Consider the following 57500-nt stretch of genomic DNA (forward strand, 5'->3'; position numbering starts at 1 on the left):
CCCCGTGCCTCTCAGCTGCCAGGGCACCCGCGAGGCGGCGCGGCTAACGGACGGACAGTCGTACATATGGAATGACCGCAACGTACGTCGAAATGTCGGGCAAGTGGTTCAGCCGCGCGTGGTAGCGGCGGTTGAACGAGATGTGGCGGAACAATCGCAGGATCGAGCCAGCACGGAGCAGACGGGAGTCCTGGAGACGGCGCCGACCCCTGCGCCTATCCTGCCGCCCCGATCGATCCAGGTGCAGGCTCCGATCGAGGTCCGCGGTCGTGCTGCACCGACGATCACCGCTGTGCCCCCGCCCGGACGCGTGGCGACGCTCAACCCGGATCCTGCGCGGCAGGTGGTGTATCGAACGAGCCCGATCACGACGCCCCACGACGCCGGGGGCGTGGTCGCGCCGATCCTGAACCCCGGACCAGCGAAACACGTGCAGTCGCTCAGACGGCCGAAGCCGGCGACAGCGGCCTCGCGAGCCCGAGTGCCGTATCGCGCCTGCGACCGGCAGCGTCACCGCCGCTCAGCGATTCAGAGAAGCGTCCTCCACCATCCATCGGACGAGCTCACCGAAACCCAGGCCCGCATGGGCCGCCATCTCAGGCACAAGGCTCGTCTGGGTCATGCCGGGTTGCGTGTTGACCTCCAGAACCACGAGCAGACCGGTTCCACCCGGTGTGTCGTCGTAGCGAAGGTCGGCACGGCTGACGCCCCGGCAGCCCAGTGCTTGATGCGCCGTTAACGACAGTTCTTGGACACGCTGGTAAACATTTGGTTTAAGTTCGGCCGGCAGCACGTGCACCGAACCCCCCGGGGCGTACTTCGCGTCGTAGTCGTACCACTCCCCCGTGGAGGCCTTCACCTCGATCACCCCGAGGGCCTTGTCGCCCATCACCCCGCAGGTGAGCTCGCGGCCGGCTATGTAAGGTTCTGCAAGGACTTGCTCGCCGAACTTCCACTCCTCGGAGGCGAGGATCTGGGGCGGGTGCGACCGGCCGTCGCGCACGATGATGACCCCGACGGAAGAGCCTTCTGCGATCGGCTTGACCACGTAGGGCGGCGGCAGCGGGTGATTTTTCGCGGCCTCGAAGCGGTTAACGATCCGGCCCGCCGGCACGTCGACCCCTGCAGCGTGCATCACGGTCTTCGCCCGCTCCTTGTTCATGGCGAGCGCCGAGGCGAGCACGCCCGAATGAGTGTAGGGAATCTTCAGGATCTCCAGGAGGCCCTGGATCGTGCCGTCCTCGCCGTCCGGACCGTGCAGGGCGTTGAACGCCACGTCCGGCCGCAGGTCGGTGAGCACCGCGGCGATGTCGGGGCCGACATCGACCCGGGTGACCCGGTACCCCTCGCCTTCGAGCGCCGCGGCGCAGGCCGCGCCGGAGCTGAGCGAGACCTCGCGCTCGGCGGAGGTGCCGCCCAGGAGGACGGCGACGTGCTTGGACATGGTGGGCTCCGGGGAAAGCTGGGTCGAGGATGGGGTCACGCTTGGCCGACCATGCCATGGATCGCGGCGTAGACCGCTGCCGCCGCGTCGGGATGCAGGGCGCCGAGGCGGCGGAGGATTCGGTTGGGTTCGATGCAGGCGATCTTCAGCGGGCGCACCACCGAGGCGACGCCGAGGCCGGCCGCGTCGAGATCCGCGATCGGGAGGTCGCCGGCCAAGCGGGTGTTGCGGGCGCTGGTGATCATCGCGATCCACACATAGCCGGCCTCTGCGACCGCGGTGCCGGACACGACGAGTGCGGGGCGCCGCTTCTCGGCCAGCCGGTCCGAATAGGGGAACGGCACGACCACGATGGTGCCGGCCGGAACATGCGCGGCATCAGAGGTCGGCATAATCTTCGTCGTCGATGGGGCCGCCCCATTCCGTGAACGCCACGAACGGATCCTCGCCCTCCGGCGGAGCCTTGTCGATCTGGATGCCCTCCGGCGTGATCCGGTAGCGCAGACGATCGCCCGGGCCGATGGCGAGATGCGCGCGCACCTCCGCGGGCAGCACGGTCTGACTTTTTACGGAGACCTTCGAGTAGGCGGTGCGGGCGGATTTATCGGGCATCGCTGATACGCCTGCGCCTCGACTTACATCTTACCGGCTTACCATCGTCGAATCCACGCCGATCCGCCGGATCTCCCAGCGCAGCGTGATTCCGCTGGTCTCCCGCACCCGACGCCGGACCTCCTCGCCCAGGCCCTCGATGTCGGCCGCGGTGGCGCCGCCGGTGTTGATCAGGAAGTTGCAGTGCATCGGCGAGACCTGGGCGCCGCCCCGGGTCAGGCCCCGGCAGCCGGCGGCATCGACCAGCTGCCAGGCTTTGCCGCCCTCGGGGTTCGCGAAGGTCGAGCCGCCGGTGCGCTCGCGGATCGGCTGCGCGGCCTCGCGCGCCGCGGTGACCCGCTCCATCTCGGCCTCGATCGCGGCGCGGTCGCCGGGTTTTCCTCGGAACAGGGCGCGCGTGAAGATGACGTCCTCGGTCGCATCGGAATGCCGGTAGGAGAAGCCCATCTCGGCGTGGCTGAAGCGGCGCAGGGCACCGGTCCGGTCGATGCCGTGGGCCTCGATCAGCACGTCTGTGGTCTCGCCGCCATGGGCGCCGGCGTTCATCCGCAGGGCGCCGCCGATCGAGCCCGGGATGCCGCGATAGAAGGCAAGCCCGTCGAGCCCGGCTTCGGCCGCCGCCTTGGCCAGCCGCATGTCCGGCACGGCGGTGCCGACCTGCAGGGTGTCGCCGTCGATTGCGATGCCGCCGAACGCCTTGCCGCCGAGGCGCACCACCACGCCCGGCACCCCGCCATCGCGGACGATCAGGTTGGAGCCGAGGCCGATCACCGTGACCGGCACGTCGGGCTCGAGGACGGCGACGAGCTGCGCGAGATCCTCCTCGTCGGCCGGGGTGAACAGGACTTCCGCCGGCCCACCGACGCGGAACCACGTGAGATCGGCCAGCGGCTGGTCCGCCAGCAGGCGCCCGCGCAAGCCCGGCGCGGCGGCGCGGATACGGTCGTGAAGCGATGCGGTCATGGGATGATCTCCCCTCTCCCCGCACGCGGGGAGAGGGATGCGACGACCCTGTCGTCGTCGCATCGAGGCGGCAGCCGAGGGTGAGGGGGCGGCTCCGACAAAGGCTCGTCCGGAGCCGCCCCCTCACCTTCGCCCTTCGGGCTCGCCGCGCCGACGACGTGGTCGTCGCGGCCCTCTCCCCGCGTGCGGAGAGAGGGGGGCAGCGCGGCCAGGATGGTGTCCAGCACCGCACCGATATTGTCGGCGATCTCGGGATTCCAGAAACGGAGGACGGGTAGCCCTGCGCGGCCAGCCATGCGTCCCGGACGCGATCGCGCGCATTGTCCGCGTGCTGGCTGCCATCGATCTCGACGATGAGATGCGCCTCGCGACAGCAGAAATCCGCGACGTAGCGCCCGATCGATTCCTGGCGCACGAACTTGAAGCCGGCGAGACGTCGGTCGCGCAAGCGATTCCAGAGACGGCGCTCCGCCTCCGTTTGGGATTGGCGCAGATGCCGACGGAATCGCGTGCGTTCCGTCTGGGCCGATCGCATACCTTTTACTTCCCCCGCGCGGCGAGTTCGCCCGGGAGCGCGTAGGCCCACTGCGTGATCGTGCCGGCGCCCAGGCACACGACGTAGTCGCTGGGCTTGGCGAGCTCGGCGACGATGCCGGCCAGCTCCTCGGGCCGGTCCAGGGGGCGGGCGTCGCGGTGGCCGCGCGAGCGCAGGCCCGAAACGAGAGCGTCCCGGTCGATGCCCTCGATCGGCGACTCGCCGGCCGTGTAGACCGGGGCCACGATCACCGTATCGGCGTCGTTGAAGCAGGTGCAGAAATCGTCGAACAGCGAGGCGAGCCGGGTGTAGCGGTGCGGCTGCACCACCGCGATGACGTTGCCGTCGGTCGAGGCCCGGGCGGCCTTGAGCACCGCCTTGATCTCCACCGGATGGTGGCCGTAATCGTCGAAGATCGTCGCGCCGTTCCATTCGCCGGTGCGGGTGAACCGGCGCTTGACCCCGCCGAAGCCCGCGAGCGCCCGGCGGATCGCATCGTGCGAGACGCCGAGCTCGTTGGCCACGGCGAGCGCCGCGGTGGCGTTGAGCGCGTTGTGCTTGCCGGGCATCGGCAGGACCAGGTCCTCCATCTCCATGCGGAAGCCCGGGCGCCGGTCGCGGATCATCACGCGGAAGCGGCTCTGGCCGCCCTTCAGGTCCACGTCGAGCAGGCGCACGTCGGCCTGGGGGTTCTCGCCGTAGGTGATGATCCGCCGGTCCTCGATATGGCCGACCATGTCCTGCACCACCGGATGGTCGGTGCACATCACCGCGAAGCCGTAGAACGGGATGTTGTCGATGAAGCGCCGGAACGCGTCCTTCACGGCCTCGAACGAGCCGAAATGGTCGAGATGCTCGGGATCGATGTTGGTGACGATGGCGACGTCGGCGGGCAGCTTGAGGAAGGTGCCGTCGGATTCATCGGCCTCCACCACCATCCAGTCGCCCTCGCCCATCCGGGCGTTGGTGCCGTAGGCGTTGATGATGCCGCCGTTGATCACGGTCGGGTCGAGGCTGCCGGCGTCGAGCAGGGTCGCGACCAGCGAGGTCGTGGTGGTCTTGCCGTGGGTGCCCGCGATGGCGACGCAGGACTTGAAGCGCATCAGCTCGGCCAGCATCTCGGCGCGGCGGACCACCGGCAGGCGGCGCTCGCGGGCGGCCTGGAGTTCCGGGTTGTCCCGGCGGATCGCCGTGGAGACCACCACCAGGGCGGCCGCGTCGACGTTCTCGGCCTGGTGGCCGACGAAGGTGCGGATGCCCTTCTCGGCCAGCCGGCGGACATTGGCGTTGTCCGAGGCGTCGGAGCCCTGGACCGTGTAGCCGAGGTTGCTCATCACCTCGGCGATGCCGGACATGCCGATGCCGCCGATGCCGATGAAGTGGATGGGGCCGAGCTTGTCGGGCAGCTTCATCTGTCGTCGTACCTTCCGTAAAGTCATGGTTTCAAAAGGTCTGGGACCTTTTGCGGGTACAGGGCGGAGCCCTGCATCGGGCTTTGCCGTGCCCCATCAGGGCTCCGCCCTGACAACCCGCCAAAGGGCTGAGCCCTTTGGAAACCCGATTGCTAACCGCTTCTGGCCGTCTCGACGACGACCTCGGCCAGCCGCTCGGCGGCGTCGTGGATGCCCGCGCTTCTGGCCGCATCGGCCGCCGCGGTCAATTTTGCCGGCGTCTCGAAGCACGCCACCAGCTCGGCGGCGAGGCGATCCGGCGTGAACGCGGTCTGGTTCAGGGCGAGCGCCGCGCCGATCGCGTCGAGGGTCGCGGCGTTGGCAGCTTGGTCCTGGTCGAGGGAGCCGGGCAGCGGCACCAAAATCGACGGCCGGCCGATCGCCGCGAGTTCCGACACCGTCGAGGCGCCCGAGCGTGAGACCACCAAGTGGCTCGCGGCCATACGGGCCGGCAGGTCCTTGAAGAACGGCGCCGCTTCGAGCCCGGCGAGCCCCAGGGCGAGGTAGCGGTTCTGCACCGCGGTCAGGTCCTCGGGGCGGACCTGCTGGATGAGGTGCAGGCGGGCGCGCAAGTCGGCGGGCAGGCGCTCGATCGCCTCGGGCACGACCTCGCCCATGACCCGGGCGCCCTGGCTGCCGCCGAACACCAGGAGCCGCAGGGCGTCGCCGTCGCCAAGCGCCGGATACGGGATCTTGGCCGCCTCGATCACGGCCGGGCGAAGCGGGTTGCCGGTGTGGATGCGGGGCGCGCGCGCCTTGTCGGGCACGCCGCGGACGTCCTTGAAGCCGGTGGCGATGGTGCGGGCGCCCCGGGCCAGGAAGGCGTTGGCCCGGCCCATCACGGCGTTCTGCTCGTGCAGCACCGTCGGCACCCGCAGGATCTGGCCGGCGAGCACCGGCGGCACGGTCGGGTAGCCGCCGAAGCCGACGATCGCGGCCGGGTTGATCCGCCGTATCTCCTTGGCGGCGACGCCGAAGCCGCGGCCCAGCGTCAGCACGGCGCTCGCCCGTTTCAGCGGCGATCGGCCCGAGGGCGTCGCCGAGGCGATGGTGACCACCTCGGAGGCCGGGAACTCGCTCGCGATCGCGTCGACCCGGGCGTCGGTGGCGAGCGCCACCCGGATGCCGCGGGCACGGAGCGCGTGGGCGAGGCTCTCGGCCGGGAACAGGTGCCCGCCGGTGCCGCCCGCGCACAGCAGGATCGTAGGGGTGAAGACCGTCACCGCATCACTCCGGCGACGGTGGCCGAGGCGGTGCCGGGGGGCTTCTGGCTCAGCAGGACGGTGCGCGGGCGCTTGCGGGTCAGGGCGACCAGGAATCCGGTGCCGAGCGCCAGCGAGATCATCGACGAGCCGCCGAAGGAGACGAACGGCAGGGTCATGCCCTTGGCAGGCATCAGCTGGGTGTTCACCGCCATGTTGATGCAGGCCTGGAGCCCGAACAGGGTGGTCAGGCCGGTAATCGCCAGCCGCGAGAACGTGTCGTCGGTGCGCCGGGCGAGCTTGAGGCCGCGCAGCACGATGAAGGCAAACAGGCCCACGAGGCACAGGCAGACGATCACGCCGAACTCCTCGCCGGTGACGGAGAAGATGAAGTCGGTATGTGCGTCCGGAAGGTGGCGCTTGGCCACCCCCTCCCCCGGGCCGGTGCCGAACCAGCCGCCCGAGCGGAACGATTCCCGCGACCAGAAATCCTGGAAGCCGCCGCCGGAATCGCGGTCGAGGAACTTGTTGAAGCGCTCGCGGACGTGATGGAAGAACAGGTAGGCCGCGAACACGCCGCCGAGCCCGAGGACGCCGAGCAGCGCCACCCAGATCAGGTGCAGGCCGGCGACGAAGAACAGCGCGCACCACACCATGGTGATCAGCATGGTCTGGCCGAAATCCGGCTGGAGCAGCAGCGGCACGATGGTGACCGGCAGGAGCAGCATCGCCAGGAAGCCGCCCGGCATGTCGCGGCGCTGCGCGCCTTCCGAGAACGCCCAGGCGGCCACCACCACGAAGGCCGGCTTCACGAATTCCGACGGCTGCAGGCCGATCGGCCCGAACTGGATCCAGCGATGCGCGCCCTTGATCTCCGGGCCGAACTTGCCGGCGAGCAGGCAGAGCGCGACGCCGCAGACCCAGGTGACCAGCGCCAGCCGCCGGACCCCGCGCAGGGACAGGAACGACACCGCGCAGATCAGCAGGATGGTCGGCGCGAGGTACAAAGCCTGCCGGTTGAGGAAGTAGAAGGTCGGCAGGCCGATGCGCTCGGCGACCGGCGGGCCGCCGCCCATCAGGAAGACCAGGCCGGCCACCATCAGCGCGAACAGCGCCGCGAGCAGCCCACGGTCCACCGTCCACCACCAGTCGGTCAGCGGTGTGCGTTCCGCGCGAGAGATCATGCCGGGCACCGAACTCCAGGCCGCGCGGAGGCCGGTCCGCGTGGGTCGGGCCGGATCCTGTGGGGGAATGGTAAACGGAGCCTTATGGCCGGCCGATGCGCGCGAGCCGCCGGCGACGGCATCCGGGCGGAATTACCGTATTCGCCAAGGCTGTACTTTATCGGGCATCATCGAATGTTAATTCGCGGCATGCAACTCTGGCGTGCATCCTCACCAGGATCGGAAAGCGGCTCCTCGAGCGCGCCGCTTTGCTAGCACCGATCCGCACAGCAGAAGCCGACCCGCCATGTTCGCTGCTCTGAAGGCCCGTGAAGCACGCGCCAAGCTGGCCGCCCTCGACCGCGTCCAGGGGATGATCGAGTTCGATCTCGACGGCCGCATCCTATCGGCGAACGGCAACTTCCTCGACGCGGTCGGCTATACCCTGCCGGAGGTGATCGGCCAGCACCACAGCCTGTTCGTCGATCCGGGCTACCGGGACTCCCCGGAGTACCGGGCGTTCTGGGAGCGCCTGCGCGGCGGCGCGTTCGAGACGGGCCAGTTCCGGCGGGTCGGTCGCGGCGGCCGTCCGATCTGGATCGAGGCGTCCTACAACCCGATGCTCGATGCCCGGGGGCGACCCTACAAGGTGGTGAAGTTCGCCACCGACATCACCCGGCAGCGCACCGAGGAGGCCGACCGCGCCAGCCAGATCGCGGCGATCCACAAGGTGCAGGCGGTGATCGCCTTCGACCTCGACGGCATGGTGATCGAGGCCAACGACAATTTCCTCGCCGTGATGGGCTACGGGCGCGACGAGGTGGTCGGGCAGCACCACAGCCTGTTCGTCGAGCCCGGCTACCGGGACAGCGAGGCCTATCGGGCGTTCTGGGCGGCCCTGCGCAACGGCACCTATCAGGCCGCGCAGTTCCGGCGCCTCGGCAAGGACGGGCGCGAGATCTGGATCCAGGCGTCCTACAACCCGATCCTCGACGCCGCCGGCCGGCCCTACAAGGTCGTGAAGTTCGCCACCGACATCACCGAGCAGGTCCGCCTGCTAGCCGATCTCCGGACGCTGATCGACAGCAATTTCGGCGCGATCGAGTACGCGGTCCTTCACTCGACCGACGCCGCCCGCCTCGCCGGGACTGCCGCGGATTCGACCTCCGGCAACGTCCAGACCGTGGCGGCGGCCGCCGAGGAACTCGCCGCCTCCGTCGCCGAGATGTCCCAGAGCATTGTCCGCTCCCAGGGCGCCACCGACACCGCCTATGCCTGCGTGCGGGAGGCGGACGGCCACACCAAGCGCCTCGCCGACAGCGCCACCGCGATGTCCAGCATCGTCGGCCTGATCCAGAGCATCGCCGGCCAGATCAACCTGCTGGCGCTCAACGCCACCATCGAGGCCGCGCGCGCGGGCGAGGCCGGTCGCGGCTTTGCGGTGGTGGCGAGCGAGGTGAAGGCGCTCGCCGACCAGGCGGCCCGCGCCACCGGGCAGATCAACGGCGAGATCGCCAGCGTGCAGCAGGTCTCGCAGGAGGTGGTGGTGGCCCTCGGCTCGATCGGGGCCTCGGTCTCGGTGATGCGCGAGACCGTGGTGTCCACAGCGGCGGCGATCGAGGAGCAGAGCGCGGTGACCCGCGACCTCGCCGAGAGCATGCAGAGCGCCGCCGGCGCGGTCACGGCGATCACCGGCAATATCGGGGCGATCGCCCAGGCTGTCGCCGACGTCTCGCAGGCGGTGGCGACCACCCGGGACGCCGCCAAGGTGCTGGCACGCTGACCGGCCCGAACCCCGCCAAAGGGCTCAGCCCTTTGGCGGGGTTCGGGGGCGGAGCCCCCGAGACATCCCAGGGCTCTGCCCTGGACCCGCAAAAGGTCACCGACCTTTTGAAACCCTGACGATCGATGCCCTCAGGGCAATGCTTGCACCAGCTCCCGGAACCGGTCGCCGCGGATCTCGAAATTGCGGAACTGGTCGTAGGAGGCGCAGGCCGGCGAGAGCAGCACCACCGGCTCCGGGGCACCGGAGGCGGCGGCGTTCTCGGCGGCCTTGGGCACCGCGACCTCCAGGGTCTCGCAGCGGGTATAGGGCACGACGCCTTCGAGCGTCGCCGCGAAGGCATCCGAGGCCGCGCCGATCAGGTAGGCGTGGGCGACCCGCTGAAAATACGGCACCAGCGGAAAGATCCCGCCCTCCTTGGCCTTGCCGCCGAGGATCCAGTGGATGTCCCGGAAGGCGGTGAGCGCCTTCTCGGTGGAATCCGCGTTGGTCGCCTTGGAATCGTTGACGAACAGCACGGCGCCGCGCCGTCCGACCTCCTCCATCCGGTGCGGCAGCCCCGGGAAGGACGACAGGCCGGCCTGGATTTCTTCGCCGGTGAGGCCGAGGGCTCGGGCGACCACCACCGCCACGGCGGCGTTCTGCCAGTTGTGGGCGCCGCGCAGCGAGCCAATGCCGGTGACGTCGGCCATGGCCGTGCCGTCGGGATCGCGAACGAGGCCGTCGCGCACCGTCAGGGCGTCGGTGCAGAGCGCGTCGCCGGTGGGCACGTGGACCCGCACGAGGTCGCCCGTGCGCCGCTCGGCGATCGCCCGGCTCGGGCCGTCGTCGATGCCGACCACCGCCAGCCCGGCGCCGGCGATCAGGCGCTCCTTGATGGCGGCGTACTGCTCCATGGTGCCGTGGCGGTCGAGATGGTCCGGCGTGATGTTCATCAGCACGCCGACCGTCGGGTCGAGGCTGGGCGTCAGATCGATCTGGAACGACGACATCTCGATCACGTGGACGCGGCCGGCATCCGGCGGCTCCAGCGACAGGATCGCGGTGCCGATATTGCCGCCCATCTGGACGTCACGCCCGGCCTGGGCCAGCACGTGGGCGATCAGCGCCGTGGTGGTCGACTTGCCGTTGGTGCCGGTGATCGCCACGAAGGGCGCCTGGGGCGCCCGCGACCGGCGCTCCCGGCAGAACAGCTCGATATCGCCGATGATCTCGGTGCCGGCGTCCCGGGCGAGCCGGACGGTCCAGTGCGGCTCCGGATGGGTCAGGGGTACGCCTGGGCTGAGCACCAGGGCCTTGAGGCCGGACCAGTCGGCCTCGCGCAGATCCTGCGTGCCGATACCCGAATCCTGCGCACGCGCGACGCTGCCGGCATTGTCGTCCCAGGCGATCACCTCGGCGCCGCCGGCCTTCAGCGCATTGGCCGTAGCCAGCCCCGAGCCGCCGAGCCCGAACAGGGCGACCTTCTGGCCCGCGAAGACGGTGACGGGTGTCATGGGAAACTCAATTCAACGTGGGAACATCGCCGATCCCACCCAACCCCCTCATCTTGAGCTGCCCGAACCAGCGGGCTTTGACGGAGCCCTCCAGGGATCGCGCGGCCGGCTGGAGGGCTCCTTCGAGGCGCCCGCGTCGCGGCCGCACCTCAGGATGAGGGCCTGAGTGGGATCAACCATCTCGGCCGGGAGGTTAGCACAGAATTTCAGCGCAGCTTCAGGGTCGCCAGGCCGGCGAGCGCCAGGATCACCGCGATGATCCAGAACCGGATCACGACCTGCGGCTCCTTCCAGCCCTTCTGCTCGAAATGGTGGTGGATCGGCGCCATCCGGAAGACGCGCTTGCCGGTGAGCTTGAACGAGGCGACCTGGATGATCACCGACATCATCTCCAGCACGAACAGGCCGCCGACGATCGCCAGGACGATCTCGTGCTTGGTCGCGACCGCGATGGTGCCGAGCAGGCCGCCCAGCGCCAGGGAGCCGGTGTCGCCCATGAAGATCTGCGCCGGCGGTGCGTTGAACCACAGGAAGCCGAGGCCGGCGCCGATCACCGCGCCGCAGACCACCGCGAGCTCGCCGCTGTCGCGGACGTAGTTCACCTGGAGGTAGCTCGCGGTGAACGAGTTGCCGACGAGATACGCGATGATCCCGAAGGTGCCGCAGGCGATCATCACCGGCACGATCGCCAGGCCGTCGAGGCCATCGGTCATGTTCACGGAATTGCCGGCGCCGACGATCACGAACGCCCCGAACAGGGCGTAGAACCAGCCGAGGTTCAACAGCGCATCCTTGAACACCGGGAAGGCCAGCTGGTTCTGGAGCGCGGCGGGCGAGTAGACCGAGATGATCGTGCAGGCCGCGATGGCGATCATCGCTTCCAGCGACAGCCGGAACTTGCCGGAAAAGCCCTTGTGCGACTGCTTCGTCACCTTGAGGTAGTCGTCGTAGAAGCCGATCGCCCCGAAGCCGAGGGTGACGGTCAGGGTCACCCAGACGTAGTGATTGCGCGGGTTGGCCCAGAGCAGGATCGCCACGACGGCGCCCGCCAGGATCATCAGGCCGCCCATGGTCGGCGTGCCGCGCTTGGTCAGCAGGTGGGTCTGCGGGCCGTCCTCGCGGATCGGCTGGCCCTTGCCCTGGCGCAGGCGCAGCAGGGAGATGATCCACGGCCCGAACCAGAACACGAACAGGCCCGCCGTGAACAGCGCGCCGCCGGTGCGGAAGGTGATGTAGCGGAAGACGTTGAGCGGCGAGAATGTGCCGCTCAGTTCCGAGAGAAGGTACAGCATCCGGGCGCTCGGCCCCTTTGTTCAGGCGCGGGTTTCAGGGGGCGGCACCGATCGTCGCGAACGCTCGGGCGTGCCGATCATGAGGCGGATCACGGGGCGGCGGCCGTTCCGCGCCGCGCCGGGTCGATCGCGTAGCGGGCTTTCAGCACATCGACAATCCGCCCCATGCGGCTGCCATTCGATCCCTTGACCATCACGGCATCGCCGGACCGGAGGTTGCGGGTCAGCGGCTCGATCAGGTCGGCGGCGGTGTCGGCGACGCCGCCGCGGCGGCTCACCGGCAGCGCCTCGAACAGGTTGCGCATCAGCGGCCCGGAGGCGAAGACCAGGTCGATCCGGGCGGCCTCGATCGCCTCGGCGAGGCCGCGATGCAAGTCCGGCGAGGCCGCGCCCAGCTCCAGCATGTCGCCGAGCACCGCGATGCGGCGGCCGCGCGGGCCGGTCTCGATGCCGGAGAGCGTCGCGATCGCCGCCCGGACCGAGGCCGGGTTGGCGTTGTAGCTCTCGTCGACCAAGTAAGCGGTGCCGCCTTCGATCTCGAGGGCAGTGCGCTCGCCGCGCCCGACCGGCGGACTCAAACCCGCCAGCGACAGGGCCGCCTCGGCGAGATCGGCACCCAGCGCGTGGATGACGGCCATCACGCCGAGGGAGTTCAGGGCTGCGTGCCGCCCGGCGGTGCCGAGCTTGTAGGTCACGGGCTGGCCCATCACCGCGGCGTCGACCACCGACAGGTCGGGGCGCAGCACGATTGTTTGCGCCCTCACGTCGGCCTCCGGATGCTCGCCGAAGCTGACGACCCGGCCGGCGCGGGACGCCCGTGCGTGGGCGAGCAGGCGCTCGAAATGCGCGCTGTCGCGATTGATGATCGCCACGCCCCCGGGCTCGAGGCCCGAAAAGATCTCGCCCTTGGCGTCGGCGATCGCCGAAACGGAAGCGAAATGCTCGATATGCACCGGCTCGACCGTGGTGATCAGCGCGATGTCGGGGCGGACCTGGGCGGTCAGCGGCACGATCTCGGCCGGGTGGTTCATGCCGATCTCGAACACGCCGTAGCGGGTGGCTTGCGGCATGCGGGCGAGCGTCAGGGGTACGCCCCAATGGTTGTTGTACGAGGCCGCCGAGGCGTGGGTCTCGCCCTGCGCGGCCAGCACGTGGCGCAGGGCCTCCTTGGTCCCGGTCTTGCCGACCGAGCCGGTCACCGCCACGACCTGGGCGTCCGTGCGCGCCCGGGCGGCCTCGCCGAGACGGGTCATCGCGGTCAGGACCGGGTCGGCGCCAACTTTCGGGACCGCCAGAACGGGGCCGTGCGCGGACAAGTCGGCGGCCCGGGCCTCACTCACCACCGCGGCGCCGGCGCCGCGCCCGAGGGCGTCGGCGACGAAGTCGTGGCCGTCGCGGGCCTCGCCCCTTATCGCGAAGAACAGGTCGCCCGGCTGGAGCGTGCGGGTGTCGATCGAGGCGCCGCCGATCGGGCGGCGCTCGCCGATCAGGCGCCCGCCGGTGGCGGCCTCCAAGTCGTCTCGGGTCCAGAGTGCGGTCATGGTCAGCCCCCGGTCACCATCCGGCCGCGCCATCAGCGCGCCGCCTCGGCGATGGCGGCGCGCAGGACCTCGTGGTCCGAGAACGGCAGGGTCCGATCTCCCACGATCTGGCCGGTTTCATGACCTTTGCCGGCGACCACCAGCACGTCGCCGGGTCCGAGGCGCCGCACGGCTTCATGGATCGCCGCGGCCCGGTCGCCGATTTCCTCAGCTTTCGCAGAAGCTTCGAGGATGGCCCGCCGGATCGTCGAAGGATCCTCGGTGCGCGGGTTGTCGTCGGTGACGATCACGACATCGGCCAGACGATCGGCGATCGCGCCCATGAGCGGGCGCTTGCCCCGATCGCGGTCGCCGCCGCAGCCGAACACCACCACGAGGCGTCCCGACGCGAACGGCCGCAATGCGGTCAGCACGCTCTCCAAAGCCTCGGGCTTGTGCGCATAATCCACCAGGCATAGGCCGCCCCGCGCCTCGCCGACCCGTTCCATCCGGCCCGGCACGCCGGTGAGGTGGTCGAGGGCGGCGAACACACCGGCGGGATCGGCGGCGCCGGCCGGGGTCGCGAGCGCCAGCCCGGCCGCCACCAGGGCGTTCGCGACCTGGAAATCACCGACCAGCGGAAGATGCACCGTCCGGGTCACGCCGTCATGCAGGAGCGTCACGGCTTGCGCGAAGCCCTCGGTCAGCGCCGAGACGAGGCGGATCTCCGTTCCCGCGCGCCCGACCGTGCGGACCGGCCGGCCTGCGCCCTCGGAAGCCGCGATCACCTGATCCGCATAGGCCCCGTCCACGTTGACGATCGCCGGGCTGCCTTTCGGCAGCAGGTCGGTGAACAGGCGCAGCTTGGCCGCGAGGTAGTCCTCGATGCTCGCGTGGTAGTCGAGATGGTCGCGGCCGAGATTGGTGAAGCCCGCCGCGGTGAGCCGCACGCCGTCGAGGCGGCGCTGCTCGATCCCGTGGGAGGACGCCTCCATGGCGAGCTCCGTGACGCCGTCGCGGGCGAGCCGCGCCAGGGTCTGGTGCAGCGTCACCGGATCGGGGGTGGTGAGCGAGCCGTATTCCGCGCCGCGATTGGTGACGATCCCGACGGTGCCGAGGCTCGCGGCGTCGCGGCCCAGCCGGGACAGGATCTGGCGCACGAAATCGGCGACCGAACTTTTTCCCGCCGTGCCGGTCACGGCGACCACGGTTCCCGGCTGCGCCCCGGCGAGCCGGGCTGCGGCCAGCGCCAGCGCCCGGCGGGCATCGGAAACCGCGATCCAGGCGACGTCCTCGGGCAAGTCGGCGGGGCGCTCGCCCTCCCCGGCCACCGCGACCGCGCCGCGTCCGGCAGCCTGCGCGGCGAACAGGCGGCCGTCGGCCTGGGTGCCCGGCACCGCGACAAACACGCCGCCCGGCGCGACCTTTCGGCTGTCGGCGGTCAGCGCCGACACCGTCAGGTCGGCGGCCGGGCCGGCGGCCTCCGGGAAGAGATCGGCGAGGCGGCCGCTCACGGGCCGCCCAGCTGGTTGACGTGGTAGGCGTTGAGCTTGACCATCTGGGGGAACGGTCGCACCGGCGGCTCGAATTGCGGCGGCAGGCCGAGGATCGGGGCGACCCGCTCGATCACCTTGCCGGTGACCACACCCGAGTTCCACGCCGCGGTCGCGTAGCCGCCCGATTCCGGCAGGCCCTGCGGCTCGTCCATGATCGTCACGAACAGATACTTCGGGTCGTTCATCGGCGCCGCCGCCATGAAGGTGGTGAACAGGCGGTTGTGGATGTAGCGCCCGCCGATCACCTTCTCGGCCGTGCCGGTCTTGCCGCCGACGAAGTAGTACGGGATCGCCGCCTTCTTGGCCGAGCCCTCGGCGGCGTTGAGGCGCATGATGTAGCGCATCGCCTCGGAGGTCTGGCCGGAGAGAACGTGCGTGGCGCGGGCCTTGTCGTCGGGGGCCGCCTTCAGGAAGGTCGGGGTGATCAGGTCGCCGCCGTTGGCGATCGCCGCCACTGCGGCGGCCGCCTGGATCGGCGCCACCGCGATGCCGTGGCCGAACGCGATGGTGATCGTGTTGATCTCGCTCCAGCGGGACGGGACGATCGGGGCCGCGCTCTCGGGCAGCTCGGTCCGCAGCCGGTCGAGCAGGCCCATCTTCTTCAGGAACGCCTTGTGGCCGGGGACGCCGACACCAAGCGCCATCTTGGCCGAGCCGATGTTGGAGGAGTGGGTGAACACCTCCGGCATGGTGATGAGCCGGTTGGTGCCGTGATACTCGTGGATCTTCTGACGGCCCCAGTTCAGCACGCCGCCGCGGGTGTCGAAGGTCGAGTTGACGTTGTACTTGCCGGAATCGAGCGCCATGGCCAGCGTCATCGCCTTGAAGGTCGAGCCCATCTCGTAGACGCCGACATTCATGCGGTTGATCCGGTCGGGCGAGAGCGCGTCCTTCGGGTCGTTCGGATCGAAATCCGGCATCGAGACCAGGGCGATGACCTCGCCGGTCTTGACGTCGAGGATCATCGAGGCGCCGGCCTTGGCCTTGAAGTGGTCGATGCCCCAAGCCAGCTCGTCGCGCACCGCGAACTGGGCGCGCAGGTCGATGGACAGCTGCACCGGCTTCAGGTCGGCCTGCTTGTTGACCAGCCCGAAGCTGTTGAGCGCCTGCAGGCCGGTGGAATCGATGTACTTCTCCATGCCGGCGATGCCGACACCGTCCAGGTTGGTCGCCCCGAGGATGTGGGCGGCGGCGGTGCCGTTCGGGTAGACCCGCTTGTGGTCGGGCAGGAAGCCGATGCCCGGGATGCCGAGCCGATGCACCTCGGCCTGCTGCTTCGGCGTCAGCTCGCGCTTTACCCAGACGAAGCCCGCGCCCTTCTTGTCCTTGCGCGACGACAGCTTGGCGCGCAGCTCCGAGGCGTTGAGTTCCGGCAGGACCGCGGTGAGCAGCTCCACCGCCTCGTCCTTGTCGTAGATGTTGCCGGGCTCGGCGAAGACCGAGACGGTGCGGATGTCGGTGGCCAGGATCTCGCCGTTGCGGTCGACGATGTCGGGCCGGAACGCCGTCGAGGACGCGGCCGCCACCCGGTGCTCCTGGCTCGGCGGCTCGCCGAACACCGCCATCATCAGGAGCTTCGTCGAGATCGTCCCAAACACCGCGACGAAGACCAGCCCGACCAGGGCGACGCGCATGTGCGAGCGCTCGATGGCGAGCCGGAACATGCTGCGCACGAACGCCTTGGCGCGGGCGGCGCGTAGGTCCGGCGTCAGGGCCCGGGCGGCGGCCTCGAGCGCGGCCGCATCCTGCGCCGACACGGCGTAATGCTCCGGTGCATCGGTCTCCGGGACCTGGGGCTCCGAGATCTGCGCCTCGGCTGCCACGGCTCTGGTCTGGTCGGCGTCTTCGGACACGGGTGATTACCTCGAAGCGGTATTCGGGGTGCGGGTCGTGGTGACGGTGCGGGTAATCGCGCCGGTGGTGCGCGGCTCGATCCCGCCCTTGTCCTTGGGCGTCGCGGTCGCGGCGAGCAGCCGGCCGATCTCGTCGCCGCGCTCCGGGCGGGCGGGCAGGTCCGACAGGCGGGCCAGGTGGCTGGTGCCGATCGGCTCCAGGGCGAGGTGCTTGTCCACCGCCGCCTGCAGCCGGTCCGGCCGGGTCAGCAACTGCCACTCGGCGCGCAGCACCGCGATCGCCTGCCGCTCCTTGTGCAAGGCGGTCTGCAGCTTGGAGACCTGACCGCCCTGGTAGAGCGTGTCGTACTTGATCGAGTAGGCGTAGATCGCCGAGGCCACGAGGCCGGCGACCGCCAGGAGGTTCAGCAGGCGGATCATCGGCGATGGCCCCCGCGGGCGGCTTCGGGCAGGCCCGCCAGCGCGTGGAGCGCGGCGAGCGGTTCGGGCGTCTCGGATTCGGTACGCTCTCCGGCCCGGAGCTTGGCCGAGCGGGCGCGCGGGTTGCGGGCGATCTCGGCCTCACCCGGCAGGACCGGCCCCTTGGTGACGAGACGGAAGCTGCGGATCGTCTCGGCTTGGCCGCCGGGCAGGTGGCGCGAGCCTTGGGCGGAGCGGCCGCTGCGGGCCGCGAAGAACTGCTTGACGATGCGGTCTTCGAGCGAATGGAACGTCACCACGGCGAGCCGTCCGCCCGGGCCCAAGACCCGCTCGGCGGCGTGGAGCGCGCGGACCAACTCGCCGAGCTCGTCGTTAACGGCGATCCGCAGGCCCTGGAACGTCCGGGTCGCCGGGTGGATGTGGCTGCCGGGCTCGGCCCAGACCACGCTGGCCACCAGCTCGGCGAGCTGGGCGGTGGTCTCGATCCGGCCGCGGCGGCGGGCCTCGTGGATGGTCCGGGCCACGGCCCGCGAGCGCCGCTCCTCGCCGTAATGATAGATGATGTCGGCGAGCGCGGTCTCGTCGGCCTCGTTGACGAGGTCGGCGGCGCTCGGGCCGTCCTTGCCCATGCGCATGTCGAGGGGGCCGTCGTTGCGGAACGAGAAACCCCGCTCCGGCGTGTCGATCTGCATCGACGAGACGCCGATATCGAGCACGATCCGGTCCGCCCGTGCCTCGCCGGCCTCGGTGAGCAGCGCGTCGAGATCGCCGAACCGGCCGGACACGAGGCGCAGGCGTCCGCCGCTCTCGCCGACCAGAGCCTGGCCGTTGGCGATCGCCTCCGGATCGCGGTCGATGGCGATCATCCGCAGGGCCGGATCGGCCGCCAGCAGCGCGCGGGTGTAGCCGCCGGCCCCGAAGGTGCCGTCGACGGCCAGGCCGCCGTCGAGCTTGAGCGACTCGACGACCTCGTCGAGCAGCACCGGCACGTGGGGCTGGGTGGAGACGGCGCCATCGCAGCGCGCGGCGGCCGCGACCTCGGCCGGGGGGCGGCGCCGGATCATGCGCGCCTCGCCGGGCCGGTGCGGGGACAGTCGGGGTTTCTGCGCGATCCGGGAAGTCCGGCGCGGGTGCGGCTCGTGCGTCTCATGGTGCCCTGTGCCGGGCCGCGCGAGCGCGGCGCGCGTGACGGGAACGGCACCGGATGCAGAGCGCGCGAAACGCCGCGCACGGACGGGACCTGCACCTGTGCAGGTGACGCCCGGCGATCCGATACACGCCGTTGACGGGAGGATGCCGGGTATCATGGGCCTCGGAGGATCGTCAACGCGCGAGCCTGGCGCTGGCGAGCCGACCGATCTGACCCCGGTACGGTTAACCGAAGGTTTTTGCCCGGCGCAAATTTTTGGACCCGGCCGGAGCGGGTCGAAGCTCGGGCGGGCCCACACGGCGGCGCCGGTTCAGGGGGATGGATCAGCCGGCCTATAAGCCGGGTTCTGTAAGGCCGGAGCGCTCGCGCGCGCCGACGTGGCGGCCATTCCTCTGGGACGGTCGTTGCCGACCGCCTCGAGCAACCAACCCGGGCGACTGGCCTGGAGAGCGGGCCTGCCCTTCTCGCGAAGGGCGCGCCGCCCCTATTCGGTCTTGCTCCCGGTGGGGTTTGCCGTGCCGTCCGCGTTGCCGCGTCCGCGGTGCGCTCTTACCGCACCCTTTCACCCTGACCCCGGACGCGTCCGGGGCCGACTGCTCTCTGTGGCACTGTCCCTGGGGTCGCCCCCGCCGGACGTTATCCGGCACCGTCTCTCCATGGAGCCCGGACTTTCCTCCCCGGACGCCGAGGCATCCGGAGCGGCCGCCCGGCCGGCTGATCCGCGGGCAGATGCGCCCGCGCCGCCGTCCGGGTCAAGGGCGACGGGGGCTTTGCTTTACCAGCTGCCGGTGTTCTCCATCGAGACCCACGGCTCCTGCGGCTCCTTGGCGCCGCCCTTCTGCAGGATCTCGATCGAGATCCCGTCCGGCGACTTCACGAAGGCCATGTAGCCGTCGCGGGGCGGACGGTTGATGGTCACGCCCTTGTCCTTGAGCCGGGCGCAGAAGGCGTAGATGTCGTCGACCTGATAGGCCAGGTGCCCGAAATTGCGCCCGCCCGTATAGGTCTCCGGGTCCCAGTTGTAGGTCAGCTCGACCAGCGGCGACTTGCTCGCCTGCGCCCGCTCGACATCCCCGGGGGCGGCCAGGAAGACCAGGGTGAAGCGGCCCTTCTCGTTCTCGACCCGGCGGACCTCCTTGAGGCCGAACGTGTCGACGTAGAAGGCGAGCGACCGGTCGAGATCGGCCACCCGGACCATGGTGTGCAGGTATTCCATCTGGCGGCGATCCCCTGAGTTGGCGCGAGGGCCGTCGCGGCGCCCTCGGCGGAAACGGACTGACCGGCCGGGCCGGTCGCTGTCCTAGCTAGAGCGCGGGCGCTCGGGCGAGTAGATCGGGCGCGACGCCGTCTCCGGCCGGACGATGAAGCAGGTGGACCATGCCCGATCGCGCCTTTGACGTGGTGATCTATCACAACCCGGATTGCGGCACCTCGCGCAACACCCTGGCGATGATCCGCAACGCCGGCCTCGAGCCGCACGTCGTGGAGTATCTGAAGACCCCGCCCGCCCGGGCGTTGCTCACGCAGCTCCTGGCCCGGGCCGGCCTGTCGGTGCGCCAGGCGTTGCGCGAGACGGGAACGCCCTTTGCCGAGCTCGGCCTCGCCGATCCGGCGCTGAGCGACGCGCAACTGCTCGATGCCATCCAGGCGCATCCGATCCTGCTCAACCGGCCGCTCGTGGTCAGCCCGAAGAGCGTCCGCCTGTGCCGACCCTCCGAGCGCGTGCTGGACCTGCTGCCGGCGCAGCAAGGGGAGTTCGTCAAGGAAGACGGGGAGCGGGTTGTGGACGAGGAAGGCCGTCGCGTCGGCACCGCGTAAGCGTCCCGCCGCCCGGATCGCGTTGCGCGAGGCCCCGCGAGGGACCAGAACGGGCCCGAACCCGATCCGGAGAGAGAGCCGAATGCGCACCGAGACGCCGCCGCTGATCCGCCTGGAGGAATACCGGCCGAGCGACTACCTGATCGACCGCGTCGATCTCGACATCCGCCTCGACCCGCACGCCACCCGGATCGACGCGACCCTGGCGCTGCGCCCGAACCCGGCGGGCCGCGCGGGGGCGCCGCTCCATCTCGACGGCGACGACCTTCGCCTGGTCTCGGTGGTTCTCGACGGCGCCGCACTCGCGGCCGACACTTACACGGCGACGCCCTCCGGCCTCAGCCTGCACGCTCCGCCGCAGCAGCCGTTCACCTTACGCCTCGTCACCGAGGTCGACCCGACCGCCAACACCAAGCTGATGGGCCTCTACCGCTCCAGCGGGGTCTATTGCACCCAGTGTGAGGCAGACGGCTTCCGCCGGATCACCTATTTCCTCGACCGCCCCGACGTGATGGCGGTCTACACCACCCGCATCGAGGCCGATCGGGCCGAGGCGCCGGTGCTGCTCGGCAACGGCAACCTGGTCGAATCCGGTGCCGTCGGGACCGATCGGCATTTCGTGGTCTGGCACGACCCGCACCCGAAGCCCGCCTACCTGTTCGCCCTGGTCGGTGGCCGGCTCGGCAAGGTCGAGACCCGCTTCACCACCCAGGAGAAGCGCGCCGTTACCTGCGCGGTCTATGTCGAGCCCGGCAAGGAGGCCCGCGCCGATTACGCCCTCGACGCCGTGATCCGCTCGATGAAGTGGGACGAGACCGCCTTCGGCCGCCCGTACGATCTCGACGTGTTCAACGTCGTCGCGGTGTCCGACTTCAACATGGGCGCGATGGAGAACAAGGGCCTCAACATCTTCAACGACAAGTACGTCCTGGCGAGCCCGGAGACCGCCACCGACGGCGATTACGCCGCGATCGAGGCGATCATCGCCCACGAGTATTTCCACAACTGGTCGGGCAACCGGGTCACCTGCCGGGACTGGTTCCAGCTCTGTCTCAAGGAGGGGCTGACCGTCTTCCGCGACCAGGAATTCTCGTCCGACATGCGCTCCCGGCCGGTCCACCGGATCGCCGAGGTCCGGTCCCTGCGGGCGCGGCAATTCCCCGAGGATGCCGGCCCCCTGCGCCACCCGGTGCGGCCGCGGGCCTATGCCGAGATCAACAACTTCTACACGGCGACCGTCTACGACAAGGGCGCCGAAATCGTCCGGATGCTCCGCACGCTGATCGGCCCGGAGGCGTTCCGGGCCGGCATGGACCGCTACTTCGCCGACAATGACGGCCGCGCCGCCACCGTCGAGGATTTTTTGGCCGCCTTCGCGGCGGTCACGGGGCGCGATCTGTCCGCCTTCGCCCGGTGGTACGAGCGGCCCGGCACGCCGCGCCTGTCCGTTACCACGGCGTACGATCCGCAGGCCGCCCGCTGCACCCTGGGCCTCGTCCAGAGCCTGCCCGGCGAGGGCGGACAGGACGCGCCGCCCCTGGTGATCCCGGTGGCGCTGGGCCTCGTCGGCGCCGCCGGGCCGCTCACCGGCGCCACCTGCCCGGATGTGCGGGACGGGGTCTACGTGCTCGACCGCGCCGAGGCCGAGATCGTGTTCGAGCATGTCACCGAGGAGCCGGTTCCCTCGCTCTTGCGCGACTTCTCGGCCCCGGTCCGGCTTGAGTTCGACCTGACCGACGGCCAGCGGATGCGGCTGCTCGCGCAGGACAGCGACCCGTTCAACCGCTGGCAGGCGGCACAGGACGTCGCCCTGCGGCTGATCCTCGACCCCGATCCAGCCCGGGCCGATGCCTTCGCCGAGGCGCTGGGGCGCTTCCTCGACGGCGAGGCGTTGGCCGACCCGGCCTTCGCGGCCCTGGTCCTGGCCCTGCCGAGCGAGGGCGAGGCCGCCGACGCCCTGCAAGCGGACGTCGATCCCGACGCGATCCACCGGGCGCGGTTCGATCTGCGGGCGCGTCTCGGTCGGACCCTGCGGCCGCGCCTTGAACGGCTGGACGCCGCCCTCGCCCCGGCCGATGGCGCGGCCTACAGCCCGGACGCGGCCTCGGCCGGGCGCCGGTCCCTGCGCAACGCCGCCCTCGACCTGATCGCGGTGGGCGATGCCGAGGCCGGGGCGGCCCGCGCCGCCGAGCGCCTGACGCACGCCACCAACATGACCGACCGCCTGGCGGCACTCGGCACCCTGGCGCTGATCCCCGGCCAGGCCCGGGAGGAGGCGCTGGCGGGCTTCGCGGAGCGATTCGCCGACGAGCCCCTCGTCCTCGACAAGTGGTTCGCTATCCAGGCGCAGATCCCCGAAGCCGGGACTCTGGAGCGAATCGCCCGGCTGAAAACCCACCCGGCTTTCACCATGGCCAACCCGAATCGGGTACGCGCCCTGGTCGGAAGCTTCGCGTTCGGCAACCCGACACAGTTCGCGCGGCCCGACGGAGCCGGTTTTTCGCTGGTCGCCGACACGGTCGCATCCCTCGATTCGACCAACCCACAGGTTGCCGCACGACTGCTGACGGCCTTCGGATCCTGGCGGCGGCTGGAAAAATCGCGGGCCGGGAAAGCCGGCGAAATGCTTAATCGGATCAAGGCGATCCCGGGCCTGTCGCGGGACTCGACCGACATCGTGGCGCGCACCCTTGGAGACGGCTAAGCTACTGAACTTGCGGTAGAAAACGATTCTGTGGCCGAGTCGTAACGCAGGGGTTGCGTCAAGACCGAATGGTAAAAAATCCGTGGACAAGTGCCCCTCGAAGATGGTTGTATTCAATCAGATTCGAGGGGCGCGAGACGCCGCGGACGGATCGCAGTTCCCACGGGTGAGGTTCGGCCATGCCGGAGGCGGCTTCCGCTTCCTTCTCCGCGCGTGCGGAATCGAGTCTCGCCGTTTCCTGGCCGATGCGCGTCCGGGATCCGCGGCTCGGTCTGGTCGAGCGGTGGCTGCGCTACGCCGTGCCGGGCATCCTGGCGGTGTTCCTGGCCTGCCTGGTCGGCCTCGCGGCGCTCCACATCCAGGGGCAGCGGGCCGAGATCCTGGCCGGCGCCAAGGCCGAGGTCGAGGGCTTCGCCCGGCTGGCCGCCCGGGCGATCACTCCGGCTGGCGGCCGGGCTTCCGACCTGCGCAGCCTGATGCCGGAGAGCGAGCGCCATCCGGGTCGGCGCCTCCTGCTGCTGCGGCCCGATACCCGCATCGCCGCATCCCATCCGCCCCTTCCCGCCGACGCCACGACCCTGGCCCAGGTGCTGGGCGAGAGCGAGCCGCTCTCCGGCCTCGGCGAGCGCGCCGGTGCCATGGCCCTCGACCTGCCCGGCGGCGAGAGCGTGCTCGCCGCCATCCACAGCCTGCCCGACGGGGCCGGACAGGTCGCGGTGCTGCAGCCGATCGAGCCGCTGATGCGCGGCTGGAGCGCCCGGGCCCGGGACCAGATCGTCCTGGTCGCGGCGGCGATCCTGGTCATCGTGGGCGTCGGCCTCGCCTACGGGCTGCAGAGCCGGCAGGCGACCCGGGCCGACCGTGCGCGCGAGCAGATTCGCGGCCGCCTGGAGACGGCCCTGCGCCGCGGCGCCTGCGGGCTGTGGGACTGGGATATCGCCCGGGGCCGGATCTACTGGTCCGACTCGATGTACGCGCTGCTGGGCTACCAGCGGCAGCACGAATATCTCTCCTTCGGGGCGGTGAACGCCCTGGTTCATCCCGACGACGGCGATCTCTACAGCCTCGCCCGGGGGCTCGCCGCCGCCCAGACCTGCGTCGACCACGCCTTCCGGATGCGCGGCGCCGACGGCGCCTATGTATGGCTGCGCGCCCGGGCCGAGGTGATGGCGGACGCCACCGATGGCGGGCGTCACCTCGTCGGCATCGCCACTGACATCACCGAGCAGCGCGCCCTGGAGGAGACCAACGCCGCCTCCGACATGCGCCTGCGCGACGCCGTCGAGGCCATCTCGGAGGCCTTCGTCCTCTGGGATACCGGCAACCGGCTGGTGCTGTGCAATTCGAAGTTCCGCCACCTCCACGCCCTCAGCCCCGAGGACGCGCAATCCGGCCGGAGCTACCTCGACGTGATGGGCCGGGGCGTGCTGCCCCAGATCCGGCGGGAATCCCCGGAGGCCGGCCTCGCCCTCGCCGATATGGCCGCCCGGACTTTCGAGGCCGAACTCACCGACGGCCGCTGGCTGCAGATCAGCGAGCGCCGGACCAAGGACGGCGGCTACGTCTCGGTCGGCACCGACATCACCAGCCTGAAACGCCATCAGGAGCAGCTTCAGGCGTCCGAGCGCGAGTTGATCGAGACCGTCAAGGACCTCAAGCGCTCCCGCCGCACCCTCGAACTTCAGACCCAGCAGCTCGCCGACCTGGCCGAGCGCTACCTCGACCAGAAGGCCGCCGCCGAGGCCGCGAGCCAGGCCAAATCCGAGTTCCTGGCCAATATGAGCCACGAGCTGCGCACGCCGCTCAACGCGATCATCGGCTTCGCCGACGTGATGGAGAACGCGGTCCTCGGCCCGCTCGGCACCCCGCGCTACACCGAGTATTGCCGCGACATCCGCGAGAGCGGCTCGCACCTGCTCTCCATGATCGACGACATCCTCAACATGGCTCGGCTGGAAGCGCGCCGGGTGCGGCTGAACCCGCGGGCGATCTGCGCCACTGCCGCCGTCGGATCCGCGCTCGGGCTGGTCGAAGCCGCCGCGCGGGAGAAGGGCATCACGGTCGGCGTCGACGTTCAGCCCGGGATCGATTTGCTGGCCGACCCGAGCGCGATGCAGCAGATCCTGGCCAACCTGGTCCAGAACGCCGTGAAGTTCACGCCGGCCGGAGGGCGTGTGGCGGTCCGCGTCCGCCGGGCGGGTGCCAGCACCCATCTGTTCGTCGAGGACAGCGGCATCGGCATCCCCCGCGCCGACCTCGCCCGGCTCGGCCGGCCGTTCACCCAGGTCGAGGCGCAAATGACCCGCAGCCACAAGGGCTCGGGGCTCGGGTTGGCGATCACCCGCTCGATGGTCGAGCTGCACGGCGGCTCGCTGCGGATCCGCTCCGAGCAATCGGTCGGCACGGTCGTCCTGGTGCGCCTGCCAGCGCCGGTTCCCGAGCAGAAAGACCGGCCGGGCCCGGCCGCCGGCTCGCTCCGGGATTCCGGGCGCCCGGGCACGCGACGGTCGGTCGCCGCCTGAGGGTCTCACCCGGTCACCGGCGCGGATCGAGCCCGCCCGCTCGCGCCAGGCGGCCCTGCTCCACCTGCCAGCGGGCATCCGCCACCGCCCGGGCGAGGCGCCTGATCCGCCAGCGGCGGTAGAGGGTCAGGAGCGCGGGACCGCCGAGCCCGGCCTGGTGGCGGCGCAGGCGCCGCAGCAGGTCCGGCAGCTGCGCCGAGGCCGCGTCGGCGGTGGCGATCTCGATGGCCCGCAATTCGGCCCGAAAGCCCGCCTTCCAATCCTCCATGGCGACCCGGGCCTCCGCGGCGAGGCGTCCTCCGGGCCGGTGGTCCGGGATCTCGCCCGCGACACGGATGCGCCCCCGAGAACGCGCGTCACCCGCCGGCGTTTCCTCGTCAGAGGATCCGCACGGCGGACCGACCTTCGACGAGATGACCCATGCGCGCCAGGACGACGCTCCGCCTCACCCTCGCGGCCCTGCTCGGGCTCTCCGCGGCCCCGGCCTTCGCCCAGAGCGTCGGCTACGCCACCGGCTTCCCCGGCAAGGACCCGGCGGGCGACGAAGAGATCGGCTGGGGACCGGCCTATCGCCCGGAGACGAGCTTCGCCCGGCCCGGCACGCCGCCCACCCCCGGGGAGATCGCCGGCCGCGCCTACCGGGCTCGGACCGGGCACGGCGTCTACGACCAAGTCCAGGGCGAGGGTCCGTATCGTAACCGATAGGCACTTGTTTCAGCGCCGCCGCAAAGCCCGTTTGGCTGCGGCGAGGGCCTCGTGCTCGAACCGGGCCAGCCGCAGGCGCCGCTCCAGGGAGAGGCTGCGATCCCCCGGCGGCAGGGCGATGATCTCGGCGACACAGGTCCGCTCGCGATAGAGGCTCTCCAGGGCCGAGCCATCGAGCGTCGCCGAATCGAGGTTTCGCGCAAAACCGGTCTCGTGGCAGGCGCGCACGATCTCGGCTTCCAGCAGCAGGCCGGGTGCGTGGCTGCGCAGATCCTCGTCGTAGGCGGTCTTCAGAAGCGTCGCGGTGCCGCCGCCGACCAGGGCGAGGCTGACCGCGATCGGCCGCCCATCGAGGGTCAGGGCGTCGGCCCGGATGCCGACCGGACCAGGCACCTCGGCGAACAGCGCGCGGGCGAGCGCGTCCATGTCCGGCCGGCAAGCCATGGCGGTGCCGGCCTGCCCCTTCCAGCCTTTGCGCTCGAGGGCGAGGAAGTCGGCCACCAGCCCGGCCAGTTCCGGGCCGCCCGTGGCGCTGATCGACGCGACCGTGCCGATCTCCGCCAGCCGGCGGGCCCGGCGGCGTAGATCCTTGAACCGGGACCGGTTCGGGTGTCCGGCCAGGAACGCGTCGTGGTCGGCCCGGCGCGCCATCACCGGGCGCTCGAACGCCGACACCGTGCCGACCGCCCAACCGCGCGCCCGCATCGCCGCCAGCATGTCCGGGACGGCGCCGTCTTGCGTGGGCAGGAGCGGCCAGCGCCACGCCCGGCCGCCCTCTTCCAGGCCGGCGACCAGGGCGTCCACGACCGCTTCGCGCTCAGGGCCATCGATCACCAGCGGCGCGGTGGCGGTCACCAGCGGCGACAGGAACGGCCGCGCCACCCGACCGCCGAGACCGGTGAGGTCGCGGCGCAGCGTGAAGGGGAGGAGCGCGACGCAATCGCCGCCGCGGCGTACCGTGACGAAGCGCAGCCCATCGGGCAGCAGCCCGGCCTCCCGGTGCGCCGCGATGACGTGGTGCGTGTAATGCGGATGCGGGGCGGCGGCGGAAGCGAACAACGCATCCCAGGCCGCCGGATCCGGCGCGGGGCCGACGGAGACCGACAGGCCGGCGGCCGTTTCGGGCGGCGCGTAAGCCAGAACGCTCATCGGATCGCTCCCGCGGACCAGATCGGGGTCGGCAGCCCGTGCAGGTGGCCGGCGGCGCGGGCGAGCAGCCCGGCGCGCACGATCGTCGCCACCGCCACCGCGACGGCGGCACCCAGAGTTCCGAAGGGCGGGATCAGCAAGCCGCACAGGGCCCCCGCGACGATCAGCATGACAGCGGTGATGCCGGCGCAGAGGCGTTCGCCGCCCAGCATGGTCAAGAGGTCCTCACCCGGTCCGAACAGGCTCGCCGCGACGCTGCCGGCCACCAGCACGGCCAGGATCGGGACGCTGGAGCCGAGCCCGGGGCCGAACATCGCCAGCAGCAGGGGGCTGAGCGCGACGATCCCGAGGCCGACCAGCGCGGTGGCGCCTGCGGTCAGCCGGCCCTGGCGGCGCACGAGGTCGGCGAGCAGGGGGCGGTCGGAGCGGGCCTGGGCGGCGCTGTAGCGCTGGAGCGTCGCCGCGCTGGCGGCGAAATGCACGAACACCACGAATTGCTGGATCCGGGTGGCGGCGAAATACAAACCGAGTTCGGCCGGGCTGACCAGGGCGCCCAGCACGATCACGTCGACGAAGGTGAAGCCGGCATTGGCGAGATCGATCCCGGCGATCGGCAGGCTGGTGCCGAGCCAGGTCCGCCACTGGTATCGCTGCGGCCCGGCCGGCAGATCCGCCCGCAGGCGTGTCGTGAGCAGACCGGCCTGCAGCACGGTGGCGATGGCGGCCGCGACCAGCATGCAGGCCATCGCGACCTCGGCCCGGGGCGGCGCCCCGAGCAGGACGGCTCCGACCATGCAGGCCATCATCAGGCTCTGGCGCAGCAGGTAGGGTGGCGCGATGGCGAGTCCGACCCAGTTCTGGCTGCGCGCCACGCCTTCGAGATAATCCTGGAGCGCGAAGAGCGGCATCACGCAGAGCGCGACGGCGATCGGCGCCCGATAGGCCGGCGCGAACAGGCCGGGCTCCAGCCACAGCAACGCCGCACCGAGGCCGGCGACGCTGAGCGCCGCCCCGCCGGTGACCAGGGCGCCGGCCCGGATATAGCCGCGGGCGAGGTCGAGATCGCCCCGGGCCTGGTCGGTCGGCACGAACCGGCAGGCGCCCTGCGACAGGCCGAGCGTCAGCGTATGGCCCAACATCGCGGTCCAGACCCACACGGAGGCGAACACCCCGTAGGCGTCCCAGCCCATCAGACGGGCGGCGAGCACTTGGGCCGCGTAGGCGAAGCCGGCCGAACCGACCCGGATCGCGAAGACCGTGAGCGCGGCCCGCGCCGGGCCTTCCCGCAGGGCGTGGAGGCGCCGGCCGGCGGCGGCGAGCTTGCCGAGGGCTGGGAGGGCTGTCGCTGACACCACGCGCTCCGCGTCGGGCTCGGAGCATCAACCCGAACGGCGGCTGCCGACTCGGAAACAGATGATGGCCCGTCAAACCCGCTGGAGCCTCGTCCGAGATCTTGTATCCGGGACGATACTCCAATGACCGCGGCAGGACGGTCTCGGGTCTTCCGGTCTAGCCCGGCGCGCGTTGCGGCTCGGTTAAGGCCGGTGCGATCTTCGGGGCGGGCTCCGCCTCGGTCCGCATCAGCGAGGTCGCGATCGTCAGCGCGACGTGCTCGGCCATGCAGCGCAGGCCGAGATCGTTGAGCCGGAACTGGCGGCCGAGCATGTGCCCCTCGCCCTTGTCGCTGCGGCTCGACAGGTAGCGCAGGGCCTCGTAGCGGCGCACCAGGGGCACCTGCTGCTGGCCCGCCACGGTGCGGACCGCCTCCACGATCCGGTTGTAATCGACGTCGGCGGCCATGCTGGCGGTGTAGATCGGGTCGACCAGCACCACGTCGATCCCGTGGGAGCGGATCCAGGCCACGGCCTCGCTCAGCGCGCTCGCGAAGGCGTCGGCATCGACCCGGGCGATGGCGTCGTGGGTGCCGACCTGCCAGACGACGAGGTCGGGCTCGGCCTCCGCCACCATGGTGCGCAGGCGCTCCGATGCGCCCGAGGCGATCTCCCCCGGCAGGCCGCGATGGTCGATTGTGACGTCGGTCTTGGGCAGTGCCTGTTCCAGGGCGGCTTCGAGCTTGGCCGGGTAGGAGGCCGAGGCGCCGGGCGCGGCGCTGCCGCCGATCGCCAGGATCTTGAGCGGACGGTTCTCGCTCAGGGCGGACCGGACCGCGCTCAGCTTGGCCATGGTGTAGAGCTGCGCACCGGGGACCCGGCATTCCTGCGACAGGCTTGGTTGGTCGCCCGTATCCGCCGGCTGCTCCGCGGCTGCCGCCGGCCCGGCCAGGATCAGGGCGGCCAGCGCCCAGCGGAACCCGGAGGCACGGACGCGCCTCACGGCCGGGGCCGGGACGACTTGTTGCGGGTGCGCCATTCGACGAACCATGCGGTGAACCCCAGACCGACCAGGCCGCTTCCGGCGACCAGCATATCGACCAGCACGCCGCCGCCGGTCTGGAAACGCACGAGCTGCCCGATCAGGCTCAAGATCGAGCCCATGGAGAAGACCGCCAGGGAATTCCGGCCCAGCTGACTGAGATAACGCCCGACGCCTCCGATTCGGGGAGCCAGAAGTGCGTAGAGCGGCGCGAAGGCGAGCAATACCCCCAGGAAATGAAGAAGCCGCGCCGGTGTCAGGTAGGTTTTCTCGAACGTGAACAGAAGCCGCGGCTCGGGCACCATCAGCGGATCCGGCCGGAGACCCGTCACGGCGAGTACGATGCCCAGGATCACGATGACGATGCCGGCCGGAATCAGGCGGCGCGACCAGCGGCGCAGGGTGTCGGAGCGCAGGTTCCAGCCCTGGAGCACGAAGCCCAGCACCAGCAGCACCTGCCAGCAGAACGGATCGAAGAACCAATCCCCCTCCCCGGGCCAGGACGGCAGGTTCCACTCAAAGACGAGGCTCGCGAGATAGACGGCCCCCGACAGCGCCAGCGCAGCGATCAGGCTGAGGCGGCCGACCAGCACGAAGATCGGCGCGATGCCGATCAGCACCACGTAGAGCGGCAGGATGTTGAAGAACCCGAGCTGGTAGGTCATCAGCGCCATGCCGCAGACCGACTGGATCGGATCCGCGAAGAAGCCGCCGGCATTGTGCCATTCGAGGATCAGCGGGTTGTCGAGCAGCAGCGCCGCGCCGGCGATGAGCGCCAGCGCCAGCAGCATCACGGTGAGCTGCGCCCGGTAGACCTCGACGGTGCGGGCGAGCAGCCGGACTACGCTCTTGCCCGCAGGCTCCGGCGTCCCGTCTCGCCCGCGCGTGGCGATGCCGATCGACCAGCCTGCCAAAAACACGAACAGCTCGGCGGCATCCGAGATGCCGTATTGCGAGAAGGTGTAGCGCTCGAAGGTGTTGCCCGGGACGTGGTTGATGAAAATCGTCACGAGGGCGAAGCCGCGCCAGAAGTCGATCGCGTTGGGGTCCCGCATCGTCGCGGCGGCTCCGGGGGTTCGACACTGGATCGGGGTTGAGCGGCTCCTGATACGGCGCCGGGCCCGGTCTGCAAAGGCGAACAAAGGGAGAGTTCGCGCGGACGCGCGAACCGGGCGGTCACGCTCGCGTTAGCTCCGGACAAGGAGATCCGGACAGATGACCCGCACGATCACGATCCTCGGCCTCTCGGCCCTGCTGCCGATGCTGGCCGCGACGGCCGCTGCGGCGCAGTCCCAGACCGGAACCGGCGGAGGACCGACCTCGACGGTCACGGCGCCGCACACCTCGCCCGTGGGGCGCACCATGCCGCCGGTCTCCGGCGCCGGCGAGGCCACCCCGAACGATCGCCGCAACCGCACCCGCGAGCAGATCCAGGACGACAAGATCTCCCAGGGCATTTGCATCGGCTGCAGCCCGAAGTAGCGGGGAGGTCGTCGCCCTGCCTCGACGGCTAGAATATTCCCATCTCACTGGATGATAGAGGCCTTTCAAAAACTCCCTCTGCGCCGTCCCGTGCAGAGGGAAGCTTTCGCTGAACCTCCGTTTCGCGAGGCGCTCCGAGATCAGACGCCCGGACCTTGGCTCACGACGATCTCGTATGTGTCATTCCCGACTGGAACGGTGATGACATACGCCTTGACCTGACCGGCATCGCCGGCGGGCGGCCTCATCTGCAATTGGCCGCCGACCCACTTGGCTCACCGTATTCCATCATGGCGGTCTGTCTATTCACCCGCCGCCGGGACGCGTAGAATTTTCGCGACGTCGTAGGTCTCGGTCACCTTCTTGGGATCGGTCTTCGCTGTTGTGCGCCGATTGAGGATCCAGAGACCGCCGAGCGAGCCAGCCAATATCAAGGCCGGCAGCACGAACAAGACGAAGATATCGACGCCGGTCATGCCTCGTACCTCGCAAGGAGCCAGCCCCGTCCGAAAAGATGGACCCCGCATGCGGCGGCAAACCACAGCAGAATGGACGCTACATATATGGCACCGGCCTCATGCTGCACCAAGAGTTCGCGCGCCCGCGCCGCCGGAGCTATGACGCCAGCGACCGCGACCGCAATGCTGATATTATTCAGCCACGTTGCGGTGAGCTTTTCGGCTTCTTGCTTCGCGCTCATTCGGGCAGGCTGCTGAAATCGTATCCCGACATGACCTGGCTCACGACACTCTGAACATCGTCGATGAATTTATGCCTGTCGGGCGGGCTCAGATCGCGTGTCGAGCTAAGTACATTTTGAATGTGTTTGTTTGTGTTTCCGATATAGTCCTGTGCAGCCTTTCGGCTACCTTCTTTCATGGCCAAATTTGCCAGGATGTGGGTCACAAGAATTTTCAGTGCAGCAATTTCCGCTTCTTGCGAAACCATCAATGTGCCCCCTCGGAAACCTCGCGGTGGCACCGGTCTCGATGACTCGCAAGCCAGCTTTTCAAGGAGTGCGGAAAAGCATCTCGGAGGGACGTAAAGGACTCATCCCTTGCCTGCATTTGCGCGAAAGCGCCCGGCATGCGGACAATCGCTTCCGTCATGCTGGCTTTCGGGCGGCTCCCCAGCTGTTTCGCGCCGTGAATCATCATTGCTGAGTCATAGCGCCGAAAAAAAGCGGCCTGCAATCTGGTCGCCGCTTACCCTCGACCCAACCGGTCGCACGCGCCTCTCCCTCACCCGAGGTGGGAGGGGATAAAGCGCGTTTCGGGCATCAGCTATCAACTCGGCTCAATGAGGCTGGCCAGGATCACCGCAACGCGAGTTCGTCCTCGCTCTCGCGGGCGAGGCGGAGCAGGTTCTGGCCGTAATTGGTCTTGGCAAACATCTCGCCGCGGGCGATCAGCTGGTCGCGGGTGATGAAGTTCTGCAGGAAGGCGATCTCCTCCAGGCAGGCCACCTGGAGACCCTGGCGGTTCTGCAGGGTGCGTACGAACTCGCTCGCCTCCAGCAGGCTATCATGGGTCCCGGTGTCGAGCCAGGCATAGCCGCGCGACATCCGCTCCACGTAGAGCTGGCCGCGCTCGAGATAGGCCTCGTTGACGCTGGTGATCTCCAGCTCGCCCCGGGCCGAGGGCTTCACGGCGGCGGCGATGTCGAGCACTTGGTTGTCGTAGAAGTACAGGCCGGTCACCGCCCAGGTCGATTCCGGGTTCTGCGGCTTCTCGACGATCTTGGTCGGCCGCCCGGTCTTGTCGAGATTGACCACGCCGTAGGCCTGCGGGTTGTCGACATGGTAGGCGAACACCGTCGCGCCGTCCTTGCGGGCGCGCGCCTGGTTCAGCAGCTCGCGCATGCCGGCGCCGAAGAACAGGTTGTCGCCCAGGATCAGCGCGACATCGTCGGTGCCGACGAAATCGCGCCCGATCACGAAGGCCTGGGCGAGGCCCTCCGGCCGCGGCTGCACCGCGTAGGTGAATTGCAGGCCGAACTGCTCGCCGGTGCCGAACAGGCGCTTGTAGTTGTCGAGATGCTCCGGCGAGGAAATGATCAGGATCTCGCGGATGCCGGCGAGCATCAGCACCGAGATCGGGTAGTAGATCATCGGCTTGTCGTAGACCGGCAGCAGCTGCTTGTTGATCGACAGCGTCGCCGGATGCAGGCGCGTGCCGGATCCGCCGGCCAGAACGATGCCCTTCATGGCTTGGAAGCTCCCTCTCGAACCGGCCCCACGAGCCGGTCCAGGATGTCGTCGAGCGCCGCCTGCCAGGGCCGGGGCGCGAGGCCGTAGGCCGCGGTCAGGCTGTCGGTGGACAGGCGCGAATTGGCTGGCCGCCGGGCCGGTGTCGGATAGGCGGAGGTCGGGATGCCGTTCACCGGGATCGACCGGCCGCCGCGCCGGGCAGACCCCGCCACGATCGCCTCGGCGAAGCCGTGCCAGGTTGTGGCGCCGGCATTGACGCAATGGAACGTCCCGGTGGGCGCAGCCGGATCCTCGGCAAGCCGCCGGGCGATGGTCGCCAGCGCGGCGGCGAGGTCAGCGGCGGAGGTTGGGCAGCCGTGCTGGTCGTCGACCACCGTCAGGGCGTCGCGCTCGCCGGCCAGCCGCAGCATCGTCTTGACGAAGTTGCCCCGGTGCGGGCTCACCACCCAGGCGGTGCGCACGATCGCGTGGCGCGGGTTGGCACTGCGCACGGCGAGTTCGCCCGCGGCCTTGCTGGCGCCGTAGACGCTCTGCGGGTCGATCGGCTCGTCCGGCGCGTAGGCCCCCTCGGGCTTCGTGCCGGCGAAGACGTAGTCGGTCGAGACGTGCACGAGCGGGATTTTTTTTTGGGCCGTGGCGGCCGCCAGGATCGCCGTGGCGAGGGCGTTGAGGCGCCAGGCCTCGACCACGTCGGACTCGGCCTTGTCGACGGCGGTGTAGGCGGCGGTGTTGATCACCGCCCGGTAAGCGCGCGCGTCCAGGGTCCGGGCGACGGCGCCCGGATCGGTGATGTCGAGTTCTGCCCGGCTCGGCGCGTGCACCGCCACGCCGGCGGGCCAAGCCAGGGCCTGCAGCTCGGTGCCGACCTGTCCGCCGCCGCCGAGGACCAGGATGTCCATCAGCTTGTCAGCCCGAGGCGCTCGCCCGTGTAGCGGCCCTCGCGGATCGGGCGCCACCAGCTCTCGTTGTTGAGGTACCAGGCCACGGTCTCTTCGAGCGCCTGCTCGAAGGTCTTCTGCGGCCGCCAGCCGAGCTCGGTCTCGGCCTTGGTGCAGTCGATGGCGTAGCGCCGGTCATGGCCCGGCCGGTCGGTGACGAAGCTGATCAGCTTCTCGTGGGGGCCGTGCTCCGGCCGCAACCGGTCGAAGGCCGCGCACAGCGCCTTTACCACCGCGAGGTTGTTGCGCACGGCGCGGCCGCCGAGCAGGTAGGTGTTGCCGATGCGGCCGCGCTCCAGCACCGCGACCAGGCCCTTGGCGTGGTCCTCGACATGGATCCAGTCGCGCTCGTTCAGGCCGTCGCCGTAGACCGGCAGCTTCTTGCCCTCGAGGGCGTTGAGGATCATCAGTGGGATCAGCTTTTCCGGGAAGTGCCGCGGCCCATAATTGTTCGAGCAGTTGGTCACCAGCACCGGCAGCCCGTAGGTCTCGTGCCAGGCCCGCGCCAGGTGATCGGAGGCGGCCTTCGAGGCCGAGTAGGGCGAGCGCGGATCGTAGCGGCTGTCCTCGGTGAAGAACGCCCCCGGGGGCAGCGAGCCGTAGACCTCGTCGGTGGAGACGTGCAGGAACCGGAAGGTTTCTTTGTCCGCCTCCGGCAGGGCTTCGTAGTAGCCCCGGGCGCCGTCCAGCATGGTCTGGGTGCCGATCACATTGGTGCGCACGAACGCGCCCGGATCGGTGATCGAGCGGTCGACATGGCTCTCGGCGGCCAGATGCATCACCGCCTGCGGCTTGAAACCGGCGATGGCGGCCTGCACGGCGGCGCGGTCGCAGATATCCGCTTCGACCAACCGGTGGCGTGGGTTGTCGGCCAGGGACGCCAAAGAAATCGGGTTGGCCGCGTAGGTCATCGCGTCGAGGGTGCAGACCTCGTGGCCGAGATCGTTGACGAGGTGCAGCACCAACGCCGAGCCGATGAAGCCGCAGCCTCCGGTCACGAGAATGCGCATGGCGGGTCCCCTTCGGATCGATCGCGTCTGGAAATGAGCGGCCGGGAGCTAAAGACCGCCCGGCGTGACGAAAATACGGCCCGGCCGCTTGGCGGCCGAAAACATCGGTTCAGAACACCGTTCAGAAGACCTGGCCGAGCGCGGCGAGCCGGGGGGCGCGACGGTCCTTGTCGGACAGGATCGCGGCCGCGCCGGATACCGGCCACGGGATCCCGATCTCGGGATCGTCCCAGGCCAAAGCTCGGTCGTGCTCCGGGCTGTAATAGGCGTCGACCTTGTAGGCGACCATGACGTCCGGGGTCAGGGTGCAGAAGCCGTGGGCGAAGCCGTGCGGGATGTAGAGCTGCTCGCCGTTCTCGGCATCGAGCGTCACGGCGACGTACTGGCCGAAGGTCGGCGAGGCGCTGCGGATATCGACCGCGACGTCGAGGATCGCGCCCTGGAGCACCCGAATCAGCTTGGCCTGGGCCTGCGGGGCGATCTGGAAATGCAAGCCGCGGATCGTGCCCTGCGGGGCCGAGAACGACTGGTTGTCCTGCACGAACGGCGTGGTGATCCCGGCCTTGGCCATCACGTCGGCCCGAAACGTCTCGGAGAACCAGCCGCGGCTGTCGCCGAAGCGCTTCAGCTTGATGCGCTTCACGTCCGGAATTTCGGTGTCGATCACGTCCATGCCAGCGCGTCCCTCCCCGCGGATGTCGGCGGCCAGCCCCGCAGACATCTCCGCCCCGGTCGTCCAGGGCATCGCGCCCGCCGCGCCGAGAACAACCTCGATGATCGACCCGCGACTTCCGGTCATTCGCCGGCCGTGTCAAGGCGTGCTGCCTGCGGGGATGTTCGCCCGGGCGGTTTTCGCAAGGATTGGTCTTGAGTTATGGGGCGCCGATGACGGGTGGACCGGTCGAGTCCCTGCTGCGCGACCTCTTGGCCGACCCGGCCTGCGCCTGGAGCCTCGGCGCCTACGGGGCGGTGGCTGCCTTCTCCCGGGATCCGGCTGAGCCGGTGGCGGTCCGCGATGACGGGCGGATCGGGCTGGCGACGGCGCGCGGCGCGGTTGCGCTCGCTGCGACGGCGGACCTCGTGCCCTTCGCCTACGAGACCGGTTTTACCGGCGGCTGGAGCCAGGCGGTTGCATTGTGCCTGCCGGAGACGGCCTGCGCCATGGGCCGGCGCGACGTGCTGACCGAACTCGGGCCGGATGCGACGGCCGCGCGAGCGCTGGATCGCGGGGCGATCCTGTTCGATCTCGGCCTCGGGCTCCGGGCGGTCGATGCCTGCGTCCGGGTGGCCGATCCCGGCCTGATCAATGATCTGCGGGCCGCCGCCGGCCGGCCGATCTTCGCCCCCGGCAATCCGGTCGGCCCCATGCTCGTCGCGGCGAGCCCCCACCGGGTGTTCCTGGCCCGGTTCGGCCGGATCGAAGTGTACACACCAATCCCGCGCGAAGGCGGCGCGAGCGCCCCCGGGCCGCATACCCACATCCTGCCAAAGCTCCTGCGGCTCGGTCGGACGCACGCGGCGACCGCGCCCGTCCCCGCCGGACTGGTGCCCTGCGCGGCGCTTCATCCGGCGCATCCCGCCAAGGACGCGGCGGGCCGCCGGGCCGGCTTCGACGCCGCCCGCCACGCCGCCTTCGGGTATCTCCTCGACGCCTGGGGCGATCCGGTGCTGACCGCGCTCCGGCGCACGGTGCTGGCCGGCGGCGAGCCTGATCCGGCCCTAGCCGATGGACGCTTCGCCAGATCGGCGATCCGGGCGGCCCGAGCGCAGGTTTTGGCGATGCGTGACTGATCACCTCTACCGTCATTGCGAGCGCAGCGAAGCAACCTAGGGCAGCGCGCGATCCCAAGATGTGGCGCGTCCCTGGGTTGCTTCGCTGCGCTCGCAATGACGGTGGTGGCTGGTGTGAACCCTTCGACCGACCAACCTCCGTCAACCCAAAATGCTTTCAGCGAACCGGCGGCGGAGGGGGCGGCGCCAGCAGTGGGGCCAGCGCCGGGTGGTCGCCGGCGGCGATCCAGGCTCCGCCTTGCGGGTGGATCTGGGTGGCCGCGCTCAGGGCGCCCGCGCGGGCCTGGACCACGAGTTCGGCGAGGGAAAACGGGCCTTCGACCGTGTCCCGGTAGACGTAGAACTGAATGGCCGGCGGCGGCGGCGGCGGCGGGACGGGCGCGGCTGGGTTGGCGAGGCGGAACAGGACCTCGGTCGTGAAAGCTGACGGCTCGATCACGCGCTTGTCCACGGCCCGCAGGGCCGGCGGGTCGGACGGGTCGCGGTTGGCTTCCTCGGCGGGCACGTCGGTGAGGCTGCCCGGAATCGGCTTGGTCCAGGCCTCGATGTGCGCGAGCAACGCGTCGAACAGACGGTCGGGATCCCCCGGCAAGCCGCCGGCCTCGACGGCGCCTTGGCGCCAGCGGCGGCTCAGCGCGTCGGCCACGGCGTGGCCGATGCCGCCGACCCTCGCCTCGGCGTCGAAATTCACCGTCTCGCGCCGGGGCGCGTAGGCGCGCTTGGCGGTCCAGGCGAACAGGGCCGCCATCGCTAGGTTCTGGACCGGCGACAGGGCCGCTTCGGCCTCGGCGAGCTGGGCCGCGATCGCCGCGCGCTGGATCCGGTCGAACAGCTTGCGCCGCAGGGTCCGCTCCGAGCCGACGCTGCGCCAGTCACCCGGCTCGAAGGCGAAGCGCCACAGGCCGGTCTCGGGGGCGCGCTGGAGCAGGCCGAGGCAGACCGCGCGCAGGAACAGCGACAGGGTCTCGCGCAGGGCGTCCGATTCCTCGGCCGAGGGGGCGACCGGGTCCGGGAAGCGCAGATAGTCCTTGTGGTTGTGGAGCGGGATCGCGTCGAGCCGGTCGAGCTCCTGCGCGTAGGCGTTGCGCCAGTCGCGCCGCAGGGGGCCGAGCACGTCGAGCGGCACGCCGGACAGCTCGCAGTAGCAGACGATGCGGCCGCGCTGGCTCGATTCCAGGAAGCCGATCTCGCCGGCGCCGAGCACCGGCGGCAGGCTCGCCCGCAGGATCGGGCCGAACTCGGCCTGGAAGGCGCGCGAGCCCTCCACCGCCAGGATCGTCTTGAACTGGTCGCCGCCCGGGCTGAAGGCGTCGAACCGCGCGTAGATCCACGGCATGCAGCGCAGCAGCATCAGCTCCAGGGTCTCGCGCTGCCGGGCGGGGGGCAATTCGCGGAGCGCATCCAGCGCCGAGGGGATGCGAGCGCGGTGCGGCCCGAGCCGGCGCCGGGCCATGTCGCGCACGGCGTTGAGCAGGTCGGCGCGGGTCTCCTCCTCGCGCAGCAGGGCGAAGATCGCGCGCGACCCGCCATAGGCCCGGAACGCCTCGCGCGCCCAGGCCAGCTGCTCGGCCGGCGCGACGGCGATTTTTTCGGGCAGGTCGCCCGAGGGCAGGACCAGGAAGGTGCCGCCCGACGGGCGCTCGATGGCGTTGCGGATCTCGGCGATGTCGAGGCGCAGCTCGCGCATCAGCCGGCCGACATCCTCGTGGCCCTGGTTCAGGGCGCCGAGCAGGCCGTCGTAGCGGGCGGCCCCGGTCTCGGGGTCGCGCCCGGTCCGCGAGCCGAGCCTGGCCGAGACCCGGCGCAGCAGCTCGGCCGCCTCGCGGGCGGCCACCGACCGGATGCGCAGGACGCAGGAGCCGCGCAGATCCTCCCGGGCCTGCTCCAGGTAACGCTCGGCGTCGCGGCGATGGGAGAAGATCAGGCCGGGGCGGACTTGGTCGAGCCGGCTGAGCGAGGCGGAAAAATGCTCGGCCAGCATCTCGTCGGCGAGCCGCGCATAGGTGTCGGCGGCGGCGGTGAGGCGAGCGAGCGCCCCGCCGCTATCGGCCTCGATTAGGTCCTTCACCCCCTCGATCAGCGCGCGGGCATAGTCGAGGCCGCCGCGCTCCTGGTCGTCGAGCAGGCGGTAGAGGGCGGCCGGCAGCGCCCCGTCCTTGTCGGAGAGCCACGCCGCCTCGAGCTTGGCGCGCACGTCCAGCACCTCGGCGCCGCGGGGGCCGTAGGCCGCGCCCGAGCCGGTGCGGCCGAGGATGTCGTCGCGCAGGCGCTCGGCCTCCTTGCGCAGGTTCGGGGCCCAGTCCCGGGGGCTGGCGATCTCGGCCTTGATCGCGTCCACCGCCTCCTCGACGCCGAGCGCCACCGATTCCTGGATCGATGAGCCGTCCGCCCGCTGCAGCAGGGTGCCGACGAGGTCGTATTCGGGGATGCCGGGGGGCGCCGGGCGGAGCACCTTCGGGAAGGCCTCGAAGGCGGAAAAGCGCAGGGCGAGGCGGTCGGCGGCGAAGCGGTCGCGCTCCTCGACCGTGGGGATGTGGCGCTCCGCCAGACGTTCCCCTTGCCCGCGGGCGACGCCGAAGAACGCCTCGACCATGCCGAGACCGGCCCGGGCGGCGTGCTCCTCGAATTCGAGGCTGCCGCGGGTGGCGAGCACGGCCTGGCCGAGCGCCGAGTAGTTGAGGGAGAACAGGGCGGCCCGGCCGGCGCGGTCCGGGCTCGGCGGCGCCCATTTGCGCATCTTGTGCTGGGTCAGGTTGACCCCCGTCGAGCGCTTGCGGCCGGAGAATTCGGAATTGCCGAAATCCTCGAACAGCACGTCGGCCATCATGTCGTAGAGGTCGCCGATCGCGCCGGTGCGCTGGTCGGCGAGGTTCTGGGTGTCGAACAGGTAGACGTCGCTGAACGGCCGCTCGACCCCGCGGGCGACCCGGGCGTGGTCGCCCCAGCTCTCGACATAGGGCGGCTCCGGATTGCCGCGCATGGCGTATTCCAGCTCGGACAGGGTCGCGACGCCGTTGGCGAAGACCCGGTCCTTGTTGGCTCCGACATAGCCCGAGGGCAGGACTAGGAAGAGGTCGACCGCGTCGGGGCGCTTGGGCGTCTCCAGCGACGCGATCGCGTAGCCGGCATCGATCACCGCCCCCGAGCCGGTGCCGCCGGCCACCGACGCCACCACGACGACGCGCAGGTCCGTGGAGGTGTCGAGGCCGAGCGCGCGCAGCTGCGCCTCGTTCGAGACGTTGGCCAGCACCGAGCCGGCCTTGGCGGTGAGCCGGTCCTGGAAGTTGCGAACCTCGTCGAAGAACAGCAGCCGCGCGATGGCCCGGATCTGCCCGGCGCCCTTCGAGGCGTCGATGCGCGAGAGGTCCCGGGCGGGGAGCCAGGAATCGATATGCGGGTAGCTGCGCCGCTCGGCCTGGTAGCGGGCGAGGTTGACCGCCTTCTGCAGGGTCTCTCCCTCGCGGAACGCGACCTTGGCCGAGAGCGCGTCGGTGGCCGCCGCCCGGCCGGCCTCGCGGGCCTCCAGGGTGTCGGTGTCGAAATACAGGAAGGACGCGGCCGGGAACTGGTCGAGGGCGCTGATTCGCGTCCCGTTCCAGTCGGCCTGGAGGATGCGGCGGCGCAGGCGCAGCAGCACCTCCATGCCGGTGCCGCCGAGCGCCACGAACACGGTCGGGCGGACTTTCAGGAGTGTCTCGGTCTCGGAGGCGGGCCGGGCGTCAGCCATGGTCTCAGCGCCTCCGGTCGGGTGCGCGCAGGAACAGCACCAGGGCGGCGCCGAACAGCACGAGGCAGAGGGCGAAGCCGGCGGCGAGCCCGGCCCAAGCCTGCCACAGCCGCCCGACCGTGGCGCTGACCAGGATCGCGGCTGTGAGCATCAGCGCCGAGAACAGCATCCAGCTGGCGCCGTCGGCGGCGTCGAGCGTGGCGCGGCGGTTGATCAGGTGGGCGCGCACCCCCTGGCGGACGAACAGGAACAGCACCGCCAGAACCACCAGGGCGGCGGCGCCGAGCGCGAGTTCCGTGGTGGTCGGCCCCCGTTCGAGGGTGCTGAACGGATTCGCCCCGGTGCTGGTCCCGGAAGGCGGCGCGGTCTGGAGCGGATCGGCCTGCGGAGCCGGGTTCTGCGGGGCCGGGATGGTGAAATCCTGCCCGGTCCGGGCCTGGACGCGGACGATCCCAAGAGGCCCGACGCGATCGATCGACAAGAAAATCATGCGCCGGGTCCGGGCTCCTGAAGGCGGGTGGTGCGGGCCGGCCCCCACAGCCCCGCCCGCACCTGCCAGCGGCTGCCGTCGGGGGCGCGCAGGGTCTGGGGGCGGTAGGGCCGCAGGCTCACCCGCTTCGGGACGGCGCCGAGCATCACGGTCTGCACCCGCGCCCGGGCGAGCGCGAGGGCCCCGAGCCCGGCCGCGCCGGCGAGCGCCAGGGCACCGGAGGCGGCGGCGATCAGCGGCCAGGGCGAGAACGCCGCCTCGATCCGCACCGGCAGGCTCACCGAAGCTTCCGAGACGCCGCGATAGTCGCGGAACAGGCCGGGCAGCCGGCCCTCCACCGCACGCGCATCCTCAACCGCCCCGCCCATCTGGTCCCCGGACAACAACCCGCTGCCGAAGATCGGCCGCACCCGGTCCAGGAAGGCCGGATCCAGCGCCAGGCGCAAGTCCGCCAGCCGCAGGGTGAGGGTTCCATCCACGGTGCGCCCGTCGGAGAGCAGCCCGGCGAGGCCGGCGGGACGCGGGATCGGCGGCAGGGTCAGCACCACGGCGAGCGGGCCGCTCTCGGCCTGGGGCGCCAGGTCGGGGATCTCCGCGGGCGAGACCGCCGCCTGCACCAATCCGGCCACGGTGCCGACCTCGCTCCAGCTCAAGGCCAGACGGGCCGCGGCGACCCGCTGCGGATAAAGGCCGTTGTGCAGATGCGCGGTAAGCCGGAGGGCGGTGCCGGCGGACGCGTCCGCCCCGCTCACCACCAGGACGCCGTTCTCCAGGCCGGCCTGCAAGCCGCCGGTATCGAGCCGGTCGAAGCGCAGGGTCAAGCCGCCAGCGAGCACCGGCTTCAGGCTCACCGGTGGATGGCTGAACAGGGCCTTGAGGCCGGGCGCGGTCACGGCGGATTCGAGGGCCCGGCCGCCGGCCGCGCCGTAGCCGATGCCGTAGACGACGAAGCCGCCCTCGGAGAAGTTGCGACCTTTGAGGGGCATCCGTACCGGGTAGGCGACGATCCGGCTGATCGCCTCGGACTCGCGCAGGGCGGCGTAGAACGCGGCGGTGTTACGCTCGACCTCGGCGCTGTTGCCTGGGCTGTTCTTGTTGTTGGTGACCATCCAGATCACCCCGTCCCGGCCGCGCAGGCCGGTGCGGATCGCGCCGAGCAGCGCACCGTTGAAATCGGCGTCCGCATAGGCGGCGCTACCGGCCTTGCGCGGCAGGTCGATCGAAGCGATCGCCGCCCGGACCCGCGCGGCCTCATACGCACCCTCGTACAGGATGCGCGGCGAGGGTCGGCCAGGGACCTGCCCGTCCTGGTCGAAGGTCGCCACGGCGATGTCGCCCCCCGGAACCCGGGCCGCCGCCGCCAGGGCCTCCACCAGCGGCCGGAACTGCGAGCCCTCCGCGGTTAGGAACGGCTCCATCCAGCCGGAATCCTGCACCAGAAACACCTGCCGCACCGGCGCCTCGGCCCAGGCGTGGCCGCCGAGCAGGAGAACGAGGGCCAGCACGGACCTCAGGACGGCGCTCATGCCGCACGCAGCCGCAGGGCGTGGCAGCGGCATTCCGACCGGCTCCACAGGTAGAGCACCCCGTCGTGCAGCAGCGCCCGCGCATCGCCGATCCGCGAGACCGCGAGACCCACCGGCAGGCGGCGCAGGCCGGCCCCGTGGGCGTGGTGGAGGACGTGGCCGGTCACCGGCGCCGGCAGGCCCGCGCCGCGCAAAAAACCGCCGCGCGGGCCGGGAATGTCGAGGGCGAGCAGGATCGTGTCGCGGGCCAGCGCCAGAAGGGGCAGCAGCAGGTTGCCGGCATGGGCGCCGAGGTTGAGCACCTCCTCGGCCGCCTGCCACGGCACGTCGAACCGCTCCGCGCCGGAATAGGTGCCGGGCCCGGCCGCGAGATGCGGCCCGTCGAGACGGTTCAGGGCCGGATCCGCAGTCAGCGCGGCGACGTGGTAGCGGCCCTCCGTCATGCCGAGCTGATGGTGCAGGTCGGCGCGGTCGCGCCACGGAGCCTGGGCGATGATCGGCGCGAAGCCCGCGGGCCAGGGGGTGACTCTGGTCTCGTCGCCGAGGGTCCGGCAGGCGACGAACCCGTCCGGGCTCGTCCAAAAGCAGTCGCCCAGGCGGTTGGTCCAGGGTCCGGCGAAATCCGCATCGGGGGCGGTGCGGCCGAGATCGCGCAGGTCGAAGGCGTTCGACTCGGCGTCTTTCCGGCAGAACACGAGACGCCCGTCCCGCTCGCCCAGGACGAGGAGGTCGCCGCGACGCCAGCACGGGGCCGACAGGAAGCGCAGACCCGGCGCCTTGGCCTCGGCATGGACGAGGCGGGGCCCGAGCTGGGGCAGGATCACGCTGACCAGCGTCTCGGCGGTGGCGTAGGCAAGGCCCCGGCGGCCCGCCGTCAGGCCGGCGCCCACCGGATCGGGCGGCAGCCGCCCGAGCCCGACGAACCTGTGGCCGTCCCAGCCCTCGAACGCGCCGAGGTTCTGCAGGAACAGGTAGAGCGCGGCCGGGTGCCCGGCCCGCACCAGCGCGGGCACGCCGCTCGGCAGCGGCACCTCGGCGACGCTGTCCAGATCGATATCGAGGATGTCCGGGGTCGGCGCGGGGACCGGCGGCCCCAAGGGCGTGCCGGTCTGGGGCGAGCACGCGAAGGCAGCCGGGAACGCCCGGCCGTGCTGGTCTCGCCGGATGCCCAGATGGGCGATCCGGGCATCGTCAGCGGGGATTACAATTCCCCCAACCTCGGCCGCGATGGGCCGCCCCCCTGCGAACCGCCAGTGCTGGCGCCCGGGCAGGCTCGTCACGCGCAAGTCCGGATCGATCGGCCAAAAACCCTCCGGGGCGGCGCGGGCGAGCGGCGATGGATCGTCCAGACTCAAGGGCACCGGTCCAGGGGCGGGAAGGCGACGGGGATCGTTCCCGATTTTTGGCGGGATGGGAAGGGTGTGGGCGACGGGATGGCCCAACCGTTGACGCGCGCGCTCCCTCCCCCCCCTGCGGGCTATCGGATTCACACATCCCCGAATGTGGCGCGGGTCCCCTCTCCCACACGGGAGAGGGGGCGCGTGGCGGCTTTCGCAAGCCGATGTGTGAATATCGTAGCCTCTGCGGGGGAGGGAGAAGCGCGTCTGCCACCCCTCACGGAATGCCGATCATCTTGTGCGTCTGCAGCGACAGGCGCCAGCGGGCGTCCTGGCGGCAATAGGCGATGGCGGCCTGGGTGCTGGCGCCCTGCTCCGGGCCGTCCATCGGCTGGAGGAAGCGGTGCCGGAAGGCGAGGCCGACGAAATCCGCCGGGTCGGCATCGGCCTGGGGATAGACCAGCTTCAATTCGTGGCCGCTCGTCTGCGCCAGGGGATTGGCGCCCTTGGGGCTGACGCAGATCCAGTCGATCCCCGGAGGCGCCGGCAGCGTGCCGTTGGTCTCGATGGCGATTTCGAACCCATGCCCGTGCACCGCTTCGATCAGGGGCGTGTCGAGCTGGAGCAGCGGCTCGCCGCCGGTGAAGACCACGTAGCGGCACTCCGGCCCGCCGGCCCAGGTCCGGGCGATGGCGTCCGCCAGGGCAGCGGCATCCGCGAAGCGGCCGCCGCCCTCCCCGTCCAGGCCGACGAAATCGGTGTCGCAGAACCGGCACGCCGCCGCGGCGCGATCCGCCTCGCGCCCGGACCAGAGGTTGCAGCCTGCGAATCGGCAGAACACCGCCGCGCGTCCCGCCTGGGCGCCCTCCCCCTGAAGGGTGTGGAAGATCTCCTTGACCGCGTAAGCCACCGCTGTTCCCGAAACCTCTTCGCCTGACCGCCCGCCCGCACATAAGCGGCGCGCGGCCTGTGGACTACCGACGAGAGTGCCGCGCAGACCCGCGGTTGTGTCCCGCCTTGCTCTTGCCACGGTAGCGACGTTGATGCCGTGATGCAGCACGACGACCGCCCCCGGCGGTCCGGGCTGCGCGAATCCCGGCCGGCCGGCCGGAAGACCGGTGCCTCGCGGCGCCGACCGTGGCGATCCTCTGACGAGTCGGGCTCGAATGTCCTCTTCTCTCCTCCGGCGCGTGACCGTCGGATTCGCGGCGTTGACGGGTCTTCTCGGCACGGGCCTGATCGGGATCCAGGCCGCCAATGCCGTGACGTCGCCGATCCTCGTGGTCGATGTCGATTCCGGCAAGGTGATCTATTCCCAGGCCCCGACCGATCCCTGGTATCCGGCCTCGATCACCAAGCTGATGACCACCTACGTCGCCCTGGATCTGGTGCGGCAGGGCAAGGTCTCGCTGGATTCGATGATCACGATCTCGGCGGCGGCAGCCTCCGAGCCGCCCTCCAAGATGGGCTTCAGGCCGGGCACGCAGCTGACCCTCGACAACGCCCTCAAGATCATCATGGTCAAGTCGGCCAACGACATCGCCTACGCGATCGGCGAGAGCCTCGGCGGCTCGATCGAGAACTTCGCCGACCTGATGAACGAGACCGCGCAGCGGATCGGCATGCGCGACAGCCGCTGGACCAACCCCAACGGCCTGCCCGACCCGCGCCAGTGGACCTCGGCCCGCGACATGGCGGTGCTGGCCCGGGCGCTGATCCGCGACTTCCCGGATTCCCACGACCTGTTCTCGATCTCGGCGATCCAGTTCGGCCGCGCCGTCATGGCCAACCACAACGGCCTGCTCGGGCGCTATCCCGGCGCCGACGGCATGAAGACCGGCTTCATCTGCTCGGGCGGCTTCAACGTCGTCGCCACCGCCTCGCGCAACGGCCGCCGGGTCATCACCATCGTGATGGGCCAGCCGAGCCCGCGCGAGCGCGACGTGAAGGCCGCCGACCTGTTCGACTACGCCTTCACCCAGAGCGCCGGCTGGACCAGCCCGACCCTCGACGCCCTGCCGGCCTCGTCCCTCGGCGCGCCGCCGGACATCCGCCCCTACGTCTGCGGCGGCAAGAAGCCCCCGCCGATCGACGACGGCGCCGGCGCGGTCAGCGCCCCCGGCTCGGCGGCGCAACTGATCGGCGGCGCGGCGGCGAATTCCCCGGCGCTCGCCATGGCTGCTTTCTCCAGCCCGGCTCTGCGCGCCCGCACGCTGCCGCCCCGGGCACCGCTCCAGCCGATCGCGGTCTGGATCGGTCGCAACCCGGCCGAGGGCCAGCAGATCCTGGAGGCCCAGGAAAACGCCCAGAAGAGTGCGGCCGCCAACACGCGGGCCGCCAAGCTCGAAGCCGCCAAGGCCAAGCGCGAAGCGGCGTTGCAGGCCGCCAAGCAGGCCCGCGAGGCCCGTCTGGAGCAGGCCAAGGCCGCCAACGCCGCGAAGGCTGCGGCCAAGCCGGCTTCGAAGGTCGCCGCGAAGCCGGCCCACGGCCTGCCGCACAGCGCCAGCGCCTACACCTCCGTGGAGACGCCGGGCATGCCGGAAGCCAAGCCCGGCAAGGGTCTGTCGAAGCCCGCCGCCAAGCCGGCTGCCCACAAGGCGCCGGCCAAGCCGGAAGCCCGGAAGGCCGAGGTGAAGAAGGCGCAAGCCAAGAAGGCGGCGGCCGACGAGTAGCGGCCTCCGGCAGCGCGCTCCGGCGCGTTGCCCCGGGCGGTAAAAAACCCCATCTCGACGGTCATGTCCCTGACCGCCTCGCCCGCCCCGGATCCGCGCCGCCCGGAGCCGATCCCGCTCACCGTGCTCACCGGCTTCCTGGGAGCCGGCAAGACCACGCTGCTGAACCGGCTGCTGCGCGATCCGGCGCTCGCCGACACGGTGGTGATCGTCAACGAGTTCGGCGAGATCGGCCTCGACCATCTGTTGATCGAGACCATTGACGAGGACATGGTCCTGCTCGGTGCCGGCTGCCTGTGCTGCACGGTGCGGGGCGACCTGATCGCCACCCTCGAGGACCTGCTGCGCAAGCGCGACAACGGCCGGATCAAGCCGTTCCGCCGGGTGGTGATCGAGACCACCGGGCTCGCCGACCCGGCGCCGATCCTGCACGCGCTGATCTACCACCCCTATCTCGTGCTCCGGTACCGCCTGCAGGCCGTGGTGACGGTGGTGGATGCACTCACCGGCGCCGCCTCGCTGGACGCCCACCCGGAGGCCGTGCGCCAGGCCGCGGTGGCCGACCGGATCGTCCTGACCAAGGCGGATCTGGCGGGCGACACTGCCGCGATCCGCGCGCGCCTCGCCGCCCTCAACCCGGCAGCGCCGATCCTGCCTCCGGACGCCCCCGCGGAAGATTTGCTCGGCGGCCTGTTCGGCCTCGACGGCAAGGGCGCCGACGTGCGCGCCTGGCTCGGCGACGAGGCCCTGGCGCAGGAGCACCACCACCGCGGCGACGTGAACCGCCACGATGCGGCGATCCAGGCCGTGTGTCTGACCAGCGCCGCGCCGGTGCCGCGCCCGGCCTTCGAGATGTTCATGGACCTGCTGCGCTCCGGCCATGGCCCGAAGCTGCTCCGGCTCAAGGGCATCGTGGCGCTGGCCGACGACCCAGAGCACCCGATCGTGGTGCACGGGGTCCAGCACGTGTTCCACGCCCCCCTGACCCTGCCGGCCTGGCCCGATCCCGACCACACCTCGCGGCTCGTGCTGATCCTGCGCGACCTCGATCCGGCCTTCGTCCAGCGCCTCTGGGACGCCTTCCTGGGCCGCCCGCGGGTGGACGCGCCCGACGCGGCGGCCCTCACCCACAACCCGCTGGCGATCCCGGGGGGCTGAGCGGCCGGGCGGCACCGTCCTTGAAGCCATCGACCCGAACGGCGCCTCCGGGGCGCCCCCGCGTCCCGGAATGGGACGGTTGGTCGAGGGATCGGGACAGGCGATGGCGCGACGCTTCACCGTGATACAGGGCGGCCTCACCGTGACGGCGATCCGCCTGCCCGCGCCGGACCGACCCCACCCCGCGCTCACCCTGGCCTGGAGCCGGGACGTGCAGGCCGGCACCGGAACCGCCGCGCCGCTCGATGCCGCCGAGGCGATCGACCGGGCGATCCGCTCCCGCCTCGCGGCCCTGGGCCGCCCGGTCCGGAGCGTCGGCGCGGTGGCTGCCCCCGCCCGGGCAGTCGATCGCCCCCGTCGGACGCGGGCGATCCCGGCGGACATGTTTCTCGGCGTGCGGCCCGAGGGCTGGGCGCCGCCGGCCGTGTCCGTCCCGGTCTTCGATGACCGTGCGCCCGTCATCGCCGCACCCTCCGAGCCGGTTCGGGTCGGGATGGCCGGCCGCCTCTCCGCCCGCAGCGGCGCCCTGCGGCTGGCGCTCCTGCGCCGGGTCGATGCGATCGCGGTCGGCCTGCTCAACCTCGGCGCCGGCCCGGTGGCCTGGCGCCGGGCGCGGGGCTGAGCCGGGCCGTCAATCCGCCGCGTGTCGGGCCGGCCGTCGCGGCCCTAGCTGATCGTCATGGCGCGCGACACCCTCCACGGCCTCCGGCCCGCACCCCGCCGGGCGAAAGCACCCGCAGCGCTCCCATCCCCCGGCGCGGCCGAGCGGGTCGAGGCCGTGATGACGCGCTTGGCCGAGGCCGATCCGGACCCGAAGGCGGGGTTCGACGACACCGATCCGTTCCGGCTGCTGGTCACCGTGCTGCTCTCGGCCCAATCCACCGGGCCGACGGTGGCGCGCATCGCCGACGCGCTGTTCGCTCGGGTCCAGGATCCGGTCGGGATGCGGGCGCTGGGCGAGGCGGCGATCACCGAGATCATCCGGCCGGTGGGGCTCGGGCCGTCGAAGGCGCGCAACATCGTCAAGCTGTCGACCGCCCTCATCGAGACGTCTGGCGGCGCGGTGCCGCGCAGTTCGGTCGAGATGCGCCGCCTGCCCGGCATCGGCCGGAAGAGCGCCGAGGTGACGGCGAACTTCGCCTTCCACGAGCCGGTGATCGCGGTGGACACCCACGTGTTCCGGGTCTCGAACCGGATCCCGCTGGCGCAAGGCGCCACGGTGGACGCGGTGGCCGACGGCCTCGCCCTCGCAGTGCCGGAGCGCTTCAAGGACGGCGCCCATGTCTGGCTGTTCCGGCACGGGCGCGACACCTGCACGGCCCGGAAGCCCGCCTGCACACGCTGCCCGGTCTCGGACCTGTGCACGTGGCCCGGCAAGGCGACCTGAACCGGCCTACTCGTCCTCGCCGAAGCGGTTGGCCAGCAGGGCCTCGATGCCGTCGAGGCAGGCCTGCGCGTCCGGCCCCACCGCCGTGACGGCGATGCGGGTGCCCATGGCCGCGCCCAGCGTCAGCAGGCCCATGATCGAGCGGCCGCCGACCGTCTCGCCGGCCCGGGTGACGGTCACCACGGCGTCGAAGCGTTCGACGGTCTGGACGAACTTCGCCGAGGCGCGGGCGTGGAGGCCGCGCCGGTTGATGATCGGCAGCATCCGCAAGAAGCCGCCCTCCGGCACCTCGGGATCGTCATCCGTTTCGAAAAGCTCGTCCATCGCCCTTCGCGGTTCCCGTCCCATTGCCGGCTGATCGCGCCGCTTGCTTCGACACCTAAGCAGACTTGCGCCGGCCGGCCAACGGATCTTCGGCCGAGGTGTTTGAGGCGATGGGGATTTTGAAGGTGAAACGGTGCCGCGGCGTCGTTCAAAGCGATCCGGTCATGGATCGATTGTGTCGAACGGTCGACGAAGGAAGGTGATCGGTATGTGCGCATCTCCCTCCCCTCTGCGGGCAATCGTCTTCACACATCCCCGAAACTGACGCGGGTCCCTCTCCCGTGCGGGAGAGGGACAGGGTGAGGGACGTGCCCTATCCGGAGAGACCTGGTCCCTCACCCCCTCTTCCGCACGGGAGAGGGGGCACGTAGCGGCTTTCGCAAGCTGATGTGTGAACATCAAAGCCTCCGCGTGGGCTCCCGAAGGAGGTCGGGAGCGGAGAACGCCGTATCCAGAGAGAATGCGACGATCGCCACATCCACGATCGTTGCGCTGCCCCCCTCCCGACCCGGCCTAACGGCCGGCCCACCCTCCCCCCGAAGAGGCGAGGGATGGTGCGCGTCAGGCTTCGATCGTCAAATCCAGAAGCGCGAGCCGGAAAGCCCCTACCACTCGTACTCCGCCCCGACGCCCAGGCTGGTGCGCCCGTCGCTCCCGGCCTCGCCCTTCAGCTTGATCCGCCGTGTGACGTCGAAATCCACGCCCACGGCGGTGTCGGTGGGCTTGGCTCCGGCCTTCACGCCGACGCTGACCCGGTCCGAGATGTAGCGCGAGGCGCCCAGCGCCGGTCCGCCGCTGGCGCCGGTGGAGACGTCGAGGCTGTCGAGCCCCAGGCCTTTGCGGGCCTGCTCGAACACGTCCGGCCCGGCGGCCCCGCCCGAGAGCTGCGCCACCGCCTGCGCGAGCTGCAGGGCCTGGAACGGCGACAGGCCGCCGGCCGCCTTCTTGAACAGCAGGCGCGATAGGATCTCGTCCTGCGGTAGCACCGGATCGGAGGTCAGGCTGAATTGCGGCGCGTCCGCGTAGCCGCTCACCGCCACCCGGGCGGTGACGTCGCCGGCCTTGGTCTCGGCGGCGAAGTCGAGCTCCGGCGTGGCCAGGCTGCCCGCGAAGGTCAGGTTGCCGCGGCTGAAATCGAGGCGCTGGCCGACAAGTTGGAACACCCCGCGGCGCAGGCCGAACCCGCCGACCGCGTTCGGTGCCGCCGAGGTGCCGGTGACCCGGAGCGACCCGCCGAGTTCGGCGTCGATCCCACGCCCGCGCACGAAGATGCGGCTCGGCGCGTCGATCCGCACGTCGAGGGTGGCGTCGAACGGCACGGCGGGTTTCTTGGATCTTTTCCCGGGCGCAGTCGCCGCTTTCCGGTCGGCCCGCTGCGCCAGGCGGGCCCGCGCCTCGGGCGGCGTGTTGACGTGGCGCACCCCCGGCAGCGGCTTGACCGTGGCGGGCAGCCGGTCGGGCACGGCCACGTCGATCGATACGACGTCGACCCGGCCGGTGATGCGCGGCGTCCGGGCCAGCGGGCCGGCCAGGTTGAGATCGACGCTCGACACCGCGGTCATCAGCGGGCTGGAGATCAGCTCCGCCTTGTCGGCGGTGACGTGGAACTGGCCGGGGAAATCCGGCTCCAGGGCGACGCGCCCGGTGACCGAAAGGCGTCCGCCGTTGCGGGCTGACGCAGTCAGCCGCTCGACCACGAGGCTGTCGCCTCGGCCGGTCACGCGGCCATCGATATCGGTGAGCCGGATTCCGTTGAGCGGATCGGTGAAGCTGCCGGCGGTCAGCTCCGCCGAGCCCTGGGCCCGGGGCGCTGCCAGGGTGCCGGTGACGCCGCCATCGATGGCGATCCGCCCGGTGACGCTCTGACCGCTGACGCTCAGCAACGTGTTGGCGAGCGACGCATCGAGGGTGCCGCGGGCGCGCAGGTTCAGCGGCCCGCCCGCCTCCACCGGCAGTGAGCCCGCCACCGTCAGGGCGACGCCCTTCCCGGCCGTTACCCGGCCGTCGAGGCTCGCCTGCCCGTCCGACAGGGTGCCCTTGGCGCTGGCATCCACCGGCGGCAGGCCGGCCTGGCGGGTCTGCGGTGCCACCAGATTGGAGACGGTGAGCGCGTAATGGCCCTCCGGTCTCGTGCTGGGGCCGTGCAGGTCCGCGTCGCCGTCCAGCGTGCCCGACAGGGCGAGGTCGGGTGCGGCGATCCGGGCGAGCGACAGGGGCAGCGCCCGGATCGCCACTCTCAGGTCGAGATCCCGGCCGGCCCGGCCCGCGACCGTGACGCGGCCCGAGCCCGCCGCGATCGACAGACCGTCGATCACCGCGCCGCCATCGCGCAGGGTCACGGCGGCCGGCCCGGTCAGGGCGAAGCGGTCGTTGCCGCGAGCGGCCGAGAGGCGCTGGATCTCGATGCGCGTGTCGTCGGCCGGCACGAGACGGACGGCGCCGTCGAGGGTGAAGCCGCGCGCCTTGGCGGCGAGCGTCACGTCGCTGCCCGCCGGGCTCCCGATCGCGGAGAGCCGGACCGTATCGATCTGCTGGCCGGCGGCCAGCAGCCGGTCGGCATCGAGGCGCCCGTCGAGGACCGGATGGGCGCGCAGGTCGCTGCCCTTCAGGTCGGCGTCGAGGCGGTTGAGGCCGTAGGCGCCGTAGCGCAGGGCGGCGCCGGTCGCCCGGATCGCGGCGTCCTGGCGGCCGCCGTCGCGGGCGAGGGCCACCGAGGCGTCGAGTTGCCCGGCCATGAGCTCGGGGGCGAGCGGTGAGATGTCGGCGAGATTGGCCGCCTTCACGGACAGCATTCCGGCCGACAGCCACGTCTCGGCCGCCACGACGGCGTTGCCCGAGACGGCCACCGAGCCGAGGTTGAGGTCGAGCCGGTCGAGCACCCAGTCGGGTCCGGCCTTCGCCACATGGGCGCCGCCGCGCAGGGCCTTGCCGGCGATCTCGCCGGAGAGTTTCAGGGTCCCGTCCGGCGCCAGCAGGGCGTCGGTGAGGACCGCCTCCGCCCGCAGGTCGCGGATCGGTTTCCCGTCCGCGGTCGCGGCGGGCGCCGAGACGGTCGCGGCGAGTTGCGGATGCTCCAGGGAGCCGGTCATGTGCGCGTCGATGCCGGCGCGCCCGGTCAGGCGGCCGTCGAGGTCGGCGAGGCTCTTGAGGTCGATGCGCCCGGTGACATCCGCGGTTGCCGAGGTCGCCTCGCCCTGCAGGGTCGCGGTCAGGCCGGAGCCCTCCAGGCGCAGATGGTCGAAGCCGTAGCCGTCATAGGATTGCGACACCCGGCCCTGGATCGTCGGCGCGCGGCCGAGCACTCGGTCGGCCGCCGCGATCCCGGTGGCGAGGCCGGCACTGCTGACGGTGAGGTCGGCGGCCAGAGCCTTCCGGGCCGGATCGCCGCTGAGCCGCGCCTTGGCATCGAGGCTGCCGGCGAGCCCGCGCCCGGCGAGGCCGGAGAACACCGCCAGGTCCGGGAGGACCGCATCGACCGTGCCTGTGAGGGTGTTCTGCCCGACCCGTCCGGCGTAGCTCGCCTTCGCGGTGTCGGAGTCGACCCGGAGGCTCGAAACGTCGATCACCCCGTCCGGCCCGGAGGCGGCCCGCAGGGTCAGCTGCACGCGGCTGCCCAGCGCCCGGCGCAGAGCGGGGTCGGCCAGCCGCAGGCCATCGACCTTGCCGTCTGCCGTGATCGCAAAACGCTGGGCGGACGGGTCGCCCTGGGGCTCGACCCCGAGGCGCGCCTCGATCCGGTCCAGCGTGGAATCCCGGCTGCGCAGGCCGGCCGCGTCGAGATTGCCCCGCACCGTCGGCGCGGTGAGCGGTCCCTTCACGCTGCCGTCGAAAACAAGTTTGTCGATCTCGGCTTCGCCGGCCTTGGTCACGGCGCCCTCGGTGGGCAGCGCCCGGGCCTGGAGGGTCAGGTCGGCGACCCGGTCCTTGGTCAGGCTGCCGCCGGCGGCGAGCCGCGCGGTGTGCGAGGTCAGCTCCAGCCGGTCGATCCGGAAGGCGCCGCTATCCGCGAAAGCGAAGCCGCCGTCGAGCTTGGTCGTGCCGGCGAAGACCGACGCGGCCGGACCCGGCACGAGGCCCTCGATTCGCGCAGCGAGATCCAGGGCGAGCCGGCGCTCGGCGCCGATCCGGGAGATTTTGGCCCCGCCCTTGGCGCCGATATCCGGGCCGGCGGCGAAATCGAGATGGGCGTTCCAGGCGTCCAGCGTGCCGGTGCCGGCCAGATCGAAATCGATCGGCGGCGTGCCCGGAACATTGGCCGCCTTGGAGAGCAGGCCGCCGGCTGGCTCGACGAGGTTGGCCCGCAGCTCCAGTTTGTCGCCCTGCGGCACGTAGACGAGGGAGAGCAGGAAGCGGCCGGCGGCGTCGAGGCGCTGGGCCCGGGCCTGCAGGTCGAGCCCCTCGCTGGCGGCACCGAGCTTGGCCTTGCCCTCGGCCGAGAGCCGGGCCGGCTGGCCGGCCACGGCCTCGCCCAGCACCAGCTCGGCCAGCTTGAACCCCTTGATCTCGACCTTCACGGGAAGGTCGGGCAGCAGCTTGCCGTCCGGCTTGGCTTCCGGCGGGGTCGGACCGGGGATCGGCCGACGCAACACCTCGATCCGTCCGATCTCCAGGCTGTCCACCTCAAGCCGCCCCGACAGCAGCGCCAGGCGCCGCCAGACGATCCGCGCGCGGTCGAGCTTCAGCCAGACGCCGTCGCGGTCGCTCACCGCCACGTCGCGGATCGTGGCGTCGGAGGACAGCGCGCCATCGATCGCGCCGATCGCCACCCGCGACGACGGCGTCGACAATGCCCGGGACAAGAGGCCGCCGAGCACGGATTTGTCCGCGTCGTCGGCGTGGGTCGGGGTGGCGATGGGAAGCAGACCGGTGACGAGAAGCGCGAGGCAGGCCAGGACGAGCGCGACTTTCGTGCGCTTCCTGCGGGCCACGAGACACACGAATTCGTTCGTGAAGGTTGCGCCGCGCCCCCTCTCCCGTGCGGGAGAGGGTTGGGGTGAGGAACCAGGATTTTCCGGAGAGGTCGCATCCCTCACCCTGTCCCTCTCCCGCACGGGAGAGGGGACCTGCGTCGAACTCATCAATGTATGAGCCCGATGGCCGTCGCTCAGCAGGCGCGAGGATGGAATGCCGCCGGATTGTTCGTCTGGCCGATTGCCGTCTCGACCGAACCCGACCCCACCCAAAACGGAGGGAGAGACCCGAAGCGCCAGCAGCGTCCCAAAAAAACCAGCCATTCAGAACGCCTGCCCCAGGCTGAGATACAGGACGGCCGGGCGGACATGGCCGCCCTTGTAGGGGTCGAGCGGGAAGGCGAGATCCGCGCGGATCGGGCCGATGCCGGTGTAGTAGCGCAGGCCGATGCCCACCGATTTCCGGATCTTCTCATCGAAATCCGGCAGGGCCGAGGCGAAGGCGGTGCCCGCGTCGAAGAACGGCACCACCCCGATCGTGTCGGTGATCTTGATCCGCGCCTCCAGCGAGGCTTCGAGCAGGCTGCGGCCGCCGATCGGTAGGTTGAACGGGCCAATCGGCCCGAGCGTCCGATACGGATAGCCGCGCACCGAGCCGCCGCCACCCGCGAAGAAACGGAAATTGTCCGGGATGTCCCCAAGCGGCGCGCCCGAGACCGAGCCGAACCCGACCCGCCCGGCCAGGATGTACCGGGATTCGTCGTCGAGCGAATAATAAGTCGAGCCCTGCGCCTTCGCGACGACGATTCCCGGCGACGAGATCGCCCCGGGATAGGCGGCCAGCGACGCGATCGCCCGGAACCCCTTGGTCGGGTCGAGCAGGCTGTCGGTGGAATCGTAGGTTACGGAAGCCGGCACGCCGATCAACCGGTAATTCACCGTGCCGAGCGCGTCTTTCGAGCGCCCTCCTTGAGCGTCCAGCCCGATCTGGGCCGAGAACGTATCCGAGAACCGGTGCCGGATCGCCGCCGAGACCCCGCCGCCATCCACCAGATAGCTCTGCTGGACCTCGCGGGTGATGAAGGCGTTGGCCAGGAAGTCGTTGCGGGTGCCGCCGAGCGCCGGCTGGACATAGGTCGCCGACAGCCGGCCGCCGAGGCCGTTGGTTCCGATCCCGGCGATCTTGCGCTGGGTCGCGAACGGGTCGTTGCCCAACCCGAGGTAGTAGATGTCGGCATCGAGCCGGAACGTCTCGCCGCCGCCGAACAGGTTGCGGTTGGCGTAGTAGGCGCGCACGCCCGGCCCGTCGACTGTGGAGTACCGCGCGGAGATGCCGACGAGATTGCGCTCGCGCTCGCTCAATTCGGCGAAGAGCGGCAGGTTTCCGTCGGCATCGAGCGCCGTCCCTTCGCGGACCCGCGCGGCTCCGATCGCCTCGATGCGCGTCAGCGACTTGCGGATCGCCGCCACCGCCTGGGGCGAATACGGGTCCCCCGGCTCGGCATAGATGAACGACCGGATCGTCGCCGGGTCGATCCCCGGCGCCCCGTTGACCGCCACCGGCCCCAGTCCGGCCAGCGGGCCGGGCTCGACCGTGAAGGTCACGTCCATGACATGGGCGGTGTCGTCCACCACCGGATCGCGGGCCACCACCTTGGCGAAGGGGTGCCCCTGCGCCCGGAACTGGTCGACGATCCGGGCTTCCCGGGCCAGCACCGTGGCCGACCGGGCCGGGACGTCGTCATCCACCCGGGTAAACCGCTCGGGCAGAACGTCTTCCGGGAATGGTCGGCCGGCGACATCGCGCACGGCGATCCGGCGCAGGGTGTAGAGCGGCCCGAGATCGACCGCGATCCGCACTGGGACCAGGCCCCGATTGCGCCAGCGTTCTGCGGCGCCGACCGCGGCTGCGGCACCGGCCTGCCCCGCGACCGGAACGGCGTCGATCCGGATCGCCGCAGTGCCCTGATAATACCCGTAGCCGGACAGGACATCGGCGAGCTTCGGCAGGTCGGTCTCGGCCCGGCGCAGGAGCCCCTCCCCGTCCGGCGGCGGATCCTGGCGCAGGCGGTAGAGGGTCGAGATATCCTGGAGCGCCTGCAGCACGTCGGAATCGTCCGTGCCGGTGATGCGCACGGCATACGGCAGGGCGGTCGGGCTGGGCGCGGGCGGCTCGGGCTCCGAACCGAACAGGCCGAACAGGTCGAAGGCGCGCGCCGGCACGGACGGAAGCGCGGCGAAAATCGGAATGGAGGCAGCGGCCACGAGCACCAGGCGCGGCGGCGCACGATGCGCACCGGTCATGATCGATCGACCTGGGCGATGGAACACGCGCAAAACGCGGTCTTCAGCTCCCATCGCGGTGGGCTGCGCCGCTCGCTCCAAAGCTCATTGATCCCCCCGACGCCCTGCAGCGTATCCCACGTCACCTTAACGGTCAGGGCACAACAGGCCAACAGCGCACCGGCGCAAGACCGGGGATGACGCTGTCGCACCGGCTGCCGCCAAGCCGCGAGGCGGCGTCGACGCTCTCAAACCGGGTTGGGCTCTACGCGCCAAGCCCGCTCGACCCGGTCTCACGCCTCCGAAACCGGCGGCTGCCTCTCGGCACGAGATCGGAGATAGGCCATGACGACGATGAGGCGCTGGGACATGACCGGCTTCGGCCGCTGGTCCCTTCGACTGGAGCAGGTACCGATTCCGGAACCGCTGCCCAGGCAAGTCCTGGTGAAGGCTGCGGCGGCTTCGTTGAATTACCGCGACAAGCTCGTGATCGAGCACGGAATGGGTCTGGTCCTCGGCTTCCCGTTCACCCCCGCCTCCGATCT

The 57500-nt window shown here is 70.9% G+C and carries 46 protein-coding genes, 1 other RNA gene and 1 pseudogene (1 of these 48 running past the window's edge); 12 read left to right on the forward strand and 36 right to left on the reverse strand.

Annotation, left to right across the window (positions count from 1 at the left end):
* Positions 1-520: 520 nt before the first annotated feature.
* From MKL09_RS04045 to MKL09_RS04080, 8 genes and pseudogenes are all read right to left on the reverse strand, one after another.
* Entirely contained in the window at positions 521-1444 is a 924-nt protein-coding gene (locus MKL09_RS04045) for a D-alanine--D-alanine ligase (RefSeq protein ID WP_244018184.1), read from the reverse strand.
* A gap of 35 nt (positions 1445-1479) precedes the next feature.
* A complete protein-coding gene (locus tag MKL09_RS04050) occupies positions 1480-1836 on the reverse strand; it encodes a type II toxin-antitoxin system PemK/MazF family toxin (RefSeq protein ID WP_244018186.1) in 357 nt (118 codons plus the stop codon).
* Complete coding sequence (locus MKL09_RS04055; protein ID WP_244018188.1) at positions 1823-2056, reverse strand: AbrB/MazE/SpoVT family DNA-binding domain-containing protein; 234 nt, start codon at positions 2054-2056, stop codon at positions 1823-1825. The genes MKL09_RS04050 and MKL09_RS04055 overlap by 14 nt, the downstream gene beginning before the upstream one ends.
* Before the next feature lie 30 nt (positions 2057-2086).
* A complete protein-coding gene (gene murB / locus MKL09_RS04060) occupies positions 2087-3019 on the reverse strand; it encodes a UDP-N-acetylmuramate dehydrogenase (RefSeq protein WP_244018190.1) in 933 nt (310 codons plus the stop codon).
* A gap of 334 nt (positions 3020-3353) precedes the next feature.
* Positions 3354-3554: pseudogene (locus MKL09_RS04065) on the reverse strand (DUF559 domain-containing protein); the annotation flags it as partial.
* 5 nt (positions 3555-3559) lie between these two features.
* On the reverse strand, positions 3560-4966 hold the full coding sequence (gene murC / locus MKL09_RS04070) for a UDP-N-acetylmuramate--L-alanine ligase (RefSeq protein WP_244018192.1): 1407 nt from the start codon (positions 4964-4966) through the stop codon (positions 3560-3562).
* 152 nt (positions 4967-5118) lie between these two features.
* Positions 5119-6228: an undecaprenyldiphospho-muramoylpentapeptide beta-N-acetylglucosaminyltransferase gene (gene murG, locus MKL09_RS04075; RefSeq protein ID WP_244018194.1), complete on the reverse strand. Its 1110-nt coding sequence runs from the start codon at positions 6226-6228 to the stop codon at positions 5119-5121.
* Positions 6225-7391, reverse strand: coding sequence for an FtsW/RodA/SpoVE family cell cycle protein (locus MKL09_RS04080; RefSeq protein WP_243945485.1), 1167 nt, complete (start codon positions 7389-7391; stop codon positions 6225-6227). The genes murG and MKL09_RS04080 overlap by 4 nt, the downstream gene beginning before the upstream one ends.
* A 286-nt stretch (positions 7392-7677) precedes the next feature.
* Between MKL09_RS04080 and MKL09_RS04085 the strand changes: the two genes are divergently transcribed.
* Positions 7678-9153, forward strand: coding sequence for a PAS domain S-box protein (locus tag MKL09_RS04085; RefSeq protein ID WP_244018196.1), 1476 nt, complete (start codon positions 7678-7680; stop codon positions 9151-9153).
* A gap of 131 nt (positions 9154-9284) precedes the next feature.
* On the opposite strand, the gene murD is transcribed toward MKL09_RS04085, so the two are convergent.
* From murD to MKL09_RS04130, 9 genes are all read right to left on the reverse strand, one after another.
* On the reverse strand, positions 9285-10649 hold the full coding sequence (gene murD / locus MKL09_RS04090) for a UDP-N-acetylmuramoyl-L-alanine--D-glutamate ligase (protein ID WP_244018198.1): 1365 nt from the start codon (positions 10647-10649) through the stop codon (positions 9285-9287).
* A gap of 206 nt (positions 10650-10855) precedes the next feature.
* A complete protein-coding gene (gene mraY, locus MKL09_RS04095; RefSeq protein WP_243968696.1) occupies positions 10856-11941 on the reverse strand; it encodes a phospho-N-acetylmuramoyl-pentapeptide-transferase in 1086 nt (361 codons plus the stop codon).
* An 89-nt stretch (positions 11942-12030) separates the two neighbouring features.
* On the reverse strand, positions 12031-13482 hold the full coding sequence (locus MKL09_RS04100; protein ID WP_244018260.1) for a UDP-N-acetylmuramoylalanyl-D-glutamyl-2,6-diaminopimelate--D-alanyl-D-alanine ligase: 1452 nt from the start codon (positions 13480-13482) through the stop codon (positions 12031-12033).
* 32 nt (positions 13483-13514) lie between these two features.
* Positions 13515-14975, reverse strand: coding sequence for a UDP-N-acetylmuramoyl-L-alanyl-D-glutamate--2,6-diaminopimelate ligase (locus MKL09_RS04105; protein WP_244018200.1), 1461 nt, complete (start codon positions 14973-14975; stop codon positions 13515-13517).
* Positions 14972-16729, reverse strand: a complete 1758-nt coding sequence (locus MKL09_RS04110) for a penicillin-binding protein 2 (RefSeq protein WP_279605672.1) — start codon at positions 16727-16729, stop codon at positions 14972-14974. Before MKL09_RS04110 ends, MKL09_RS04105 begins: the two co-directional genes overlap by 4 nt.
* A gap of 147 nt (positions 16730-16876) precedes the next feature.
* Positions 16877-17290: a hypothetical protein gene (locus tag MKL09_RS04115; protein WP_058194188.1), complete on the reverse strand. Its 414-nt coding sequence runs from the start codon at positions 17288-17290 to the stop codon at positions 16877-16879.
* Positions 17287-18354 (reverse strand): 16S rRNA (cytosine(1402)-N(4))-methyltransferase RsmH, encoded by a 1068-nt coding sequence (gene rsmH, locus MKL09_RS04120; protein ID WP_244018204.1) that lies wholly within the window; start codon positions 18352-18354, stop codon positions 17287-17289. Before rsmH ends, MKL09_RS04115 begins: the two co-directional genes overlap by 4 nt.
* 405 nt (positions 18355-18759) lie before the next feature.
* Positions 18760-19158: RNase P RNA component class A (rnpB, locus tag MKL09_RS04125), an RNA gene on the reverse strand.
* A gap of 57 nt (positions 19159-19215) precedes the next feature.
* Positions 19216-19656 (reverse strand): VOC family protein, encoded by a 441-nt coding sequence (locus tag MKL09_RS04130; RefSeq protein WP_244018206.1) that lies wholly within the window; start codon positions 19654-19656, stop codon positions 19216-19218.
* 161 nt (positions 19657-19817) lie between these two features.
* On the opposite strand from MKL09_RS04130, the gene arsC reads away from it, so the two are divergent.
* The 3 genes from arsC to MKL09_RS04145 all read left to right on the forward strand — a co-directional run bounded on the left by arsC (position 19818) and on the right by MKL09_RS04145 (position 25484).
* A complete protein-coding gene (gene arsC / locus MKL09_RS04135) occupies positions 19818-20258 on the forward strand; it encodes an arsenate reductase (glutaredoxin) (RefSeq protein WP_244018208.1) in 441 nt (146 codons plus the stop codon).
* An 82-nt stretch (positions 20259-20340) separates the two neighbouring features.
* Complete coding sequence (gene pepN / locus MKL09_RS04140) at positions 20341-22962, forward strand: aminopeptidase N (RefSeq protein ID WP_244018210.1); 2622 nt, start codon at positions 20341-20343, stop codon at positions 22960-22962.
* A gap of 179 nt (positions 22963-23141) precedes the next feature.
* Positions 23142-25484, forward strand: coding sequence for a PAS domain-containing sensor histidine kinase (locus MKL09_RS04145; protein ID WP_244018212.1), 2343 nt, complete (start codon positions 23142-23144; stop codon positions 25482-25484).
* A 13-nt stretch (positions 25485-25497) separates the two neighbouring features.
* Here MKL09_RS04145 and MKL09_RS04150 read toward each other — a convergent pair whose 3' ends face one another.
* Positions 25498-25752 carry a hypothetical protein gene (locus MKL09_RS04150; RefSeq protein WP_244018214.1) on the reverse strand — a complete coding sequence of 85 codons (255 nt, stop codon included), beginning with the start codon at positions 25750-25752 and terminating at the stop codon, positions 25498-25500.
* Between the two features lie 152 nt (positions 25753-25904).
* Here MKL09_RS04150 and MKL09_RS04155 point away from each other — a divergent pair, with 152 nt between their 5' ends.
* Positions 25905-26189 (forward strand): hypothetical protein, encoded by a 285-nt coding sequence (locus tag MKL09_RS04155; RefSeq protein ID WP_244018216.1) that lies wholly within the window; start codon positions 25905-25907, stop codon positions 26187-26189.
* Positions 26190-26198: 9 nt separating this feature from the next.
* On the opposite strand, the gene MKL09_RS04160 is transcribed toward MKL09_RS04155, so the two are convergent.
* From MKL09_RS04160 to MKL09_RS04175, 4 genes are all read right to left on the reverse strand, one after another.
* Positions 26199-27338: a GNAT family N-acetyltransferase gene (locus tag MKL09_RS04160; protein WP_244018218.1), complete on the reverse strand. Its 1140-nt coding sequence runs from the start codon at positions 27336-27338 to the stop codon at positions 26199-26201.
* The gene (locus tag MKL09_RS04165; protein ID WP_244018220.1) at positions 27335-28690 is read right to left on the reverse strand and encodes a lipopolysaccharide biosynthesis protein; all 1356 of its coding nucleotides are present in this window, start codon (positions 28688-28690) and stop codon (positions 27335-27337) included. Before MKL09_RS04165 ends, MKL09_RS04160 begins: the two co-directional genes overlap by 4 nt.
* A gap of 157 nt (positions 28691-28847) precedes the next feature.
* Positions 28848-29708 carry an SGNH/GDSL hydrolase family protein gene (locus tag MKL09_RS04170; protein ID WP_244018222.1) on the reverse strand — a complete coding sequence of 287 codons (861 nt, stop codon included), beginning with the start codon at positions 29706-29708 and terminating at the stop codon, positions 28848-28850.
* A complete protein-coding gene (locus MKL09_RS04175) occupies positions 29669-30766 on the reverse strand; it encodes an OpgC family protein (protein ID WP_244018223.1) in 1098 nt (365 codons plus the stop codon). Before MKL09_RS04175 ends, MKL09_RS04170 begins: the two co-directional genes overlap by 40 nt.
* Positions 30767-30926: 160 nt before the next feature.
* On the opposite strand from MKL09_RS04175, the gene MKL09_RS04180 reads away from it, so the two are divergent.
* On the forward strand, positions 30927-31193 hold the full coding sequence (locus MKL09_RS04180) for a hypothetical protein (protein WP_244018225.1): 267 nt from the start codon (positions 30927-30929) through the stop codon (positions 31191-31193).
* Between the two features lie 302 nt (positions 31194-31495).
* On the opposite strand, the gene MKL09_RS04185 is transcribed toward MKL09_RS04180, so the two are convergent.
* The 6 genes from MKL09_RS04185 to rfbC form a co-directional block, all read right to left on the reverse strand.
* Positions 31496-31669, reverse strand: a complete 174-nt coding sequence (locus tag MKL09_RS04185) for a hypothetical protein (protein ID WP_244018227.1) — start codon at positions 31667-31669, stop codon at positions 31496-31498.
* Positions 31670-31889: 220 nt separating this feature from the next.
* Complete coding sequence (locus MKL09_RS04190) at positions 31890-32141, reverse strand: hypothetical protein (protein ID WP_244018229.1); 252 nt, start codon at positions 32139-32141, stop codon at positions 31890-31892.
* A gap of 367 nt (positions 32142-32508) precedes the next feature.
* Complete coding sequence (gene rfbA / locus MKL09_RS04195; RefSeq protein ID WP_244018231.1) at positions 32509-33399, reverse strand: glucose-1-phosphate thymidylyltransferase RfbA; 891 nt, start codon at positions 33397-33399, stop codon at positions 32509-32511.
* Positions 33396-34301: a dTDP-4-dehydrorhamnose reductase gene (rfbD, locus tag MKL09_RS04200; protein WP_244018233.1), complete on the reverse strand. Its 906-nt coding sequence runs from the start codon at positions 34299-34301 to the stop codon at positions 33396-33398. Before rfbD ends, rfbA begins: the two co-directional genes overlap by 4 nt.
* Positions 34301-35350: a dTDP-glucose 4,6-dehydratase gene (gene rfbB, locus MKL09_RS04205; RefSeq protein ID WP_244018235.1), complete on the reverse strand. Its 1050-nt coding sequence runs from the start codon at positions 35348-35350 to the stop codon at positions 34301-34303. The genes rfbD and rfbB overlap by 1 nt, the downstream gene beginning before the upstream one ends.
* A 121-nt stretch (positions 35351-35471) precedes the next feature.
* On the reverse strand, positions 35472-36023 hold the full coding sequence (rfbC, locus tag MKL09_RS04210; protein WP_244018262.1) for a dTDP-4-dehydrorhamnose 3,5-epimerase: 552 nt from the start codon (positions 36021-36023) through the stop codon (positions 35472-35474).
* A 212-nt stretch (positions 36024-36235) separates the two neighbouring features.
* Here rfbC and MKL09_RS04215 point away from each other — a divergent pair, with 212 nt between their 5' ends.
* The gene (locus MKL09_RS04215) at positions 36236-37141 is read left to right on the forward strand and encodes a DUF6925 family protein (protein ID WP_244018237.1); all 906 of its coding nucleotides are present in this window, start codon (positions 36236-36238) and stop codon (positions 37139-37141) included.
* A gap of 157 nt (positions 37142-37298) precedes the next feature.
* On the opposite strand, the gene MKL09_RS04220 is transcribed toward MKL09_RS04215, so the two are convergent.
* The 5 genes from MKL09_RS04220 to queE all read right to left on the reverse strand — a co-directional run bounded on the left by MKL09_RS04220 (position 37299) and on the right by queE (position 45131).
* Complete coding sequence (locus MKL09_RS04220) at positions 37299-40868, reverse strand: tubulin-like doman-containing protein (protein WP_244018238.1); 3570 nt, start codon at positions 40866-40868, stop codon at positions 37299-37301.
* A gap of 4 nt (positions 40869-40872) precedes the next feature.
* Entirely contained in the window at positions 40873-41358 is a 486-nt protein-coding gene (locus tag MKL09_RS04225; RefSeq protein WP_244018240.1) for a hypothetical protein, read from the reverse strand.
* Entirely contained in the window at positions 41355-42884 is a 1530-nt protein-coding gene (locus MKL09_RS04230; RefSeq protein WP_244018242.1) for a hypothetical protein, read from the reverse strand. Before MKL09_RS04230 ends, MKL09_RS04225 begins: the two co-directional genes overlap by 4 nt.
* Entirely contained in the window at positions 42881-44239 is a 1359-nt protein-coding gene (locus MKL09_RS04235; protein ID WP_244018244.1) for a hypothetical protein, read from the reverse strand. The genes MKL09_RS04230 and MKL09_RS04235 overlap by 4 nt, the downstream gene beginning before the upstream one ends.
* A 259-nt stretch (positions 44240-44498) precedes the next feature.
* The gene (queE, locus tag MKL09_RS04240) at positions 44499-45131 is read right to left on the reverse strand and encodes a 7-carboxy-7-deazaguanine synthase (RefSeq protein ID WP_244018246.1); all 633 of its coding nucleotides are present in this window, start codon (positions 45129-45131) and stop codon (positions 44499-44501) included.
* 256 nt (positions 45132-45387) lie between these two features.
* On the opposite strand from queE, the gene MKL09_RS04245 reads away from it, so the two are divergent.
* From MKL09_RS04245 to nth, 4 genes are all read left to right on the forward strand, one after another.
* Positions 45388-46893 carry a D-alanyl-D-alanine carboxypeptidase family protein gene (locus MKL09_RS04245; RefSeq protein WP_244018248.1) on the forward strand — a complete coding sequence of 502 codons (1506 nt, stop codon included), beginning with the start codon at positions 45388-45390 and terminating at the stop codon, positions 46891-46893.
* Between the two features lie 63 nt (positions 46894-46956).
* Positions 46957-48051 carry a CobW family GTP-binding protein gene (locus MKL09_RS04250; RefSeq protein WP_244018250.1) on the forward strand — a complete coding sequence of 365 codons (1095 nt, stop codon included), beginning with the start codon at positions 46957-46959 and terminating at the stop codon, positions 48049-48051.
* A 103-nt stretch (positions 48052-48154) separates the two neighbouring features.
* Positions 48155-48673: a hypothetical protein gene (locus MKL09_RS04255; RefSeq protein WP_244018252.1), complete on the forward strand. Its 519-nt coding sequence runs from the start codon at positions 48155-48157 to the stop codon at positions 48671-48673.
* Between the two features lie 57 nt (positions 48674-48730).
* Positions 48731-49438 carry an endonuclease III domain-containing protein gene (gene nth / locus MKL09_RS04260; protein ID WP_244018253.1) on the forward strand — a complete coding sequence of 236 codons (708 nt, stop codon included), beginning with the start codon at positions 48731-48733 and terminating at the stop codon, positions 49436-49438.
* Positions 49439-49444: 6 nt separating this feature from the next.
* Here the strand turns inward: nth and MKL09_RS04265 are convergent, their stop codons facing one another.
* The 3 genes from MKL09_RS04265 to MKL09_RS04275 all read right to left on the reverse strand — a co-directional run bounded on the left by MKL09_RS04265 (position 49445) and on the right by MKL09_RS04275 (position 56976).
* Positions 49445-49762 carry an HPr family phosphocarrier protein gene (locus tag MKL09_RS04265; RefSeq protein ID WP_244018255.1) on the reverse strand — a complete coding sequence of 106 codons (318 nt, stop codon included), beginning with the start codon at positions 49760-49762 and terminating at the stop codon, positions 49445-49447.
* 605 nt (positions 49763-50367) lie between these two features.
* The gene (locus MKL09_RS04270; protein WP_409566899.1) at positions 50368-54690 is read right to left on the reverse strand and encodes a translocation/assembly module TamB domain-containing protein; all 4323 of its coding nucleotides are present in this window, start codon (positions 54688-54690) and stop codon (positions 50368-50370) included.
* A 306-nt stretch (positions 54691-54996) separates the two neighbouring features.
* On the reverse strand, positions 54997-56976 hold the full coding sequence (locus MKL09_RS04275; protein ID WP_244018257.1) for an autotransporter assembly complex protein TamA: 1980 nt from the start codon (positions 56974-56976) through the stop codon (positions 54997-54999).
* A 324-nt stretch (positions 56977-57300) separates the two neighbouring features.
* On the opposite strand from MKL09_RS04275, the gene MKL09_RS04280 reads away from it, so the two are divergent.
* Positions 57301-57500, forward strand: partial view of a zinc-dependent alcohol dehydrogenase family protein gene (locus tag MKL09_RS04280; protein WP_244018258.1) — the 5' portion only. Its footprint extends 817 nt past the window's final position; only the first 200 of its 1017 coding nucleotides appear in the window; it begins with the start codon at positions 57301-57303; the stop codon falls past the right edge of the window.

The sequence above is a fragment of the Methylobacterium sp. J-048 genome, assembly GCF_022829515.1.
Lineage (GTDB): Bacteria > Pseudomonadota > Alphaproteobacteria > Rhizobiales > Beijerinckiaceae > Methylobacterium.

Excerpts from the sequence above, each read along its gene's own strand:
- MKL09_RS04045 (WP_244018184.1), bottom strand. The coding sequence starts at position 1,444 with ATGTCCAAGCACGTCGCCGTCCTCCTGGGCGGCACCTCCGCCGAGCGC.
- MKL09_RS04050 (WP_244018186.1), bottom strand. The coding sequence starts at position 1,836 with ATGCCGACCTCTGATGCCGCGCATGTTCCGGCCGGCACCATCGTGGTC.
- MKL09_RS04055 (WP_244018188.1), bottom strand. The coding sequence starts at position 2,056 with ATGCCCGATAAATCCGCCCGCACCGCCTACTCGAAGGTCTCCGTAAAA.
- murB (WP_244018190.1), bottom strand. The coding sequence starts at position 3,019 with ATGACCGCATCGCTTCACGACCGTATCCGCGCCGCCGCGCCGGGCTTG.
- murC (WP_244018192.1), bottom strand. The coding sequence starts at position 4,966 with ATGAAGCTGCCCGACAAGCTCGGCCCCATCCACTTCATCGGCATCGGC.
- MKL09_RS04080 (WP_243945485.1), bottom strand. The coding sequence starts at position 7,391 with ATGATCTCTCGCGCGGAACGCACACCGCTGACCGACTGGTGGTGGACG.
- MKL09_RS04085 (WP_244018196.1), top strand. The coding sequence starts at position 7,678 with ATGTTCGCTGCTCTGAAGGCCCGTGAAGCACGCGCCAAGCTGGCCGCC.
- murD (WP_244018198.1), bottom strand. The coding sequence starts at position 10,649 with ATGACACCCGTCACCGTCTTCGCGGGCCAGAAGGTCGCCCTGTTCGGG.
- mraY (WP_243968696.1), bottom strand. The coding sequence starts at position 11,941 with ATGCTGTACCTTCTCTCGGAACTGAGCGGCACATTCTCGCCGCTCAAC.
- MKL09_RS04100 (WP_244018260.1), bottom strand. The coding sequence starts at position 13,482 with ATGACCGCACTCTGGACCCGAGACGACTTGGAGGCCGCCACCGGCGGG.
- MKL09_RS04115 (WP_058194188.1), bottom strand. The coding sequence starts at position 17,290 with ATGATCCGCCTGCTGAACCTCCTGGCGGTCGCCGGCCTCGTGGCCTCG.
- rsmH (WP_244018204.1), bottom strand. The coding sequence starts at position 18,354 with ATGATCCGGCGCCGCCCCCCGGCCGAGGTCGCGGCCGCCGCGCGCTGC.
- MKL09_RS04130 (WP_244018206.1), bottom strand. The coding sequence starts at position 19,656 with ATGGAATACCTGCACACCATGGTCCGGGTGGCCGATCTCGACCGGTCG.
- arsC (WP_244018208.1), top strand. The coding sequence starts at position 19,818 with ATGCCCGATCGCGCCTTTGACGTGGTGATCTATCACAACCCGGATTGC.
- pepN (WP_244018210.1), top strand. The coding sequence starts at position 20,341 with ATGCGCACCGAGACGCCGCCGCTGATCCGCCTGGAGGAATACCGGCCG.
- MKL09_RS04145 (WP_244018212.1), top strand. The coding sequence starts at position 23,142 with ATGCCGGAGGCGGCTTCCGCTTCCTTCTCCGCGCGTGCGGAATCGAGT.
- MKL09_RS04150 (WP_244018214.1), bottom strand. The coding sequence starts at position 25,752 with ATGGAGGATTGGAAGGCGGGCTTTCGGGCCGAATTGCGGGCCATCGAG.
- MKL09_RS04155 (WP_244018216.1), top strand. The coding sequence starts at position 25,905 with ATGCGCGCCAGGACGACGCTCCGCCTCACCCTCGCGGCCCTGCTCGGG.
- MKL09_RS04160 (WP_244018218.1), bottom strand. The coding sequence starts at position 27,338 with ATGAGCGTTCTGGCTTACGCGCCGCCCGAAACGGCCGCCGGCCTGTCG.
- MKL09_RS04170 (WP_244018222.1), bottom strand. The coding sequence starts at position 29,708 with ATGGCGCACCCGCAACAAGTCGTCCCGGCCCCGGCCGTGAGGCGCGTC.
- MKL09_RS04175 (WP_244018223.1), bottom strand. The coding sequence starts at position 30,766 with ATGCGGGACCCCAACGCGATCGACTTCTGGCGCGGCTTCGCCCTCGTG.
- MKL09_RS04180 (WP_244018225.1), top strand. The coding sequence starts at position 30,927 with ATGACCCGCACGATCACGATCCTCGGCCTCTCGGCCCTGCTGCCGATG.
- MKL09_RS04185 (WP_244018227.1), bottom strand. The coding sequence starts at position 31,669 with ATGACCGGCGTCGATATCTTCGTCTTGTTCGTGCTGCCGGCCTTGATA.
- MKL09_RS04190 (WP_244018229.1), bottom strand. The coding sequence starts at position 32,141 with ATGGTTTCGCAAGAAGCGGAAATTGCTGCACTGAAAATTCTTGTGACC.
- rfbA (WP_244018231.1), bottom strand. The coding sequence starts at position 33,399 with ATGAAGGGCATCGTTCTGGCCGGCGGATCCGGCACGCGCCTGCATCCG.
- rfbD (WP_244018233.1), bottom strand. The coding sequence starts at position 34,301 with ATGGACATCCTGGTCCTCGGCGGCGGCGGACAGGTCGGCACCGAGCTG.
- rfbB (WP_244018235.1), bottom strand. The coding sequence starts at position 35,350 with ATGCGCATTCTCGTGACCGGAGGCTGCGGCTTCATCGGCTCGGCGTTG.
- rfbC (WP_244018262.1), bottom strand. The coding sequence starts at position 36,023 with ATGGACGTGATCGACACCGAAATTCCGGACGTGAAGCGCATCAAGCTG.
- MKL09_RS04215 (WP_244018237.1), top strand. The coding sequence starts at position 36,236 with ATGACGGGTGGACCGGTCGAGTCCCTGCTGCGCGACCTCTTGGCCGAC.
- MKL09_RS04220 (WP_244018238.1), bottom strand. The coding sequence starts at position 40,868 with ATGGCTGACGCCCGGCCCGCCTCCGAGACCGAGACACTCCTGAAAGTC.
- MKL09_RS04225 (WP_244018240.1), bottom strand. The coding sequence starts at position 41,358 with ATGATTTTCTTGTCGATCGATCGCGTCGGGCCTCTTGGGATCGTCCGC.
- MKL09_RS04230 (WP_244018242.1), bottom strand. The coding sequence starts at position 42,884 with ATGAGCGCCGTCCTGAGGTCCGTGCTGGCCCTCGTTCTCCTGCTCGGC.
- MKL09_RS04245 (WP_244018248.1), top strand. The coding sequence starts at position 45,388 with ATGTCCTCTTCTCTCCTCCGGCGCGTGACCGTCGGATTCGCGGCGTTG.
- MKL09_RS04250 (WP_244018250.1), top strand. The coding sequence starts at position 46,957 with ATGTCCCTGACCGCCTCGCCCGCCCCGGATCCGCGCCGCCCGGAGCCG.
- MKL09_RS04255 (WP_244018252.1), top strand. The coding sequence starts at position 48,155 with ATGGCGCGACGCTTCACCGTGATACAGGGCGGCCTCACCGTGACGGCG.
- nth (WP_244018253.1), top strand. The coding sequence starts at position 48,731 with ATGGCGCGCGACACCCTCCACGGCCTCCGGCCCGCACCCCGCCGGGCG.
- MKL09_RS04265 (WP_244018255.1), bottom strand. The coding sequence starts at position 49,762 with ATGGACGAGCTTTTCGAAACGGATGACGATCCCGAGGTGCCGGAGGGC.
- MKL09_RS04275 (WP_244018257.1), bottom strand. The coding sequence starts at position 56,976 with ATGACCGGTGCGCATCGTGCGCCGCCGCGCCTGGTGCTCGTGGCCGCT.